Source organism: Methanoculleus marisnigri JR1 (assembly GCF_000015825.1).
Taxonomy (GTDB): Archaea; Halobacteriota; Methanomicrobia; order Methanomicrobiales; family Methanoculleaceae; genus Methanoculleus; species Methanoculleus marisnigri.
Window position 1 is genome coordinate 222,196 of record NC_009051.1, and the last position, 54,590, is coordinate 276,785.

The 54,590-nt window shown below is 63.0% G+C and carries 62 protein-coding genes and 3 tRNA genes (2 of these 65 only partly in view); 37 read left to right on the forward strand and 28 right to left on the reverse strand.

Annotation, left to right across the window (positions count from 1 at the left end; translation table 11 throughout):
- The 3 genes from MEMAR_RS01125 to MEMAR_RS01135 all read right to left on the reverse strand — a co-directional run.
- Positions 1–78: the beginning of a DUF4097 family beta strand repeat-containing protein gene (locus MEMAR_RS01125; protein ID WP_011843096.1), read on the reverse strand. It extends 726 nt beyond the left edge of the window; 78 of the gene's 804 nt are visible here — the first part of the coding sequence; it begins with the start codon at positions 76–78; its stop codon lies beyond the left edge, outside the window.
- 1,274 nt (positions 79–1,352) lie between these two features.
- Entirely contained in the window at positions 1,353–2,189 is an 837-nt protein-coding gene (locus MEMAR_RS01130) for an ABC transporter permease (RefSeq protein WP_011843097.1), read from the reverse strand.
- Between the two features lie 4 nt (positions 2,190–2,193).
- A complete protein-coding gene (locus MEMAR_RS01135; RefSeq protein ID WP_011843098.1) occupies positions 2,194–3,144 on the reverse strand; it encodes an ATP-binding cassette domain-containing protein in 951 nt (316 codons plus the stop codon).
- Between the two features lie 347 nt (positions 3,145–3,491).
- Between MEMAR_RS01135 and MEMAR_RS01140 the strand changes: the two genes are divergently transcribed.
- On the forward strand, positions 3,492–3,986 hold the full coding sequence (locus MEMAR_RS01140; protein WP_011843099.1) for a hypothetical protein: 495 nt from the start codon (positions 3,492–3,494) through the stop codon (positions 3,984–3,986).
- A gap of 40 nt (positions 3,987–4,026) precedes the next feature.
- On the opposite strand, the gene MEMAR_RS12870 is transcribed toward MEMAR_RS01140, so the two are convergent.
- Positions 4,027–4,227 carry a hypothetical protein gene (locus tag MEMAR_RS12870; protein ID WP_143706290.1) on the reverse strand — a complete coding sequence of 67 codons (201 nt, stop codon included), beginning with the start codon at positions 4,225–4,227 and terminating at the stop codon, positions 4,027–4,029.
- A gap of 202 nt (positions 4,228–4,429) precedes the next feature.
- On the opposite strand from MEMAR_RS12870, the gene MEMAR_RS13065 reads away from it, so the two are divergent.
- From MEMAR_RS13065 to MEMAR_RS01160, 5 genes are all read left to right on the forward strand, one after another.
- Positions 4,430–4,594: a hypothetical protein gene (locus MEMAR_RS13065; RefSeq protein ID WP_011843100.1), complete on the forward strand. Its 165-nt coding sequence runs from the start codon at positions 4,430–4,432 to the stop codon at positions 4,592–4,594.
- Positions 4,595–4,599: 5 nt separating this feature from the next.
- Positions 4,600–5,898, forward strand: coding sequence for an arginine deiminase family protein (locus tag MEMAR_RS01145; protein WP_011843101.1), 1,299 nt, complete (start codon positions 4,600–4,602; stop codon positions 5,896–5,898).
- A gap of 4 nt (positions 5,899–5,902) precedes the next feature.
- The gene (arcC, locus tag MEMAR_RS01150; RefSeq protein ID WP_011843102.1) at positions 5,903–6,847 is read left to right on the forward strand and encodes a carbamate kinase; all 945 of its coding nucleotides are present in this window, start codon (positions 5,903–5,905) and stop codon (positions 6,845–6,847) included.
- 61 nt (positions 6,848–6,908) lie between these two features.
- A complete protein-coding gene (locus MEMAR_RS01155; protein ID WP_011843103.1) occupies positions 6,909–7,247 on the forward strand; it encodes a DUF5518 domain-containing protein in 339 nt (112 codons plus the stop codon).
- 56 nt (positions 7,248–7,303) lie between these two features.
- Complete coding sequence (locus MEMAR_RS01160) at positions 7,304–7,678, forward strand: DUF5518 domain-containing protein (protein ID WP_011843104.1); 375 nt, start codon at positions 7,304–7,306, stop codon at positions 7,676–7,678.
- Here MEMAR_RS01160 and MEMAR_RS01165 read toward each other — a convergent pair.
- Complete coding sequence (locus MEMAR_RS01165; RefSeq protein ID WP_011843105.1) at positions 7,668–8,882, reverse strand: MFS transporter; 1,215 nt, start codon at positions 8,880–8,882, stop codon at positions 7,668–7,670. The genes MEMAR_RS01160 and MEMAR_RS01165 overlap by 11 nt on opposite strands.
- 131 nt (positions 8,883–9,013) lie before the next feature.
- Between MEMAR_RS01165 and MEMAR_RS01170 the strand changes: the two genes are divergently transcribed.
- From MEMAR_RS01170 to MEMAR_RS01185, 4 genes are all read left to right on the forward strand, one after another.
- Positions 9,014–10,390, forward strand: a complete 1,377-nt coding sequence (locus tag MEMAR_RS01170) for an MFS transporter (protein ID WP_011843106.1) — start codon at positions 9,014–9,016, stop codon at positions 10,388–10,390.
- 87 nt (positions 10,391–10,477) lie between these two features.
- On the forward strand, positions 10,478–12,091 hold the full coding sequence (locus tag MEMAR_RS01175) for an ATP-binding protein (protein ID WP_011843107.1): 1,614 nt from the start codon (positions 10,478–10,480) through the stop codon (positions 12,089–12,091).
- A gap of 85 nt (positions 12,092–12,176) precedes the next feature.
- Positions 12,177–12,335, forward strand: coding sequence for a rubredoxin (locus MEMAR_RS01180; RefSeq protein ID WP_011843108.1), 159 nt, complete (start codon positions 12,177–12,179; stop codon positions 12,333–12,335).
- Between the two features lie 275 nt (positions 12,336–12,610).
- Positions 12,611–12,772 (forward strand): rubredoxin, encoded by a 162-nt coding sequence (locus tag MEMAR_RS01185; RefSeq protein WP_319638611.1) that lies wholly within the window; start codon positions 12,611–12,613, stop codon positions 12,770–12,772.
- 102 nt (positions 12,773–12,874) lie between these two features.
- Here MEMAR_RS01185 and MEMAR_RS13070 read toward each other — a convergent pair whose 3' ends face one another.
- From MEMAR_RS13070 to modA, 5 genes are read right to left on the reverse strand one after another with little or no spacing between them, the layout of a single operon-like run.
- Entirely contained in the window at positions 12,875–13,081 is a 207-nt protein-coding gene (locus MEMAR_RS13070) for a hypothetical protein (protein ID WP_011843110.1), read from the reverse strand.
- 56 nt (positions 13,082–13,137) lie between these two features.
- Positions 13,138–14,187, reverse strand: a complete 1,050-nt coding sequence (locus tag MEMAR_RS01195) for an ATP-binding cassette domain-containing protein (RefSeq protein ID WP_011843111.1) — start codon at positions 14,185–14,187, stop codon at positions 13,138–13,140.
- Positions 14,188–15,000: an ABC transporter permease gene (locus MEMAR_RS01200; RefSeq protein WP_011843112.1), complete on the reverse strand. Its 813-nt coding sequence runs from the start codon at positions 14,998–15,000 to the stop codon at positions 14,188–14,190.
- 2 nt (positions 15,001–15,002) lie between these two features.
- On the reverse strand, positions 15,003–15,494 hold the full coding sequence (gene tsaA / locus MEMAR_RS01205) for a tRNA (N6-threonylcarbamoyladenosine(37)-N6)-methyltransferase TrmO (RefSeq protein WP_011843113.1): 492 nt from the start codon (positions 15,492–15,494) through the stop codon (positions 15,003–15,005).
- Entirely contained in the window at positions 15,491–16,294 is an 804-nt protein-coding gene (modA, locus tag MEMAR_RS01210; RefSeq protein ID WP_143706291.1) for a molybdate ABC transporter substrate-binding protein, read from the reverse strand. Before modA ends, tsaA begins: the two co-directional genes overlap by 4 nt.
- 166 nt (positions 16,295–16,460) lie before the next feature.
- Here modA and MEMAR_RS12405 point away from each other — a divergent pair, with 166 nt between their 5' ends.
- Entirely contained in the window at positions 16,461–16,829 is a 369-nt protein-coding gene (locus MEMAR_RS12405; RefSeq protein WP_011843115.1) for a nuclear transport factor 2 family protein, read from the forward strand.
- On the opposite strand, the gene thiE is transcribed toward MEMAR_RS12405, so the two are convergent.
- Complete coding sequence (gene thiE, locus MEMAR_RS01220; protein WP_011843116.1) at positions 16,826–17,461, reverse strand: thiamine phosphate synthase; 636 nt, start codon at positions 17,459–17,461, stop codon at positions 16,826–16,828. The genes MEMAR_RS12405 and thiE overlap by 4 nt on opposite strands.
- Positions 17,461–18,300, reverse strand: a complete 840-nt coding sequence (gene thiM / locus MEMAR_RS01225) for a hydroxyethylthiazole kinase (protein ID WP_011843117.1) — start codon at positions 18,298–18,300, stop codon at positions 17,461–17,463. The genes thiE and thiM overlap by 1 nt, the downstream gene beginning before the upstream one ends.
- Positions 18,301–18,429: 129 nt before the next feature.
- On the opposite strand from thiM, the gene mch reads away from it, so the two are divergent.
- Positions 18,430–19,374, forward strand: a complete 945-nt coding sequence (gene mch / locus MEMAR_RS01230) for a methenyltetrahydromethanopterin cyclohydrolase (RefSeq protein ID WP_011843118.1) — start codon at positions 18,430–18,432, stop codon at positions 19,372–19,374.
- A gap of 980 nt (positions 19,375–20,354) precedes the next feature.
- Here mch and MEMAR_RS01235 read toward each other — a convergent pair.
- The 4 genes from MEMAR_RS01235 to MEMAR_RS01250 are packed head-to-tail and all read right to left on the reverse strand — an operon-like array spanning position 20,355 to position 22,717.
- The gene (locus MEMAR_RS01235; RefSeq protein ID WP_011843119.1) at positions 20,355–20,627 is read right to left on the reverse strand and encodes a 4Fe-4S dicluster domain-containing protein; all 273 of its coding nucleotides are present in this window, start codon (positions 20,625–20,627) and stop codon (positions 20,355–20,357) included.
- Positions 20,628–20,633: 6 nt separating this feature from the next.
- Positions 20,634–21,113, reverse strand: a complete 480-nt coding sequence (locus MEMAR_RS01240; RefSeq protein WP_011843120.1) for a hypothetical protein — start codon at positions 21,111–21,113, stop codon at positions 20,634–20,636.
- A gap of 5 nt (positions 21,114–21,118) precedes the next feature.
- On the reverse strand, positions 21,119–21,610 hold the full coding sequence (locus tag MEMAR_RS01245) for a pyridoxamine 5'-phosphate oxidase family protein (RefSeq protein WP_011843121.1): 492 nt from the start codon (positions 21,608–21,610) through the stop codon (positions 21,119–21,121).
- An 18-nt stretch (positions 21,611–21,628) separates the two neighbouring features.
- Positions 21,629–22,717, reverse strand: coding sequence for a (Fe-S)-binding protein (locus MEMAR_RS01250; protein ID WP_011843122.1), 1,089 nt, complete (start codon positions 22,715–22,717; stop codon positions 21,629–21,631).
- A gap of 322 nt (positions 22,718–23,039) precedes the next feature.
- On the opposite strand from MEMAR_RS01250, the gene MEMAR_RS01255 reads away from it, so the two are divergent.
- Positions 23,040–23,894: an Mrp/NBP35 family ATP-binding protein gene (locus MEMAR_RS01255; protein ID WP_011843123.1), complete on the forward strand. Its 855-nt coding sequence runs from the start codon at positions 23,040–23,042 to the stop codon at positions 23,892–23,894.
- Between the two features lie 45 nt (positions 23,895–23,939).
- Positions 23,940–24,125: a hypothetical protein gene (locus MEMAR_RS01260; RefSeq protein WP_011843124.1), complete on the forward strand. Its 186-nt coding sequence runs from the start codon at positions 23,940–23,942 to the stop codon at positions 24,123–24,125.
- A 42-nt stretch (positions 24,126–24,167) separates the two neighbouring features.
- Here the strand turns inward: MEMAR_RS01260 and MEMAR_RS01265 are convergent, their stop codons facing one another.
- Both MEMAR_RS01265 and MEMAR_RS01270 read right to left on the reverse strand, forming a co-directional pair.
- Positions 24,168–26,060: a PAS domain S-box protein gene (locus tag MEMAR_RS01265; RefSeq protein WP_011843125.1), complete on the reverse strand. Its 1,893-nt coding sequence runs from the start codon at positions 26,058–26,060 to the stop codon at positions 24,168–24,170.
- A gap of 213 nt (positions 26,061–26,273) precedes the next feature.
- Positions 26,274–26,358 (reverse strand) — tRNA-Ser (locus tag MEMAR_RS01270).
- An 88-nt stretch (positions 26,359–26,446) separates the two neighbouring features.
- On the opposite strand from MEMAR_RS01270, the gene MEMAR_RS01275 reads away from it, so the two are divergent.
- Positions 26,447–26,614: a thiamine S protein gene (locus MEMAR_RS01275; protein ID WP_245526625.1), complete on the forward strand. Its 168-nt coding sequence runs from the start codon at positions 26,447–26,449 to the stop codon at positions 26,612–26,614.
- A 1-nt stretch (position 26,615) separates the two neighbouring features.
- On the opposite strand, the gene thsA is transcribed toward MEMAR_RS01275, so the two are convergent.
- From thsA to MEMAR_RS01300, 5 genes are all read right to left on the reverse strand, one after another.
- A complete protein-coding gene (gene thsA / locus MEMAR_RS01280; protein ID WP_011843126.1) occupies positions 26,616–28,205 on the reverse strand; it encodes a thermosome subunit alpha in 1,590 nt (529 codons plus the stop codon).
- Positions 28,206–28,417: 212 nt separating this feature from the next.
- Entirely contained in the window at positions 28,418–29,032 is a 615-nt protein-coding gene (locus tag MEMAR_RS01285) for an orotate phosphoribosyltransferase-like protein (protein WP_011843127.1), read from the reverse strand.
- 21 nt (positions 29,033–29,053) lie between these two features.
- The gene (locus MEMAR_RS01290; protein WP_011843128.1) at positions 29,054–29,509 is read right to left on the reverse strand and encodes an NOB1 family endonuclease; all 456 of its coding nucleotides are present in this window, start codon (positions 29,507–29,509) and stop codon (positions 29,054–29,056) included.
- Positions 29,506–30,492: an RNA 3'-terminal phosphate cyclase gene (rtcA, locus tag MEMAR_RS01295; RefSeq protein ID WP_011843129.1), complete on the reverse strand. Its 987-nt coding sequence runs from the start codon at positions 30,490–30,492 to the stop codon at positions 29,506–29,508. Before rtcA ends, MEMAR_RS01290 begins: the two co-directional genes overlap by 4 nt.
- The gene (locus MEMAR_RS01300; protein ID WP_011843130.1) at positions 30,479–31,336 is read right to left on the reverse strand and encodes a ribose-phosphate diphosphokinase; all 858 of its coding nucleotides are present in this window, start codon (positions 31,334–31,336) and stop codon (positions 30,479–30,481) included. Before MEMAR_RS01300 ends, rtcA begins: the two co-directional genes overlap by 14 nt.
- An 81-nt stretch (positions 31,337–31,417) precedes the next feature.
- On the opposite strand from MEMAR_RS01300, the gene lonB reads away from it, so the two are divergent.
- The 16 genes from lonB (at position 31,418) to MEMAR_RS01375 (ending at position 46,776) form a co-directional block, all read left to right on the forward strand.
- Positions 31,418–33,355, forward strand: coding sequence for an ATP-dependent protease LonB (lonB, locus tag MEMAR_RS01305; RefSeq protein WP_011843131.1), 1,938 nt, complete (start codon positions 31,418–31,420; stop codon positions 33,353–33,355).
- Between the two features lie 6 nt (positions 33,356–33,361).
- Entirely contained in the window at positions 33,362–34,690 is a 1,329-nt protein-coding gene (locus MEMAR_RS01310; RefSeq protein WP_011843132.1) for a TldD/PmbA family protein, read from the forward strand.
- Positions 34,687–35,979 (forward strand): TldD/PmbA family protein, encoded by a 1,293-nt coding sequence (locus MEMAR_RS01315; RefSeq protein ID WP_011843133.1) that lies wholly within the window; start codon positions 34,687–34,689, stop codon positions 35,977–35,979. The genes MEMAR_RS01310 and MEMAR_RS01315 overlap by 4 nt, the downstream gene beginning before the upstream one ends.
- A complete protein-coding gene (locus MEMAR_RS01320) occupies positions 35,980–36,243 on the forward strand; it encodes a pro-sigmaK processing inhibitor BofA family protein (RefSeq protein WP_011843134.1) in 264 nt (87 codons plus the stop codon). It begins immediately after the preceding gene.
- Between the two features lie 300 nt (positions 36,244–36,543).
- On the forward strand, positions 36,544–36,699 hold the full coding sequence (locus MEMAR_RS13075) for a hypothetical protein (RefSeq protein ID WP_187147931.1): 156 nt from the start codon (positions 36,544–36,546) through the stop codon (positions 36,697–36,699).
- A gap of 100 nt (positions 36,700–36,799) precedes the next feature.
- Positions 36,800–37,219 (forward strand): alpha/beta hydrolase, encoded by a 420-nt coding sequence (locus MEMAR_RS01325; RefSeq protein WP_245526626.1) that lies wholly within the window; start codon positions 36,800–36,802, stop codon positions 37,217–37,219.
- Positions 37,220–37,270: 51 nt separating this feature from the next.
- Positions 37,271–37,600: a V-type ATPase subunit subunit G family protein gene (locus tag MEMAR_RS01330; protein ID WP_011843136.1), complete on the forward strand. Its 330-nt coding sequence runs from the start codon at positions 37,271–37,273 to the stop codon at positions 37,598–37,600.
- Entirely contained in the window at positions 37,587–39,548 is a 1,962-nt protein-coding gene (locus MEMAR_RS01335; protein WP_011843137.1) for a V-type ATP synthase subunit I, read from the forward strand. The genes MEMAR_RS01330 and MEMAR_RS01335 overlap by 14 nt, the downstream gene beginning before the upstream one ends.
- 4 nt (positions 39,549–39,552) lie before the next feature.
- The gene (locus MEMAR_RS01340; RefSeq protein WP_011843138.1) at positions 39,553–39,801 is read left to right on the forward strand and encodes a H+-transporting two-sector ATPase C subunit; all 249 of its coding nucleotides are present in this window, start codon (positions 39,553–39,555) and stop codon (positions 39,799–39,801) included.
- Between the two features lie 11 nt (positions 39,802–39,812).
- Positions 39,813–40,391: a V-type ATP synthase subunit E family protein gene (locus MEMAR_RS01345; protein ID WP_011843139.1), complete on the forward strand. Its 579-nt coding sequence runs from the start codon at positions 39,813–39,815 to the stop codon at positions 40,389–40,391.
- A 13-nt stretch (positions 40,392–40,404) separates the two neighbouring features.
- The gene (locus tag MEMAR_RS01350; RefSeq protein WP_011843140.1) at positions 40,405–41,460 is read left to right on the forward strand and encodes a V-type ATP synthase subunit C; all 1,056 of its coding nucleotides are present in this window, start codon (positions 40,405–40,407) and stop codon (positions 41,458–41,460) included.
- A gap of 1 nt (position 41,461) precedes the next feature.
- Complete coding sequence (locus tag MEMAR_RS01355) at positions 41,462–41,764, forward strand: V-type ATP synthase subunit F (RefSeq protein ID WP_011843141.1); 303 nt, start codon at positions 41,462–41,464, stop codon at positions 41,762–41,764.
- Positions 41,764–43,518: an ATP synthase subunit A gene (locus MEMAR_RS01360; protein ID WP_011843142.1), complete on the forward strand. Its 1,755-nt coding sequence runs from the start codon at positions 41,764–41,766 to the stop codon at positions 43,516–43,518. The genes MEMAR_RS01355 and MEMAR_RS01360 overlap by 1 nt, the downstream gene beginning before the upstream one ends.
- Positions 43,519–43,520: 2 nt before the next feature.
- Entirely contained in the window at positions 43,521–44,906 is a 1,386-nt protein-coding gene (locus MEMAR_RS01365; RefSeq protein ID WP_011843143.1) for an ATP synthase subunit B, read from the forward strand.
- 6 nt (positions 44,907–44,912) lie between these two features.
- On the forward strand, positions 44,913–45,539 hold the full coding sequence (locus tag MEMAR_RS01370; protein ID WP_011843144.1) for a V-type ATP synthase subunit D: 627 nt from the start codon (positions 44,913–44,915) through the stop codon (positions 45,537–45,539).
- A 22-nt stretch (positions 45,540–45,561) separates the two neighbouring features.
- Entirely contained in the window at positions 45,562–46,776 is a 1,215-nt protein-coding gene (locus MEMAR_RS01375; RefSeq protein ID WP_048063709.1) for a phosphoglycerate kinase, read from the forward strand.
- Positions 46,777–47,373: 597 nt separating this feature from the next.
- On the opposite strand, the gene MEMAR_RS01380 is transcribed toward MEMAR_RS01375, so the two are convergent.
- The 4 genes from MEMAR_RS01380 to minD form a co-directional block, all read right to left on the reverse strand.
- Complete coding sequence (locus tag MEMAR_RS01380; RefSeq protein ID WP_011843146.1) at positions 47,374–48,231, reverse strand: damage-control phosphatase ARMT1 family protein; 858 nt, start codon at positions 48,229–48,231, stop codon at positions 47,374–47,376.
- 42 nt (positions 48,232–48,273) lie between these two features.
- Positions 48,274–48,347, reverse strand: a tRNA-Pro gene (locus MEMAR_RS01385).
- 63 nt (positions 48,348–48,410) lie between these two features.
- Positions 48,411–48,608, reverse strand: a complete 198-nt coding sequence (locus MEMAR_RS01390) for a hypothetical protein (protein WP_245526627.1) — start codon at positions 48,606–48,608, stop codon at positions 48,411–48,413.
- A 5-nt stretch (positions 48,609–48,613) separates the two neighbouring features.
- Complete coding sequence (gene minD, locus MEMAR_RS01395) at positions 48,614–49,399, reverse strand: cell division ATPase MinD (RefSeq protein WP_011843148.1); 786 nt, start codon at positions 49,397–49,399, stop codon at positions 48,614–48,616.
- A 313-nt stretch (positions 49,400–49,712) separates the two neighbouring features.
- Between minD and MEMAR_RS01400 the strand changes: the two genes are divergently transcribed.
- Both MEMAR_RS01400 and MEMAR_RS01405 read left to right on the forward strand, forming a co-directional pair.
- Complete coding sequence (locus MEMAR_RS01400) at positions 49,713–50,117, forward strand: roadblock/LC7 domain-containing protein (RefSeq protein WP_245526628.1); 405 nt, start codon at positions 49,713–49,715, stop codon at positions 50,115–50,117.
- Positions 50,117–50,752, forward strand: coding sequence for a response regulator (locus MEMAR_RS01405; RefSeq protein ID WP_011843150.1), 636 nt, complete (start codon positions 50,117–50,119; stop codon positions 50,750–50,752). The genes MEMAR_RS01400 and MEMAR_RS01405 overlap by 1 nt, the downstream gene beginning before the upstream one ends.
- A gap of 83 nt (positions 50,753–50,835) precedes the next feature.
- Here MEMAR_RS01405 and MEMAR_RS01410 read toward each other — a convergent pair whose 3' ends face one another.
- Complete coding sequence (locus MEMAR_RS01410) at positions 50,836–51,267, reverse strand: phosphate-starvation-inducible PsiE family protein (protein ID WP_011843151.1); 432 nt, start codon at positions 51,265–51,267, stop codon at positions 50,836–50,838.
- Positions 51,268–51,456: 189 nt separating this feature from the next.
- Here MEMAR_RS01410 and MEMAR_RS01415 point away from each other — a divergent pair.
- The 4 genes from MEMAR_RS01415 to rpoB form a co-directional block, all read left to right on the forward strand.
- A tRNA-Lys gene (locus tag MEMAR_RS01415) sits at positions 51,457–51,530 on the forward strand.
- 78 nt (positions 51,531–51,608) lie between these two features.
- Positions 51,609–51,860, forward strand: coding sequence for a DNA-directed RNA polymerase subunit H (locus MEMAR_RS01420; RefSeq protein WP_011843152.1), 252 nt, complete (start codon positions 51,609–51,611; stop codon positions 51,858–51,860).
- A 43-nt stretch (positions 51,861–51,903) separates the two neighbouring features.
- Positions 51,904–53,445 (forward strand): DNA-directed RNA polymerase subunit B'', encoded by a 1,542-nt coding sequence (locus tag MEMAR_RS01425; protein WP_011843153.1) that lies wholly within the window; start codon positions 51,904–51,906, stop codon positions 53,443–53,445.
- Positions 53,442–54,590 carry the 5' portion of a DNA-directed RNA polymerase subunit B gene (gene rpoB / locus MEMAR_RS01430; RefSeq protein WP_011843154.1) on the forward strand. 666 nt of this gene lie beyond the right edge of the window, so the window shows 1,149 of its 1,815 coding nt (coding positions 1–1,149); it begins with the start codon at positions 53,442–53,444; its stop codon lies off the right edge, out of view. Before MEMAR_RS01425 ends, rpoB begins: the two co-directional genes overlap by 4 nt.

The following is a 54,590-nucleotide window of genomic DNA, read 5'->3' on the forward strand; positions in this document are numbered from 1 at the left end:
GCCCGGCACCCCGGTGCATCCGGCGATGACGGTGGCGAGGACGGCGAGGGCCAGCACCGCGTATACGGTTCCCTGCATGACCGTTCTCTCTGCTTCGATAGGAGATTACCCTTATGTCGGCTTTGTTGAAACCCTCTCCCGGAGGATGAATTATCTCCGGATAATCCATGTCTCACCGACGCACGCGAAGGCGCGAAGAACGCGAAGTCTGGATGGGTATTGACTGTCTCCCTTCGCGGCTTCGCGGCTCGAAGCCTACGGCTTCTCACGCTCCCGTCCTGTGGACAGTCGCGGCTCGAAGCCTACGGCTTCTCACGCTCCCGTCCTGTGGACAGTCGCGGCTCGAAGCCTACGGCTTCTCACGCTCCCGTCCTGTGGACAGTCGCGGCTCGAAGCCTACGGCTTCTCACGCTCCCGTCCTGTGGACAGTCGCGGCTCGAAGCCTACGGCTTCTCACGCTCCCGTCCTGTGGACAGTCGCGGCTCGAAGCCTACGGCTTCTCACGCTCCCGTCCTGTGGACAGTCGCGGCTCGAAGCCTACGGCTTCTCACGCTCCCGTCCTGTGGACAGTCGCGGCTCGAAGCCTACGGCTTCTCACGCTCCCGTCCTGTGGACAGTCGCGGCTCGAAGCCTACGGCTTCTCACGCTCCCGTCCTGTGGACAGTCGCGGCTCGAAGCCTACGGCTTCTCACGCTCCCGTCCTGTGGACAGTCGCGGCTCGAAGCCTACGGCTTCTCACGCTCCCGTCCTGTGGACAGTCGCGGCTCGAAGCCTACGGCTTCTCACGCTCCCGTCCTGTGGACAGTCGCGGCTCGAAGCCTACGGCTTCTCACGCTCCCGTCCTGTGGACAGTCGCGGCTCGAAGCCTACGGCTTCTCACGCTCCCGTCCTGTGGACAGTCGCGGCTCGAAGCCTACGGCTTCTCACGCTCCCGTCCTGTGGACAGTCGCGGCTCGAAGCCTACGGCTTCTCACGCTCCCGTCCTGTGGACAGTCGCGGCTCGAAGCCTACGGCTTCTCATGCTCCCGTCCTGTGGACAGTCGCGGCTCGAAGCCTACGGCTTCTCATGCTCCCGTCCTGTGGACAGTCGCGGCTCGAAGCCTACGGCTTCTCACGCTCCCGTCCTGTGGACAGTCGCGGCTCGAAGCCTACGGCTTCTCACGCTCCCGTCCTGTGGACAGTCGCGGCTCGAAGCCTACGGCTTCTCACGCTCCCGTCCTGTGGACAGTCGCGGCTCGCACCTACGGTGCTCAAGCTCGCTGCGCTCGCACTTCGCGTGAGACCCACATCACCCGCCTCTATCGGCAACCGAGTGTTATCCAGGGGTTGTGGAAAGCATTTCAACAGGGCCCTTATGTCACGACCGCCCTCTCAAACGTCCGCCGGGCAAGGAGATACATCACCGCCGCAAAGATCACCAGGTACGCGAACGATCCGAGGACGTCGGCCGTGGTGGAGGTGTAGCGGGCGCCGACGGCGAAGAAATCGCCTCCGAGAGCGAAGTAGCGGATCCCGTTGACCAGGTGGGTCAGCGGGTTGAAGATCGAGAGCGTCTGTAAAAACGGCGGGAACGCCTGGATCGGGTAGAGGGCGTTCGAGACGAAGAAGAGCGGCAGGGTGAGAAGCGTGATGATTCCCTGCAGTCCTTCGGGGCTTTCGAGGCGCATCGAGATGGTGGAGGAGAAGAGGAGGAACCCGAGCGAGAAGACACCGACGAACACGAATATCCCGAGGATCGAGAGGGCGATCCGGGCGGCGGAATACCCCGGGAAGAACTGCACCCCGAGGAGGAGACCGAAGGCCATGATGATGGACGCCTGGATGAACGATTTCGTCATCCCCGAGAGGCTGACCCCGAGCATGATGTGCGTCCGGGGCATGGGACTTGCAAGCATCTCCCGCATCAGCCCCCAGTTCTTATCGAAGAGGAGGCTCATCCCTCCAAAAAGGCTCGTAAAGAGGGTCGTCATCGCGATCACCCCGGCGGCCATGAAGGTGAGGTAGTCGAGGGGGACGACTCCCGCAGGAGCCGGGATCGACGACGTGAACCGGTCGAAGTTCGAGGACATCGCGATGCCGAAGAAGGCCATCCAGAGCGCCGGCTGCAGAAGCGACGAGAAGAGCTGCGTCCTGAACCTGACGTACCGGATCATCTCCCGCCAGTAGACGGTAAGGAACTCCCATGCCATCCGTTCACGCCCCCGTATCGCGCAGTTCGCTCCCCGTGTAGTGGACGAAGACGTCGTCCATCGTCGGCTTTTTCAGGTTGACGTTCGAGATCCCGATCCCGGCGCCGCGCACCCGCTCTATGATCTGCGGGAGGCAGTGGCTCCCGTCTGCCGATATCGTGACCGAGAGGCCGCGGGGCGACTCCGTGACCGACCGGATCTCTTCGATCCCAGAAAGAGCAGCCCTGGCCTTTTCGTCGTCTTCGGTCTCCAGGTAGACGACGTCCTCGCCGAGGGCGTTCTTCAGTTCGGCCGGGGTTCCGGAGACGACGATCCTGCCGTGATCGATGATGCTTATCCGGTCGGAGAGCATATCGGCCTCCTCCATGTAGTGCGTCGTTAAAAATATCGTCGTCCCGGTCCCGTTCACCTGCCGGATATAGTCCCAGATCCGCATCCGTGTCTGGGGGTCGAGCCCCTGCGTCGGCTCGTCCAGGAAGAGCACCTCCGGCTGGGTCATCAGGCCGCGTGCGATCTGGAGCCGCCGTTTCATGCCGCCGGAGAGATTCTTCGTCCGTTCGTCCCGTTTGGACTCAAGTTCGACGATCCGGAGCAGGTCGTCGATACGCCGCCGCCGTTCTTCCCGGGGGATGGCGTAGAGCCGGCCGTGGAACTCCATCGTCTCCCGAACGGTGAGATCCCGGTCGAGCACGTCCTCCTGGAAGACGATGCCGATTGCCTTTCGGACCTTCCCTGGCTCCCGTGCGACGTCGTAACCGGCCACCCGTACCGTACCCTTCTGGAGGGGGAGGAGGGTTGTCAGGATGTTGATGGTGGTGCTCTTGCCGGCGCCGTTGGGGCCGAGGAACGAGAAGATTTCGCCGTTTTTGACGGTGAAACTGATGCCGCGAACCGCCGCGAAGTTGCCGAACGCATGTTCGAGGTCGTGTACCTCGATGATATCGTCCCCTCCCATCGATTGCCATCCGCTCCCGCGCTCTTGTACCTCCATGCACGGTGCCGTCATATCTCCTTTTCCCTCCCGGGATGCACGAACCCGCACACGGACTCGCGCGATTACCCCCCTCCTCCCTCCGCCGCTTCTCAGGGGTAGCGGCCGGGGCGGCAAATGCATCCCGGAACCCTTCGGCAGCCGTGCCGCATAGATACCCTGAAATACCAGAACCAGCCATCCATCCTCGGAGACGGCATGTGCGGCAGGTGTTTGCGGACCTGGAGAGGTGACGAGCGGGTCTGCTACGCGTATAGCGTCGTTCCCGGGGCCGGCGCACCGGAGCACGATGAGCGGGCGGGAGGAGGACGATGACCCCGCGCCTCCGGACGGCCCTCGTCCTTCTCCTCGCGGCGCTGGCTCTCGCCGCGCCGGCGAGTGGACTCGTGGTCGAGAACGCCGACCTGACCCCGGCGGAGGTGAACCTCCTCTTCGCGATGCGGGAGTATACTCTGACCTATAACGAGTACGCCGACCGGCTGCCGGGGTGGGTGACCGGGCCGTTTGCGGACGAGACGGTCAACCTCTACGTCACGTCTCCCGACGGCGTGCTGGTCATGGGGATCACGTTTCACGACAAAAAGGTCATCCAGTTCGACGCGAAGGGCTGCCCGGACCCGATCGTCACGGTGACCACCGACGTCGCGACGGTGGAGGCAGTCATGGTCTCCGACCGGCCGTTCGACACCTTCCGGGCGGCGATGCAAAACGGCACGGCCACGATTGAAGGGAACAACCTCCTCGGAATGTTGCGGACGGGGATGGTTCTCTTCGGGTTTCGGGTGATGGACATCCTCGGGATGTGACGCCCTCCAAAAAAAAGCGGTGTTAACGAATTTCCCTCTTCTAGAGGCCTGCAAGGCGCATACAGGCTCCGATGGTCAGTCCCGACATGGAGGACGTCGCCGAAAGGACAGCGAGCACGGCGGCGTTCATCACCGGACCGATCCTGACCGGGGTGTAGGTCGGGTTGCGCTGCAGTCTCCGTACTACCCTGAACGGTTTCGCGGTTGTCGAGATTGGGGGTTTATACCGTCTGATCCTCACATGAACACCTCCCTGTGCCGGATAACATACCTATTTGAGTGTTGGTTGTTTCTCCAAAAGATAATTTTTGTGGTTTTGTTTCCCGGCCGGCCGGATACGGCCGCATCCGAGACCCCGACACCGGGTTTTTTGCTGCGGTTTCCGGATCCGGGCCCCGGCCCGCGACAGGTTTATCCGTTCTCCGGGAGAGGAGACTCTTCCGATGCATCGGTATGCGAAACTCCTTCTCTACGGCATCCTTGCGTTCGCCGTCTTTGCCGGCATCAGTTTCACCCTCGGTGGCCGGGTGAACTGGGCGCTCGCGGCAGCGACGGCGGTCGGGGTGATGATCGCTTACTTCTTCGCCGCTCCCCGGGGGAAGAGGTGAGCCGGATGGCGGCGGGCGTGCGGGCGGAGTGGGAGCGGCTCCGGACGGTGGCCGTTCACCGCCCGGGGATCGAGATGTTCTTCGGGCTGCTTGAGCCGTACGCAGCGCTCTACGAACGGGCGTTCAGCCGCTACGAGGCGCGGCGGGAGCACGACGCTCTCCAGCGCACGCTCCGGGAAGAGTTCGGGGTCCGGGTGCTCCGGCTCAAGGAGACGGTTCTCGATGCAGCCGATCGCGACCCGGCGGTGCGTCGGCGGCTCGTCGATTGGGCGCACGAGACCGTCGCCGTCCGGGGCGACGTGAGGGAGGTGGCGGAGGCCCGGCGGAGTATGGAGCAGAACGCCGATGCCCTGGACTCGCTGCACTTCTTCACCCTCCTGCTCCTGAACCCGGTCATCGACGTGGGCAGGAGGGGTGCCGCCGGCGGGGTGGACGTCCGGATCCTGGGGCAGGAACCGCTTGCAAACCTCTACTTCATGCGCGACCAGCAGGCAGCGACCGCCCGCGGTCTCGTCGTCGGCCGCCCGGCAAAGCGGCAGCGGGCAAGGGAGCCCGAGATCACCCGGTTCCTCTGGGAGATCCTCGGCATCCCGATTGCCGGGACAGTGCAGGCGCCGGGGACGTTCGAGGGCGGCGATTTCATGCCGATGGGGGAGTTCGCTCTCGTCGGCACCGGGGATCGGACGAACCGTGACGGGGCATCCCAGTTCCTCGGGTTCGCCCCGGGGTTCGACGAGATCGGTATCGTTCACCAGCCGGGCCACCCGCTCATCCCGGGCGACCGGCCCGACCCGATGGTCGACATGCACCTCGACACCTACTTCAACGTCGCGGGAAGCGGGGTGGTGCTCGGCTCGGAGCGCCTCCTCCGGAGGGCGCGCCTCGAGGTCCGGCACCGGTCGGACGGAGGCTACGAGCCGTCGGGCGAGACGACGACCCTCTACGACTACATCCGATCGAAGGGATTCTCCGTGATTGAGCTCTCTCTTCTCGAGCAGCTCTCCTACGCCGCGAACGTCCTCTGCGTCCGTGACGGAAGCATCCTTGCGGTGGAGGGGGAACGGGTGATGCGGACGGTGCTCTCGAACCTGGAGCGGAAGGCCGCCCGCGACCCGCAGCGTTACGGACGGCTTTTACGCCACGCAGAGGAAGACTATCGCCGGATACAGAACGGGGGGCACGTCTTTCCGCACAAGCCGGAGTTCTCCCGGCACGGCATCGAAGTCTGCCCGCTGCACCTCGAGAACCTGACGGGAGGCTACGGCGGCCCCCACTGCATGACCTGCACGCTGGAGCGGGGGTGACGGGGTGGCGGAAAGAACGGTGGTGATCGCGCTCGGCGGCAACGCCATCCTGCAGCACCGGGAGACCGGGACGGCCGAGGATCAGTTCGAAAACGTCCGAAAGGCGTCGCGCCGCATCGCAGAGATCGTGGCCGAAGGCTACGCCGTCGCCGTCACCCACGGGAACGGGCCGCAGGTGGGAGACATCCTCCTCCGAAACGAGCTCGCGAAGGACACCCTCCCGCCGATGCCGCTCGACGTCTGCGGGGCGGAGAGCCAGGGGATGATCGGCTACATGCTCCAGCAGTCGATGCAGGAGGCGCTCCGGGAGGCCGGGTACGACCGCCCGGTCGCGACGCTGCTCACCCAGACCCTGGTTGACGGCGACGATCCGGCTTTTGAGAATCCCGAAAAACCGATCGGCCCGTTCTACACGCCGATGCAGGCGAAGAAGCTGCAGGAGGAGAAGGGCTGGCGGATGGTCCGGATCCCGGGGGAGGGTTACCGGCGGGTCGTCCCCTCGCCGCGCCCGATCGCCTTCGTGGAGGAGCGGGCGATCGCCCGTCTCGTCTCCGCCGGGGCGATCGTGATCGCCGCGGGCGGGGGCGGCGTCCCGGTGGTCGCAGACGGTGGAGGCGCCCTCCGGGGCGTCGAGGCGGTCGTGGACAAGGACTACACCGCGGCGTTCCTCGCCCGGCTCGTCGGTGCCGAAGACCTCCTGATCCTGACCGACGTCGAACGTGTGGCCTTGAACTACGGATGGCCGGATCAGCAGGAGATCAGCGAGATGACGGTCCGCGAAGCACGGGGCCACCTCGCGGCGGGACAGTTCCCGCCCGGGACGATGGGGCCGAAGATCGAGGCGGCCGTCGGGTTCCTCGAGACCGGGGGGGAGCGGGTGATCATCGCATCGCTCGAAGAGGCGTCGGTGGCCCTTGCCGGGCGGGCCGGAACCCGGATCCACCTGTAACGGCCACCCGCCCCAACGCTTATATACCACGTTCCCGAATTCCCGCCGGTGATAAAAGGATATGGCGGATAACTTCTGGACTGGTGTCATCGTCGGGTGGCTCGTGGGGCTTATTCTCGGCTTCCTGCTGCCGGTCATCGGACCGTTGATCGGCGGGTTCGTCGCCGGCTGGATGGTCCGGGGCGGGATAGGAAACGGTGCAAAGGCCGGGCTGCTTGCCGGGATCCTCGGCGCCATCGTCATCGCGGTGCTGCTCCTGGTCGGCGGCACGGTTCTTCTCGGGGCGTTCGGGTTCATCGCGGGCCTCGGGACATCGCTCGTCATCATCGTGATGGCGTTCGTCTACCAGGGTCTTCTCTCCATGATCGGCGGCGTCATCGCCGGGGCGATCCGGCGGTAATCGGAGGTTGAACGTCGGGGCTCTTCTCCCCGGAACATCTTATTTCGGAGGCGCGCTTGGCGAAACAGGACAGTCCCTACTGGCTTTCTCCGCTTGTAGGCATCATATTCATGCTCTTCATCAGCCCGTTCTTTCCGGTAGGGGGCCCGATCGTCGGGGGGATCATCGGCGGCTACCTCGGGCCCCCGGGGGCAGCTCGGGGCGCGCTCGGCGGACTTATCGGCGGGCTCGTCGTCGCCGCGATCTTCTCGGTCGTCGCCGTCGTCGGGGGGACAGCGCTCCTCGGCCCAATCGGGGCCCTCATCGGCCTCGGGATCGCCGCCCTCCTCTTCGCCCTCGCCCTCTACTTCGGTATTCTCGGCGCCGTCGGCGGCGCGATCGGCGGGGCGCTGAAAACGTGGATGGTATCGCGCCGCAACGTTACGGGATGATCTCCCCGAGCCCCTCCTGGAGCCTCACCACGATCCGGGAGCGGCACATCCAGAGGTAGGCGGCGATCGCCGCGGCCTCGACGATGACGACGTACGCGACGATGTGCCCGATCGAAACGTCGTAGAGGACGCCCATCACGGCACTCCCTACGAACCACGCCGTCCCGAAGACCGCGCTCACGCTCCCGTAGACCTTCCCCCTCCGGTCGAGCGCCGTGGACTCTGCGATCGACGCCCGGAGAACAGGCTCGAAGATCCCGATCCCGGCTCCCCAGACGAGCGATCCCGCGACGGCCGCGCCCGGTTCGGGCGAGAAGGCGAGCGCGACCGTCGCGATGCTGAGGGCCGGGATGGTGAGGAGGACGTGGGTGCCGATGCGGTCGAAGGCCCGCCCGACGAGCAGCGCCACGGCGACCGATACCGTCATCGCGGCGGCGTAGAAGAGAGGGATGGCGGCGTCGGGGACGATCGATTGAGCTTTTAAGTGGAAGGAGATGAGCGGGAAACTGGCAAACCCGGCCATCCCGAGGAATACGAACGCGGCATACGGCACGATCCCGGGCAGGTTGTCCCTGTTCCCCTCCCCCTCTCCCTCCAGGCGCCCCGGCCTCGGCACCTCCGATTGCGCGAGGAAGAGAGCGACTGCAACTCCGGCGAGAGGAATCCCGAGCAGGAGGAATCCCACGCCGTAGCCGCCGGTGACGGCCAGGGCGGCGGCCATGACCAGCGGGCCGGCGACCGCACCGACCTGGTCGAGCGCCTTGTGGACGCCGAATCCCCACCCTCTCCCGACGGCCGTCGTCGCGTGAGAGAGGATCGTGTCGCGCGCCGGTGTCCGGACGGCCTTTCCTATCCGTTCGGCGACGATGAGGGCGGCCGCAGTCTCCCACCGTCCGGCGACGGCGAGGAGCGGGATGGCGGCGAGCAGGCCGTAGCCGGCCGTCGCCGCCTTCCAGTAGCGGTGGTTTTTGCCGACGTAGATGCCGGTGGCCGAACGCAGGGCATACCCGATGAACTCGCCGGCTCCGGCGACCAGCCCGACGATTGCCGCGCTTCCCCCGAGGAGGAGGATGTAAGGGCCGGTGACGCTCCTGGCGCCGTTCGAGACGAGGCTCCCGCAGAGGCTTGCCGCGCCGAGGAGGAGGATGAGCCGGATCGAGAGATCGCGGAGATCCTGTCGGGTCTCGGGGGGAGGGTCGGGCATACTCTCTCCGGTGCCGTTCTCATTAAAGTAATCCGCGGGCGGCGGCAGTGCTCTTATCTGCGCTCGCCGCGAACACTTAATCACGCATACCCGGGGCAGGATCGGGATGTTTCAGGGGCACGAGGGATACCGTGGAGCAGGAAGAGAGCAAATCGTATTCGCGAAGGTTCATCCTCATACTGGTCACCGTCGCCACGTTTTTAAACCCCTTCACGGGCTCCGCCATCAACCTCGCCCTGCCCGCCATCGGCGGGGAGTTCTCCGCCGACGCCGCCACGCTTGCCTGGGTCACGAGCGCCTATCTCCTCGCATCGGTCATCTTCCTCCTCCCGGCAGGGAGGCTCGGCGACTCGCGGGGGAAGGTCACCGTCTTTTTAGCCGGGATCGTGGTCTATACCGCCGGGTCGCTCCTCACCATCCTCACGCCCACGATGGATCTCCTCCTCGTCTGCCGGTTCATCCAGGGGATGGGCGGCGCCATGATCTACGCAAACAGCGTGGCCCTGATCACCCACCTCTACCCGCCCGGCGAGCGAGGCTACGCGATCGGGCTGAATACGACGGCGGTCTACGCCGGGCTCTCGCTCGGGCCGTTCCTCGGGGGCGCCCTGACCCAGTTCCTCGGCTGGCGGAGCATCTTCATCGTGACCGCGCTCCTCGCCGTCCCGGTCCTCTTCTACGCCGGGAAGTTCCCGGCGTTCTTAAACGAGCGGCAGCGGGAGCACTTCGACGTCGCGGGTCTGATCCTCTCCTCCGCCCTGATCCTCTGCCTCTTCCTGGGCCTGGCCTGGGTGACCACCCCGACGGGCGCAACGCTCCTCGCGGCGGCCCTGGTGCTCGGGGCGGTCTTCTTCCGGGTGGAGCGCGGCCGCCAAAACCCGCTTCTCCCGGTCACGCTTCTCGAGAAGAACCGGGTCTTTGCCGCCTCGAACGCCGCCGCCCTGATCAACTACAGCGCAACGTTCGCGGTCGGGTTCCTCCTCTCCCTCTACCTCCAGTACATCCGGGGCTACGAACCCGTCGCCGCGGGCACCCTCCTCCTCCTCCAGCCGATCGTCCAGGTCTTCGTCGCCCCGGTGGCGGGCCGCCTGGCCGACCGGATGCAGCCCGGGCTCGTCGCTTCGGTGGGGATGGGGATTACGGCCGTGGGCCTCTTCGGCTTCTCGCTGCTCGGCGAGACGACGCCGATCGCCGCGATCCTCGCCCTCCTGGTGCTGCTGGGCGTGGGGCTCGGGATCTTCTCGTCCCCGAACACCACCGCCATCATGGGCTGCGTGGAGAAACGCTACTACGGAAGCGCGTCGGCGATGGTGGCCATGATGCGGTCGCTCGGGATGATGCTGAGCATGGGGGCGGTTCTCGTGGTCTTTGCGGTCATCATGGGGTCGACGACCGTTACCCCGGCGATATTCCCTGAGTTCCTCGCGAGCCTGCGGCTGATCTTCCTCGCCTTTGCGGTTCTCTCGGCTTTCGGGGTCCTCCTCTCGCTCCGCAGGAATAAATGCTGACGAGAGGTGCCCGATCCCCCGAACAAATATCCCTGAAACGAAAAGGAAGCGTTAAACCTCTCGCCGTCCTGTGATCTTCTTGAACTGATGGAGATCGTAATCGGAAAGAACGGCGACCGCGACGTCGCCATCGACGCCCAGGAACTCGTCACGGGCAGAACCTGTGTCATCGCGCAGTCGGGTGCCGGGAAGAGCTGGGGCATCGCGGTTCTCTGCGAGCAGCTCCTGCAGGCACGGGTAGGGTTCTGCCTCATCGATACGGAGGGGGAGTACTTCTCGCTCAGGGACCGGTTCCCCCTCCTCTGGATTGGTTCCACCGACGACTGCGACGTGGATATCGGACAGGTGAACCTCCGGGAACTGATGCAGAACGCGATCTGCTCCCGGACGGCGGTGATCTTCGACGTCTCGGAAGCCGATATGCAGGAACGGGTATCCTACCTCGCGGAAGTCCTCTACGACCTCGAGAGCGAGTTAAAGCAGCCGTTCCTGCTGATCGTGGAGGAAGCGGACAAGTTCATTCCCCAGTCGGGGGAATCCATCAAAAAGATCGAGGAGATCTCCCGCCGGGGGCGCAAGCGCGGGCTCGGTCTTCTGGTCGCGACCCAGCGGCCGTCGCTCGTGACGAAGAACGTTCTCTCGCAGTGCAACAGTCAGATCCTCGGGAAGCTCTCGATCGAGAACGACTTAAAAGCGGTCAGTCTCTTCTTTTCGTCCCGGAAAGAGGCCGGGGAACTCGCGGATCTCGAGCCCGGGGAGTTCTTCGTGATGGGTAAGCTCTCGAGGGAGAACGCGACGAAGATGCGCTTTGGGGCCCGGCTCTGCGAACACCGGGGGTTGACGCCCCGGCTCGTGCCCGCGCGGCCAATCGAGCCCGCCAAACCCGCTAAGCCCTCCCGGGTGGAACCGACCCGCACCGAACCCTGCGTTCCTGAGGATATCCCCCGGGAAGAACCTGAGGTGCCGCCCGCACCCGCGAATGCGGTGATCCCGGTGCTGCTCCGCGAGGAAGCGCTCGATATCGCGAAGGGGAAACGGAAACGCCGGTTCCGTTTCCTCGAGCCCGAAGAGCGGATCGTCTCTGGAGATCGGGTCTACCGGCCGCTCCACCGGGTGGAGGTCCGCTACATCGGCGGACTTCTCCGGAAATCGACGAGAACTGCTTCGTTTGTCCTCGACGGCTGTACCGGCTGTATCATCGAGGTGGATCGGGGGATGAAGATCAGGCCGGGGTTCTCGGAGCTTCTCGGGCTCGACGAGGCCGCGGTGAAGATCGTTGCCGGGCTCGCGAACGGCGGCTCGACCCTGACCGAGATCGAGGCCGACACCCATCTTGGGCCCGGCGTGGTGAAGAAGGCGATGAAGAGCCTTGCCGATGTGAAACTCATCACGGAGATGAAGACAGTGGGCGACACGAAGGTCTACGTGCCCCTGCTTGCGGCGGATGTCCCGGCGCTCTCCTCCCTCAGGCGGGGAGCGGACCTCCCGATGGAGTCGCTCCGGGAGGAGCCTCTCGAGGCGAAGGTCACGGAATCCTCCCTCCGGACGATCCTGAAGGGGCTTGAGCCAACGGCGGAGATCGTCGGATTCGATACGATCTACTATCCTGTCTACCTGATCCGGTTCGCCTCGGAGCGGGGAGAACGCTCGATCGTCCTCGACGGCTGCACCGGGAAAGAACTTCTCTTCCCGGTGTCGTGACCGGAGCGCTTATCCTCATCGGGGAGTACAGGAGATCGTATGCCCTGCCGTCCTCGCGGCCGGTGGGCGGAGAGGTGAAGAAGTCATGGATTCATACCGGTGCACTCTGTGCGGCTACGTCTACTTCCCGGCAATTGGCGACACCGACCACGGCGTCAAGCCCGGCACGGCTTTTGAAGACCTTCCCGAGACCTGGAAATGTCCCCGGTGCGGTGCGCCGAAGAGCCGGTTTAAGAAGGTGTAAGGGAGAGCCGTTCCTGACCGGATCCCGGTCTTTTCTTCTGGTGGCGCACGCCGGTTAGCGTATTGCTCTCTCACCTGGGTCGGAAGGGCTCCGTGTCCCCCGCCTCGAGGAGCGATGCGTCCCGGGGGGACAGTATGCCGGCCGTCCCCGATGGGCTTGCCGGCAGAAAACCTCATCCCCCGATCTCCCGACCGGAGTACTTATCCTTCGGAGGGTACATGGGGGCCGTGCCCCTGTCGGACGTTGCGGCCGGTCGGGGCGGTGAGGTGAAGGAGATGATGGATTCATACCGGTGCGGACTCTGCGGCTACGTCTACAACCCCAGGGCCGGCGAGCCCGGCCAGGGGATCGAGGCCCGCACAGAGTTTGGAGACCTGCCCGACACCTGGGCATGCTCCCGGTGCGGTGCGGAGAAGAACCTGTTTCGGAAGGCGTAAGGGGTTCGGGGCCGCCCCCCACAACACATCTTCTCTTTTAGGGGTGTGTGTTCTCACGAGAACGTTGTATAGTGTTCTATTCTCCCGGTTGCACAAACTCCCTCACCCGAACCGGAAGACCCTGAGCCCCTCCCCGCGGACCTCGAGCCCGGCGAGGTGCTCCATCTCGTCGTAGACCGTGGTCTTCGTGACGGCCGATATCGCGGTGAAGCCCTCCGCGGCGTAGCTCCAGTCGCCCCCGTGCCGGAGCGAGAAGGGGGACGAGCGCGTCGGAGGGTATTCCGAACCGGTCGGCGAGGGCGGCTTCATCCCGGATCTCGTCGGTCTCCATCGGTTCGCCCCTGCGCCGGGGGACCGGATAAATACTACCGCTTGAAGACGTGGACCGCGGAGGCTTTGAAAGTGACATTTGCCGGCTCCCCCTCGACGAGGCCCAGGCGGGCGACGCTCTGCCGGGTCAGGACGGCGACGAAGGGCAGTCCCGTATCCACGACGACCCGCGAAAACATGCCGTTCTGCCGAATCTCAGCAACCGTGCCCGAAAAGGTGTTTGCGGCGCTCGACTCGAACGGTTGGCGGGAGAGGATCACCTCCTCCGGCCGGATGCCGACGCAGACGTCCCCCTCGATCGCAGTGACCGTCCGGACGACGATCTCCCCGAGGTCGATCGTCGCTTCCCCGTTCCGGACGCGGGATACCCCGCAGTAGACGTTCTCCATGCCGGTGAAGGCGGCGACGAACTCGGTGGCGGGTCTCCTAAAGACCTCGTCGGGCGTGCCCGTCTGGACGATCCTTCCGTCCTGCATCACCGCCACCCGGTCAGCGAGGGCGAATATGTCCTCGAAGTGGTGGGTGATGTGGATGACCGTCGTGCCGGTCGTCCGGTGGATCGCCTTCAGTTCCCTCCTGAGCCGTTCCCGGGTGACGGTGTCGAGCGCCGAGAGCGGTTCGTCGAGGAGCAGGACGCGGGGCCGGAGGGCGAGCGCCCGGGCGATCGCCGCCCGCTGCTGCTCCCCACCGGAGAGCGTCCCTGTCGTCCGGTGAAGGAGGTGGCCGATCCCGAGGAGGGCCGCGGTCTCCTGCACGCTCTCCCTGATGCGGGCGGGCTCGGCCTTCCGCTGCTTGAGGCCGAACCCGATGTTCTCCCCGACGGTGAGGTGGGGGAAGAGCATGTAGTCCTGGTAGACCATGCCGATCCCCCGGTCTTTTGGGTCGGTGCGGGTGATGTCGCGGTTATCAAGGGCGATCGTTCCGGCGTCCGGGGAGTAGATCCCCGCCAGGGTCTCGAGGAGGATGGTCTTTCCCGCGCCGGTCGGCCCGAGGATGACGAAGTACTCGCCGTCGGCGACGGTCAGATCCACGTCGTCGAGGGTGAAGTCCCCGAGGCGTTTGGTGAGCCCGGCGGTCCCGAGCACCTAGAATACCCCCCGTCCGCCGGTGTAGCGTTCGAAGACCGCGAGCGAGATCACCGATATGACGATCAGGATGACGGATGCGGCGACGGCGAGGTCGAGATCCCCCGTCGACATATTCAGGAAGAGCGCGATGGGCAGGGTCTCGGTCTTCATCCGGGTGGCTCCCGCAAGCATGAGGACGGCGCCGAACTCACCGATGGACTTCGACCAGGTGATGACCAGGCCCGCGATGAGACCGCTCTTTGCGAGAGGAAGGGTGATCTGGCGGAACGCTCCCCACTCGGTGCACCCGAGCGTCCGGGCGACGTGTTCGTAGCGGGGATTGATCGTCTCGAAGGCCGACCGGGCGACCCTGACCATGTAGGGGAGGTTGACGAAAAACTGGGCGACGACGATCCCGAGCGGGGTGTAGATGACGTCGAGCCCCCATTCCGAGAGCATCTTCCCGAACGTCGAGGGACCGTAGAAGATGAGCAGCGCCACGCCCGCAACGAGCGGCGGGAGAGCGAGCGGGATGTTGAAGATGGTGTTTGCCACCCCTCTGCCGGGAAACGAGAACCGGGCGAGGGAGTAGGCGACCGGCACGGCGGCGACGACGCAGAAGGCGGTGGAGACTGCCGAGGTGACGAGCGAGAGTTCGACGGCAAAGAGGATCTCGGGGGAGAGCAGGCTCTCGATGAGGGCCGGGAGCGGCGGGTAGACCACGAGCCCGCCGATGACGACGAGCATGTAGACGATCAGGGCGAATGAGACGGCAAGAAAGATCGCCTTGAACGGGGTGAGGCGGGGGAGGGCGGCCCGGTTCCGGAACACGGCTAATCTACCTGAAAGGACGCGCTCTGCAGTTTGATCCGCTCGACGTGCTGCGACGTCACCCACCCGGAGGAAGCGCCCCCGATGCAGTCGAACGCCGGGATGTAGGGTTTGATGTCGAGGATCGGTGTCCCGTCCAGGAGGTCGATGCCCTTGACGACGAGCGTGCCCCCGTCGATCCCGGCCAGCCGGACGACCGATATCCCGAGCATGTTCGGGCGGTTGAAGTGCCGGGTGGCGAAGATGCCGTGCGGCTCCGCCCCGTCGATGAGCGGTCGCTCGGCGATTTCTTCACCGGCGGCGCGGTGGAACCGGTAGATGAGGATGAGGTGGGAGAACCCCGCGAGCGCCGAAAGGCCGTCACGGAATTCGGGGTAGACCTCCACCGTTCCGCAGGCGGTGGAGAAGGCGGCCTGAATCGGGGTGGCGGCCGGGTCGGTGAACGCCGTCCGGGCGACGCCGATGGTCCTGCAGGAATACTCCGTGCCGTTCATGGCTCGATCCCCGCGTATGCCGGGTCGGGGTAGACGGGGAACCCGTGTTTTGCAAAGATCGCCTTCCCCTCGTCGGAGGTGACGAACTCGACGAACGTTTGAGCGACGTCCGGCTGCTCCGTGAATGTGGTCGCCCCTATCGGAACGATGAGGGTGAGTCCGTCTTCCTGTGGGAGGTCGATCGTGTCCATCGTCTCGGGGTTCACAAGGTCGAGCGTAATGAGCGCGGCGTCGGCGGTGCCCATGTTCATCGCCACGACCACCTCATTGATCGTCGGCGCCCGGAGGACGACGTTCTTCTCGACGGCGTCGAGGGTGCCGTGCGCCTGGAAGAGTTTGTCGCCGGCCCTGCCGATCGCGGTGGTGTTCGCGCCGCCGAGGGCGATCTTCAGCCCGGGCCGGGCAAAGTCGTCGACCGAGGTGATGTTCTTCGGGTTTCCTTTCGCGACGACGATCACCGGGACGTGGTAGGCGGCGTAGCCGGGTTCTTCGACCAGCCCTTTCTCCCGGGCGATCCGGTAGTCGGGTGTTCCTCCAGGTACGAAGGCGTCGCCTTTCCGGGAGAGTTCCATCTGGGTGATGAGTGTGCCCGAACCGGCGAAGGTGTACTCGACGTCGATGCCGTACTTCTCGGCGAACACATCCCCGATCTCGGTCATCGGCTTCTTGAGGCCGGCGCCGGAGTAGACGAGCAGTGTGGCGTCGTCGCCGGCAGCGGTGTTATCCCCGGTGACGGTGGTGCACCCCCCCGCGAAGAGGAGAAGGGCGAGCGTGACCAGTACTATGGTATTTTTGAACATGGATACCATTCAGTACCCGCCCTGCCGGTATTAAAGCGATTTGTTTTACTTTTGAGTTATTTTAAATTGTTTTACTTGATACCCTCCCTGTTTAATCTTGCTGTTCTCAGGATGGACTGGACCCGGGGAAACGATTATTATCGACCCGTGCGTTCACACGCTCCTTATGGAAGACCTGTTATCTACTCTGCTGGATATCGAAAAGCGGGCCTGGAAGGCTGCCGATGTCCGGGACGTGGAGTTCTACCGGGAGTACCTCGCTCCGGAAGCCCTCGTCGTCACTCTTTGCGCGGTCCTGGACCGGGATGGGATCATCCGGGATCTCATAGAGAACCCCAATGAACTACCGGCGTATGTCATCACGGATCCGAAAGTCGTGCCCCTCGGGGAGAAGGGTGCCGTCCTCGCGTATACCGTCTCCTTCGGCGGGCAGACGATCTTTGTATCGACCGTGTATACACGGAGCGACGGCCGGTGGCGGGCGGCCTTCCACCAGCGGACGCCTGCTTCCCCGGCGACCTGCCCGGCGGATTAACGGCCTTCCGCTTTCGCGGCGGCGATCCGGTCGCGGAGGCTCCGTGCGGCGGCGGTGACGTCGCCCTCTCCCACGACCGCCGAGATCACCGCGACGCCGTCCGCCCCCGCGGCGATGACGTCGGCGACGTTTGCTGCGGTGATCCCCCCGATCGCGACGAGCGGGAGGGATACCGCGGCACGGATCTCTTTGAGTGCGGCAAGCCCGCACCCCGGCCCCGCGTCGTCCTTTGACCCGGTCGCAAACGTCGGGCTGAGCGCCACGTAGTCGGCCCCTTCCGCCGCGGCCCGGACAGCCGCGGCGACCGACCCGACCGATGCCCCGATGAGGAACCCCGGCGGGACGATGCGCCGTGCCTCGCCCACGGGGAGGTCGTTTGCGCCGAGGTGGACCCCGTCGGCACCGGCCGCGATGGCGACGTCCAGGCGGTCGTTCACGATGAAGAGCGCGCCGGCGTCAGTGGTGATCTCACGTATGGCTACGGCCGCGCTGAGGAGGTCGCGGCCCGGGAGCCTCTTGTCACGGAGCTGGATCACGTCCGCGCCGCCGGCGGCGGCGAGGCGGGCGAGATCCGTGTGAGTGCGTCCGCGCCCGATCGTCTCGTCGGTGACTACGTAGAGGTCGTATCCCATCAGCGCTCCTCGATCCGTGCATGCCCGGCAAGGTCATCGGGTGAAAGGCCGGCAAGTTCGTCGAAGAGTGCCGTCCGAAACGTGTAGGGGCCGCGTGCCCCTGCCGCGCCCCACTCCCCGGCCAGGCCGAAGGCCGCGAGCGCCGCGGCCGACGCGACCGCGTAATCTTCCGCGACCGCGACGAACGCCGCGGTGACCGAGGAGGCCATGCACCCCGTCCCCGAGAGCCGGTCCATCGCGGGGTTGCCGTTCCCGACGAGGAAGACCCTGCTACCGTCGGTCACAACGTCGACCGCCCCCGTCATCGATACGACGGTTCCGGTCGAGCGTGCGCACTCCCGCGCCGTCTCGACGGGGTCTCCCGCAACGCCGCCGGAATCCACGCCCCGGACGCTCCCGCCCGTCCCGGCAAGGACGCCGATCTCCCCGGCGTTCCCTTTCAGGACGGCGATATCGAGGGTATCGAGGAGTTTTCGTGCGGTCGCTGTCCTGAACTCCGTCGCCCCGACGCCGACCGGGTCGAGGACGACCGGGATACCGAGTTCGTTTGCCCGGCGGCCGGCAATCAGCATGGCCTCGACCTGCGCAGCCGAGAGCGTCCCGATGTTCAGGACGAGAGCGCCGGCGGCCGCGACCATCCCGGCAACCTCCTCGGGGGCCTCGGCCATCACCGGAGCGGCCCCGGCGCAGATGGTTATGTTCGCGCAGTCGTTGATCGTGACGCCGTTCGTGATGTGATGCACCAGCGGCCGCTGTGACCGCACGGCGGCAAGGAGGCCGGCGGGGATCGCGCCGTCCACGAAGCGTGCCGATGAGCCTTCTCTCGTGTTGTCCGGCATAGGTACTTACCTATTTCTCGGGCAGTTGCATAAAGCCGGCCGTTGCCGGGTGCGCGTCGGACCGGATTGCATGCCCGGAGGGGAACTGCTAAAGCGATCTGCACCCTACCGCTGAGATAGGTGAGGACGATGCTCAGCGTAAACCGCACGGCGATGCCCGCCGTCAGAGAACTGATCGACCGCCGGGACGAACACGGGATCGCGGTCGCGGAGCAGGAGAACGGCGCAACGTGCATCGACTGCGGCGTGCACGTCCCCGGGAGTTACCGGGCGGGCGCCCTCTTCGTGGAGACCTGCCTTGCGGGGCTTGCGACGACGGCGATAACCATGGGCCGGGTGGGGGACGTGCCCGTCCCGTTCCTGCACCTCACCGTGAGCCGCCCCGCTCTCGCGTGCCTCGGTTCGCAGAAGGCGGGATGGGTGCTCAAGGCCGGGGGCTACTCCGCGATGGCTTCCGGTCCGGCGCGGGCGCTCTCCTTAAAGCCGAAAAATACCTACAAAATGCTTGGCTACCGCGACACATCCCGGACCGGCATCCTCGCGCTGGAGGCCGATTCCCTGCCCGACGAGGAGGTCACGGGCTTCATCGCGGAGAAGTGCGGCATCGAACCCGAAAACCTCTACGTCCTCGTCGCCCCGACCCGGAGCCTGGTCGGCTCGGTGCAGATCTCCGGCCGGGTCGTCACGGCGACCCTCCACAAACTCGAGGAGAAGGGATACGACGTCCTCCGGATCAGCCATGCGGCGGGCCGATCGCCGATCGCGCCCATAAAGCGGACCGGCATCGAGGCGATGGGGACGACCAACGACTGCAACATCTACTACGGCTCGGTCTCCCTCGTCGCGGAGGGCTACGACCCGGTCTTTGCGACCCTCCCCTCCCGGACCTCCCCCGACTACGGGAGGCCGTTTGCCCGGGTGCTCAAGGATGCCGGCTACGACTTCCTCAAGGTGGACTCGCTGCTTGCCTTCTCGCCGGCAGAGGTCACGGTGAACGATTCGGAGAGCGGCGAAGTCCATCACTTCGGCAGGCTGAATGCCGACGTGCTGCTTGAGTCGTTCGGGTTTCTGTAGAACCAGGTATGAGTCTGGATTCAAGGGCTCTGTTGAACTCCTCTACTTTCTTCAGGAAGTATTTCAGGGCAACTCCGTTCTACTCACATAACCCCATCAACCGATATTCCCGGGTATCGTCACGCACTGCCCCCGCCCTGGGGGCGGGGTGCGACGGACAGGACGTCCGGAGCTTGAGAAGACCGAAGGTCTTCGAGTGGAGGTTACAGGCGTATAGTTATCTGTAGAAATTGATTCTGGACACTGAAGACACGAGGCAGAGACAGGGGAGGGGGCGAGCCCCCTCCCCGTCAGCCCCACCCCCGTGGCGATATCCCCACGGTCCACAGTATGGGGAGATCCCGAAAAAGAACAGAATCCCAACTCGCTCCCGGGACACGGCTTCCCACCGGCTATCGCCACGCACTGCCCCCGCCCCCAAGGGTGCGGGGGAGGAGGCCGGAGGCCGGATGGGGTGGGGGTCACAGGTATAGCCTTATGGAGTAGAGACAGGGGAGGGGGGGATGCTCCCTCGAAGAACTTCGTTCTTCTCGTGTTCGCTTCGCTCCCCCCTCGAAATTCTTCGAGTTTCTCATGCTCACTCCGTTCGCACCTCGACGCCTCACGGCTTCTCGTGCTCCGCTCCTCCGGAGCATCGCACTCGCACCTCCGGTGCTCAAGCTCGCTTCGCTCGCACTCCCTGTCAGCCCCACAGCGAACCCCTTCAGGTTTCTCGAACTCCTGTCTCGCACCTTCGGTGCTCACGCTCCAGTTCTAGCGAACTGTCGCGTCCTGCGGACAGTCGTTCCCCCAATGGCGATAAGCGACTGGCCGAAGGGCAGGAGCTCGAGCACCATCAGGTGCGCAGCCACCACGGTCCAGCGTACTGGTAGGTGCTGTGGCCCAACACACTCTCATAGGTGTGTGTTTCAGGATGCCCTTGTTTCCATCGACAGCGAGACACCACTCATGGAACGTAAAAAAGGAGCCTGATCCCGGAATTACTCCGGGCTCGTCTTCTCGCGGTAGCGCTCGAGCGCCTTCTCGACGTACGACGTCATCTGCACGGCGCCGACGACGCAGGCATCGGCGCACTTCCCGCAGCCGATGCAGGTCTCCGGATTCGTGATCCAGGCCTTGTCGATCTTCTTTCCGAGATCCACGAGCTCGATCGAGCCGGTCGGACAGGCCTCGACGCAGTCGCCGCACCCCTCGCATGAGAAGGGGATGATCCAGGGGAACTGTTTAGGCATCTTTTTTTCGTCGCTGCTCATCAGACCTCAGTCCCTCTTTCTCGGCACGTCCTTCCAGCGCTGCCGCTCCCAGGCGTCGAGTTCCTCCGGCGTCATGCCGTCGAGCCTCTGCCCGGCCTCGTAGCCGGGCTTCGTGCAGTAGAGTTCGGTCAGGCGGACAAGGAGCACCAATTCCGCGTCGATCCCTTTTTCCTCTTTCGCCTGTGCCGCGACCGTGTCGAAGACCGATCCGGACCGGAGGAGTTCTCCGGTTCCCTTGAACTGGTACGCAGCACGAATACCCCCCTGGCGCGAGACGCCGAACGCCACTCTGGGGTTCTCCGACAGCACGGGCGCGATCACCTTCGCTTCGTCCTGTGCAAGCGCGAACGCCACCTCGCCGTTGGTCGTCGCCTTTGCGTAGCGGCCCAGCACCACGAACGGCACGCCCTCCGGCGTCGCGACGCAGAGGTGGCAGCCCATCGCCTCGATCCAGGCCTTCATCCTGTCTGTAAGGTTTACCGTCATCTCGATCACCCCGTTAGAACCTTCTCTCCCACGTTCCCCGGCTCGATGGAGTAGGCCTCCTCGACATGCACGACCACGACCCCGCGCTGGACGGCTTTCGGGAAGACGATGTCCGGCGGCACCTCATCCGGCGGTTCGGCCTTGTTCCAGTTCCCCCACTCGTTCAGGATATCCGTCGCGTTCGCGCCGTACCAGTCGAAATCGCGCGGGAACCCGTACTCCATGTCCACGGCCTTACCTTTGAAGACCCACCACCGCCCCTCGTCGAGCGGGTGGCAGATCGTGACCGCGACCTCGGGGTTCTCCTTGATGTTCGCCTTCGTCTTCAAGAGGAACATATCGGCGATCAGGATCTTGTCGTCCATGTGCGTGGCGACGAACCGCATCGCGGCGATGTTCGGGTTGCCGTCCCTGCTCGACGTGCAGAGGTAGATCAGGCTCCCTCCCTTGCCGGGAACCCGCAGGGCTTCTTTCATCTCCTTCGTAAACTTCACCATTCTTCTCACCTCGTCTGGCTACTTCACCGGATACCCGAACGCGGCGGTTCCGGCAGGGCCGAGTTCCTCGCCCAGCGCCTGTTTCACGAGTTGGGTGATGTAAATCGGTTCGATCTCCATCTTCCGGCAGGTCGCCCGCATCACGGAGATGCAGGCCGGGCAGATGAAGACGAGTTCTTCGGCGCCGGCTTCGGCGGCATCGCCGATGTTTTTACGCTGGATATCGACCGCTCGCTCGTGCTGGGTGTGGAAGATCCCGCACCCGCAGCAGAGCCGGTCATCTCCCGTATACGTCCGCTTCTCCTCGACGGACTCTACACCGATCATCTCGAAGATATCGGCGAGCCAGTCCGACCAGATCTCGCGGTCCCCGCCTCTCGGGGCGTAGCGCGTCGTGCAGCCGCCCTGCACCGCGACGCTGAGGCCGAGCGGGTTTTTGATCCGGTCGGGGTGGTCGCGCAGCCAGTTCCTGATGTGCTCGAGGATATGGACCGGCCGGAACGGCACCTCGATCCCCTGCTGCGTCGCGAGGGTCGTCGCCACGTTGTAGCAGGCGTCGTGGGTGAAGACGATCTCGTCGACCCCGAACTCTTCGGCCGCTTTCGCGAGATTCTCGATGAACTGCGGGAGGTTCTTCAGCGGCCGGGACGCCCGGCCGAGGTGGGTCTCGGTGAACCCGCATGCGTACGGCCCTCCCCCGATGACGGTTGCGTCCTCAAACACCTGCCCCGTCAGGAACTCCGCCTGGGGCACCACCTCGTAAATCCCGCCGGCCGAGATCAGCGCCCCTCCCGGCTTTCCTCTCCGGATGACTACGGCCGGTTTCGTCAGCCAGTCGCTCGACGGCTTCGCGTCCGCCGGGATGCCGAGAACACCCGTCTCTTCCTGCCGCCGTGCGATGAGGTCCCACGGGTCGGCGCCCAGCGGGCAGAAATCGTTGCACGCTGCGCAGGTGATGCACTCTTTCAGGATCGGGTGGCGTTCTCCCTCTATCAGGGACTTCATCGCTCTCTTTGCGTCGTCCTCGTCGTACGATACGTACGGGCAGCGGACGAGACATTCTCCCCTGCAGCGGGAGAAGTCGCATTTCGATAGATCAAATGCCATCACACATCCCTCGTTCTACCCTGTGTCAATACCCTCTCTTTAACGTGGGGTTCCCGGCAAGACGGGTCTCGAACCGATCTCCGCCCTTTCCCGCCGGAGAACCGTTCAGGGAGCAGATCCGGTGAGCGCCGTGGATCGTCTCGCACCGGGGGGGTCAGGCATGTACGCATCAATATCGTTTTCTGTTAACACTGTTAACTTTGTTATGCGAGCCGTGGTGCACGATCCTGTTCGGGAAGAACACTCGTGCGGGCTCACAATCACTTCGTGACCGGTGAACGGGATCGTCCGTTCTCCGGAGATGGGGTGCCAGGGGTACGTTATGGCAGAAGCAGACAATACAACGAAGGATGCCGGACAGCAGCAGAAAAACCCGCTTGAAAAGGTCGCCGTGAGTGTCAGGCACGTTATCCTGGTGCTGAGCGGAAAGGGAGGCGTCGGGAAGAGCACGGTGGCCGCGAACTTTGCAATGGCGCTCGCGAACCACGGTTACCAGACGGGCCTTCTCGATCTCGATATCCACGGCCCCAACATCCCCAAGATGCTGGGCATCGAGGAGACGAAACTCACGTCGACGAACGGCACGACGATCGAACCGGTATACGTGGTGCCGGCACTCGGCGTCGTCTCGATGGCGTTTCTCCTGCCGGATAAGAGCACTCCTGTCATCTGGCGCGGTCCCATGAAGATGCAGGCCATCAAACAGTTCCTCGCGGATGTTAACTGGGGAGACCTTGACTACCTCGTGGTGGATCTGCCTCCGGGCACGGGAGACGAGGCGTTATCGATCATCCAGCTCGCCCCGAACGTTGCCGGTGCCGTTGTCGTGACGACGCCGCAGGAGGTTGCCGTCCTCGACTCGACGAAGGCCGTAAAATTCATTGAAAAGATGGATATCAAGGTTCTCGGCATCGTCGAGAACATGAGTGGCATGGTTTGCCCGCATTGCGGCAAGGAGATCGACCTCTTCGGACAGGGCGGGGGGAAGAAGGCTGCAAAAGACCTTGGCGTGCCGTACCTCGGCAATATCCCTCTGGATCCCGATGTGCGCAGGGCCGGTGACGAAGGACGCCCCTTCATCGTCCGGCGTCCGGGTATGAGCGCGGATAACCCCACGTGGGAGCATGTGGACAGGGTCATGCAGGCGGTTCTCCGCAGTATCGGAGAGGCGCATTAGGATGCCGGGAATAGATGCTGCAGGGAGACGGAGGCAAGCAGAGGCATGAAAAAGTTCCGTATAGAACTGACCGGGTTCATCGAGATGGACACCGACCAGGAGCGCGACGCACGGATACTGGCCGAGCGGATTCTTGAGGAGATCCGTTCGGTCTTTTCCGGGCACGGCGCGATACAGGACTGCGACGTCGGGATCGGCCTGGTCACGGAGAAACCGCTCACCCGGCGTTAGATATGAGCGATCCGCAGGGGGTGTTCAGCCGGATTACCGTGTTCACCCCCGGTCGTGCCGCCGGAGGAACGCGCGAACTTCCCGCGACTCCACCCATCCCCGGTCCAGCTGCCTGATGTACTCGTTGATCCGCCTGACCTGGTCGTGGATGACCGCCGAGGTCTTCGGATCGTCGGTCAGGTCGGCCATGCCGAGGATCACCTGCAGGGGCTGGCGTATGTGATCGCCGAGGACGGCGAACTGCTCGATGTTCCGTTCGATCTGGTCGAACGCCTGCCGGTTAAGCTGGTCGATCTGTTTTCGTTCGGTGACGTCTCTTCCCACCGCCTGGACGCCGACCACCTTTCCGTTCTCCACGATCGGGGATTCGTTCAGCTCGACGAAGGCCGTCGTCCCGTCTTTGCGGCGGAACTCGACCTCGAGCCCTTCGGTCGGTTCGCCTCTCGCCATCTTCTTCTGCCCCTCCTCCCATGCGGCGAGCGATAAGGGGCTGACATAGTCACGGCACCTGCAGCCGATGAGTTCGGCGGGGGTATAGCCGAGGATGCGGGCCACGGCCGGGGACATATAGGTGATCCCCCGGTCGTGGTAGCAGGTGTAGATCATGTCGAAACTCCGCTGCGCTATCTGGCGGAACTTCTCCTCACTCTTGCTGAGCGCCTCCTCGGCCGCCTTTCGCTTGAATCCCAGTGCCAGAACGTTTGCGGCCGCCTGGACGAAGTTGATGTCGTCCCGGGTGAACCTGCGCAGGGTCCGGGTATGGGCGCCGAGCACCCCGTACGGCGCCTCGTCACCCTGGATAATGACGCTGATGCCGCTCAGGATCCCCTCGTTTCGCAGGAGGGCCGGCCCCTGGAACCGGGTCTCGGCGTCGAAGTCTTCGACGATCACCGGCTCATGGGAGAGAAGGGTGTATCCCGCCTGGGAATCGGTTCCCCCGTTCACTTTCTCGGTACCGACCCGGACTCCGCCGAACCCCACCGCCGCTTCGAGGATGAAGAGATCCTCCTCTGGCAGGTAGCGGAGCACTTTGGCGTAATCGACTCCCAGGCGCTCCGCCACCATCCGGACCACGGCGTTCATAAGTTCGGGGGGCTCCGCCCCTGCAAGAGCAAACTGGCCGAGGTCCGCGATGGCTGCCTGCTGCGCCGCCCGGACGGCGGTGTGCCGCTCGGCCTGTTTTCTTGCGGTGATGTCGAGGTTGATTCCGGCCCAGAGGACGATCTGCCCGTCCCCGTCACGGATAGGCGCTCCCCGGGAGAGGATGGTGCGGCACTCCCCGTCGGGATCCGGAACCCTCAACTCGCGATTCCAACGGCACCCCGTATCGAGGCACCGTCTCCAGTCGGAACGCACTGCTGCGGCATCCTCGAGCGGGATGCACTCCGGCCATCCGGAGCGCCGGCACTCCTCGATCGTCCTTCCCACCAGTTCGAGGAACGAGGCGGAAAGATAGAGCACGTTGCCGTCCGGCCCGCATACCCAGAAGCCGTAGGGCACCAGTTCTCCGACGGCGGTAAAGACCGACTCGGCCCCGACCCGTGCGCTCTCTTCCCAGGCGCGCCGCACTGCTTCGTCGCGTTCGGGGGTCACGTCCCGGAACCGTGCAAGCCTCTCCCCGGCGGAGGGCTCGCCGGAGATCACCCGGCACGAGAAGGAGAAGTGACGCACCTCACCGGTGGAGGTTCGCATCCGGTGAGTCTCGTGCGTCACCTCCTCCCGGTGCCGGAGTGCTTCGATCATCCGGCCGGCAGAGTCCCCCTCCTCGAAGAACGGTGCGAGGTGGCGGGCGATGAGGTCGCCTATCTCCATGCCGCGGGCAGCGTCATCGCCGATCCCGAACGTTTCGCAAAACGATCGGTTCAGCCGCACAACGGTATTATCCCGGTCAAGAATGACGACGGCATCGTCCAGTTCGTCAAAGCAGCGGTACACGGGAGATCTCCATCGGCCGGTGCGGGATGATCCCGGACGGCAGGCGCTACGTACCAACTGTGGTTTACCGTGACCATAAATATCTCTCCCGGAACTGCCCGCATCCGTGCCGATACCGGGATCGCAGAAAAGGTTCCGGTAAACCAGGTCCCGCCCCGCCCGGGCGTACACCCGCTGGGGGGCGTGCCGGGCCCTATATGAGGTACCTGAAAACGCCGAGGGGGAGATTTGAACTCCCGAGGTGCCGAACACCAGTGGCTTTCGAGGCCACCGCCTTCCCGGACTAGACTACCTCGGCACAGAATCAGCCTAGAGTATTTAGGCTCTTCGACTATAATAGTATCGAGATAATGCTCTGTCGATTCACCCTTATTCCGGACGGTCGTGTGCTGGTCTACCGCGGGCAGCCGGGCGACACGTATGAGATCGCCCTCCTCTCCTTCGGTCTCAATCCGGATACGGCGCTGATATTTTGCCGCGGGCGGAGCGTTCCGCAGGACGAAGAAATAGCAGAGGAAGAAGCCGGGATCTTCCTGGCCTCTTCACGCGGGTGACTTATTGTCCGGCCGGCTGTCCGGTCTGGGTGATCATCATATCGTCGACGCGGACGAGGAGCATGGCCGTCTCGGTCGCGCTCTTGATCGCCTGGGTCTTCACCCGCTGGGGTTCGATGACCCCGGCCTCAAACATATCGACGACCTCGCCGGTGTAGACGTTGAGCCCGGCGTGCTTCGCGCCGTCGGCGTGGGCCTTCCGGAGGGCGACGACCTTGTCGATGGTGTCGAATCCGGAGTTCTCCGCGAGCGTCCTCGGGACGACCTCGAAAGCGTTCGCAAACGCTTCGATAGCGAGCTGGACCCGGCCGCCGACTGTTGCGGCGTAGTCGCGAATCTGGAGCTGGAGTTCGGTCTCGACCGATCCGCCGCCGACGACGAACTTGCCGTCCTCGATGGCGTCCTGGATGACCCGGGCCGCGTCGTAGACCGCCCGCTCGAGTTCGTCCAGCAGGAGTTGGGAGGTGCCCCGCAGGAGGATCGTGACGGCCTTTGGGTTTTCGCACCCGGAGATGATCGTCAGGTCGGCGTCGGGGACTTCCTCGGCCGCCTCGGCGTGGCCGAGCGTCTCCTCGGTGAGCTCCTCGGGCTTGTTGACGATGCTGCCGCAGAGCGCTCTCGCGGCGAACTTCATGTCGGCCTCTTTCACGTCTTCTATGGCGTAGATGCCATCCTTTGCCAGGTAATACTGCACCGCGTCAGCGATTCCCTTCTGGCAGAGGACGACGTTCGCGCCGGCGGCAACGATCTGCTCGGCAAGTTTTCGGAGGGACGCGCGCTCCTGCTCGGAGAACGCCTTCATCTGGTCGGAGGAGGTGATCTTGATCTTCGACTTCACCTGGGTCTTCGTGATCTCGAGCGGCTGGGCGAGCAGGGCTACTTTAGCGTCAGTGACCTTATCGGGCATCTGCTCGAAGACGCGCTTCTTGTCGATGACGATGCCCCGGATCAGTTCGGCGTCGTCCATCGAGTCGCCGACCTGCTTCTTGATCTTGATGTCGTCCTCGTCCACGATGTAGGTGCCCCGGTCGGTTTTGCCCGCGACCTGGCGCACCGCGTCCACCACGATGCCGGAGATCTGGTCTTTGATTGCCTCGATGGACTTGCCGGTCATGGCGGTTCCGGCGAGTTTTATGAGGTTTTCCTTGTCCTCGGCACTGACGGCGATGGCCAGTTCCTCGAGGATTGCAAGGGCCTTCTCCATGCCGAGCTGATAGCCGTTCGCGATGATGGTGGGGTGCACGTCCTGTGCGAGCAGCGTCTCCGCCTCTTCCATAAGAGACCCGACGATCACGGTTGCAGTCGTGGTGCCGTCACCGACCTCGTCGTCCTGGGTCTCCGCAACCTCGACGATCAACTTGCCGCCGGGATGCTGCACGGACATCTCGTGCAGGATGGTTGCCCCGTCGTTCGTGATCACCACGTCACCGCTGGAGCTGACCAGCATCTTGTCCATTCCCCTGGGGCCGAGTGTCGTCCGAACGGCGGCCGCAATTGCTTTTGCAGCCATGATATTCGAGTGTTGCGCCTCGAATCCGCGAGTGCGCTCAACGTTATCCCGCAAAATAATGATGGGCTGTCCAGCAAGCATTGTATAATCCTCCTTTGCTCGTTAGGTTTGTTCAGAGGTTCTATATAAATTGGTCGATGGCACCCGTCCTTTCCGGGACGCCCCGGCCCGACGGCGGCGATGTATCTCCTGTCGGCCGCCGTTACGCGCCCGGATCCCCCGGACCGGTTGCGATCCGTTTCGCCGCTCCCGCCGGGGCGGGTTCGGGCGGATCAAAAAAAGTGCCGGGCCGTTCACCCGAGCCTCGATATCACGAAGAGCGAGTGGACCGGGACTCCGTCGATCTCCCTCGCCCCCCGCTTGTCGAAGAGCGACCAGACCGCCACCGGCGTGGCCCCATGCTGCCGGAGAAACGCTATCGTCTCGGAAAGCGTCGTCCCGGTCGTGACGACGTCGTCGACGATGATGCACCGCTGGGCGGCGATCGCGGAGAAGGTGCCCGAGAGCGACCCGGTTGGTGCTTCGCTCCGGCTGTGCTTCGCCGGGAGGTATACCGCGAGTTTCAGCCCCTCCTCCGCGGCGATGAGGGTGGCGAGCGGGGCACCCGACGGCGCGATCCCGACGACCGTGTCGGGAAGATCCTCGATGGCACGTACGTCTCCTCCCTCCTCCAGGTAGAGGAAGCGTTTGAGCATCATCATCGCCATGTCGTTTAAGAGCACGCCGTGGCTCCCTACGGCCGCCCAATCGATGTGGACGTCTTTCGGGGCTTCCATGCCCTTCTGCTGGGTGAGCAGCCAGGTGACCGTCTCCATCGAGAGACCCAGCTCGTCGGAGATCTGGCCGGGGGTGTGCCCTTCTGCCTGGAGCGCCTTTGCCTTCGTGATCAGCTCTTCGAGCGCGGACATGGTGAAAAGATCTCCGGGTGATTATTTAAGCTTTCTTTTGATTGATGCGCCGCAGATCGGGCAGTCTCCCGGCCCCTTCCAGTACCGCCCGCACCCGCTGCACCGGTACCGCCACCGGATCGGCCGGGCCGGCCGTTGCCTGATGCTCCGGGTCTCGATACCGAGGCGATGGGCGACGTTCTGGACGGCGAAGTCGTCGGTGACGAGGACGGCCGAGAGTTCCAGCGCGAGCGCGAGGATGTCCCGGTCGGTTCCGGAGAGCACCCCGCTATCTCCCGTCCGGAGTGCGGCCGCATCCACCCGTGCCAGATCTTCCTCGCGCGGTTCCCGGACCCGGAGCCCCGCGGCCGTGAGAACCTCGAACCGGCATTTCGCGTGGGTGTCGGTGAGCTCCGCGACGACCGACGGTGTGGTCGAGGCCGGGCCATCGAAGGGGATCTCCGTAAAAAAGACCGAAGCGTCGAGGACAAGCGTCATGCCGAGAACCTCACGATATCGTTCTTCTGGCAGACTATGGGGTACCCGAACTCCGCGAGGAGAGAGCCTGCGGTCTTTGCATGCATCGTGAGGGTATGGGTGCTGTACTCTCCGCCGTGGCAGGCGAGGTGAACGAGAAGCTGGTCGGCGAGGTGGATGTCGACCGTGCCGGGGCTGCGGTATTCGTCGGCGAGGGCCCGTGCGGCTGCTTGACCCACCTTTTCGGCGGGAAGCCCCCGCTTCCCGAGAGCGACGGCACCCTTCGCCCCGCTCCAGACCGTGACCGAACTCCCGACACTCGTCCCGCCCTCGCGGGGATCGAGTGCCGCGGTGCAGGGAAGACCGAGTTCCCGATCCAGGAGACTCTGAGCGGCCGCCGCCTGGCGCTCCGCGACGTGCGCGGGAAGGCCCGCCGAGCAGGACACGATTCCGCAGCCGCCCTCCTCTCCTTCCGGGATCGCGATCGGGTCCGGGCGGGACGGTTCCACCCGGACGTGCACCCGCCCCCCTCCGCGGGGATAATACCCTCTCTCGCGCACCGTGATCTCGATCGAGGCCCCGGCGCGGCGGAGCACCGGCGCGAAGACACGATCCAGGTAATCGATGGTCGGGCTCCACGGCACCTCCGTCCCGCCCGAAACGGTGATGCTCCCGCCGGCTTGAAGGGCGACCGGGAGCCACGCCTGGACGATGAGGGGTATGCTCCCGGCGGTGCCGGGGTCGATCGCGAGGTCCTTCCGCCGGATCCGGCCGGGAGCAAACGAGATCTCCCGGCTCCCCGGCGTTAGGCCCGTGCATTCTGCATCGCAGGCTCCGGCGACCGCCCGGACGGCGGCGATGTGCTGGGGGGCAAGCCCGGGGTTCGGCCGGTTCTCCCGGATCCTGGTCACGGTGACCGGAGTGGCGGAGATAGCTGATAAGGCGACCGCCAGGCGGAGGATCTGCCCGCCTCCTTCGAGATGTGATCCGTCAACGGTGAGCATCTTCCCTGATCGCGGTGACGATAGCACTTGCCGCAGATATGAAACTTGAGGCGTTCTCGTAGGTGTCGCTGGAGACGACCGAAGAGACTCCCGCCGCCCGCAGACGGGTGTAGGCGCCGCTCGTGAGCACCCCGTGGACACAGGCCGCGTGGATGGATGCGGCCCCCTGTTCCCGGAGCATGCAGGCGGCGGTCGCGAGGGTTCCGCCGGTGGATATGATGTCGTCCACGATCACGACGTCCCGGCCGGCCGCATCGATGGTCTTCGGGGCGATCCTGACCTCCTCGCCCGAGAGCCGGGTCTTTTCGAGGTGGTCGCAGTCCCATCCGCCGACCGCCGCGACGTCCGAAGCGAAGCCGATCGCGCCCTCGTCCGGTGCGAGAACCAGGGGGTTTTTCAGGCGCAGGTCGCCGACGTACCCCCCGACGGCCGGGGCGATGGTGACGTTCTTCGCCGGGACGCCGAAGTGACCCAGCACGCCCGGGTCGTGGATGTTGACGACGTAGACCCGCTCGATGCCGGCCGAGAGGGCCCGTGCGACCGCCCGGGCGCTGATCGGCTCGCCGGGGGAGAAGCGTTTGTCCTGCCGGGAGTAGCCGAGATACGGAACCACCAGCGTGTTCTTCGATTGATCGGCGGCATCGATCGCGAGAAGGGTCTGCATGAACATATCGTTGTCCACGATGCTGCTGACGATCAGGGTCTCGTCGTCCAGTTCTCTGCACTTAAGATACAGTTCCCCGTCGGGAAATCGGGTGAATTTCGTCTCGACCAGTGGGGCCCCAAGTTTTTCGGCAACGCGGGCTGCAAGAACCTGGGACCGTTCCGTGCTGATTATTCTCATGAAACACCTTTGCTAGAAAGTATTTGAACGAGGATGAATAAATTATATAAGTACCAGTGCAGCAAAGAGGTAAACTCGACGATGGATTCGACGCCAACAACAGAAATTCCCAACATCGAGCTCACGACCGACGATCTGGAGGAGACGGATGTCTTTTCCGGTCTTGAGCTAAGCGCATCGTCGGATATCGACGTACCCCCGAATCTCATCGACCAGGTCATCGGCCAGGAGCACGGTGTCGAGGTGATCCGGAAGGCCGCGGTCCAGCGCAGGCACGTGATGATGATCGGCACCCCCGGAACCGGCAAATCGATGCTGGCGAAGGCGATGGCCGAGCTCCTCCCCAAAGAGGAACTGCAGGACATTATGGTCTACCCGAATCCCGAGGACAACAATAATCCCATCATCAGGACCGTCCCTGCCGGCCGCGGCAAGCAGATCGTCAACGCCCACAAGGTGGAGGCGAGGAAGAAGATCCAGATGCGGAGCACCCTTGTCATGCTCCTCATCATCGGTATCATCGGCTACGCGATCATCACCTACCAGTGGCTGATGGGCATCATCGCCGCCGCGTTCGTCTTCATAGCGTTGAAGTATTCGATGCCCCGCGAGGAGGCGATGGTCCCGAAGCTCCTGATATCCCACGACTCGAACACCATGGCGCCCTTTATCGACGCCACCGGTTCGCACGCGGGCGCCCTGCTCGGCGACGTCCGGCACGACCCCTTCCAGAGCGGCGGGCTCGAGACGCCTTCCCACGACCGTGTCGAGGGTGGGGCCATCCACCGGGCGCACGGGGGGGTGCTCTTCATCGACGAGATCAACACCCTCACCCCCCACTCCCAGCAGAACCTGCTGACCGCGCTCCAGGAGGGCACCTTCCCGATCACCGGCCAGAGCGAGCGTTCGAGCGGCGCGATGGTCAGGACGGAGCCGGTTCCCTGCCGGTTCGTGATGATCGCGGCAGGCAACATCGACGCCATCCAGGGGATGCACCCGGCGCTCCGGTCGCGTATCCGGGGCTACGGCTACGAGGTCTACATGCGCGAGACGATGGAGGACACCCAGGAGAACCGGAAGAAGTTCCTCCGGTTCATCGCGCAGGAGGTCAAGAACGACGGGAAGATCCCCCACTTCGACCGGGCCGCCATGCTCGAGGTGCTCCGCGAGGCCCGGCGCCGCTCGAACCGGAAGGGCCACCTGACCCTGAAACTCCGTGACATGGGCGGGCTCATCCGGGTGGCGGGCGATCTCGCCCGGCAGGAAGGTGCGGAGTTCACCTCGGCAAAGCACGTCCTCGCCGCGAAATCGGCCTCCCGCTCGATTGAAGACCAGATCTCCGACGAGTATATCAGGCGGAGCCGCGACTACGACATCACCGTCGTCGAGGGCACCCGGGTGGGCCGGGTGAACGGGCTTGCGGTGATGGGGAGCGACTCCGGTTCGGTGCTTCCCGTCATGGCCGAGGTGACCCCGAGCCAGGGGGCGAACGGTACGGTCATCGCGACCGGCATGCTGAAAGATATCGCCAAGGAATCGATCACGAACGTCAGCGCCCTCATCAAGAAGTTCACGGGCAAGGACATCCGGAACATGGACATTCACGTCCAGTTCATCGGCACCTACGGCGGTGTCGAGGGTGACTCCGCCTCCGTGACCGTGGCGACGGCGGTGATCAGCGCCATCGAGAACATCCCGGTGCGTCAGGACGTCGCGATGACCGGTTCGCTCTCCGTCCGGGGCGACGTTCTCCCCATCGGCGGCGTCACCTACAAGATCGAGGCGGCGGCAAAAGCCGGGATCAAGAAGGTGATCATCCCGCGGTCGAACCTCGACGACGTCCTCATCGAGGATCGTTACCGCGCGATGATCGAGGTGGTGCCGGTCGACCACATCGAAGAGGTTCTCCAGAACGCGCTCGTCCCCGAGAACCGGGACGGGTTTATTTCGAAGCTCCGGAAACTGGCGGTCAACCCGACCGCTCTCTTCGACCCGAACGTCGGGCGTTCCGTAGTCTGATGACCTATGGCTGAAGTGCGCTATTACGATATCCGGTGCGTACGCGGCGAGATCACCCTGGTCGATATCGACAACGGGGTAATCGAGTCCGCGGGCACCTCATTTTTCGATAAAGCCGTGATCCGGGTGCTGGGATCGAAAGGCTGGGGCATCCTCACCCGCGATCACGTCGATATCGATTCGAAACGCGAGGTCGAGAGTCTCGTCGAGGCGGCATCGCGCCTTGCGGCCGTCACGGAGGATCATCTCGACCTTGCCGACGCGCCGCGCGGCGTGCTCCCGGTTCCGCCCCTCGGGGAAGATCCCCGGGACGTCGATCTCGAAGAGAAGACCCGGCTGCTTGCCGGGATCGAAGGTGCGGCACGGGTTGCCGGGGTGGGAAACACCCGCGCGCGCTACACCGAGGGGATCGACGCGGTCCGGTTCCTGGATTCGAGCGGGAACGAGTACTCCTACGAGGCCGTCCGGTCCGGGTTCTCGGTCGTCGCCATCGCGTCCAGGAACGGCGTGATGCAGATGGGGAGCGAACGCGACCACATCACCACCGGGTTCAACCTCCGGAACAAGCAGGATCTCGGCCGGAAGGCGGGCGAGGTCGCGGTCTCCCTGCTCGACGCGAAACTCCCGAAAGGCGGGACAAAACGGGCGGTGCTCGACCCGGAGCTTGCGGGCGTCTTCACCCACGAGGCGGTCGGCCACGCGAGCGAGGGCGACCTCGTCCGCGAAGGTGCATCGGTCCTTGGCGGGAAGATCGGCGAACGCATCGGCTGTCCGGGGCTCGTGATCGTCGACGATCCCTCCCTCCCCGAGTTCGGGTTCATGCCCGTCGACGCCGAGGGGGTGGCGGTAGAGCGCACGGAGATCATCCGCGACGGCATCCTTTCCTCATATCTCCACAACCGCGAGACCCTCGTGGCGGTCGGGAACGGTATCCCCGGCCACGCCCGGGCGGAGCACGGGGCACCGCCGATCGTCCGGATGAGCAACACCTTCATCGAAAACGGCGACGCGGCCTACGACGAGATCCTCGAGGAGTGCAGGGATGGTATCCTTCTCATCGGGTCGCGTGGGGGCCAGGTCGACCCCGGCCGCGGCGTCTTCCAGTTCAACGCGGAGTATGGCTACCTCATCGAGGGTGGCGAGAAGGCCGGTATGGTCCGGGACGTCTCGCTTTCGGGCGAGATCCTCTCGACGCTCCATAGCATAGCCCTGATCGGAAACGACCGGAAGATGAGCCCGGGGTACTGCGGGAAAGGCGGGCAGAGCGTCCCGGTCAGCGACGGCGCGCCCCATCTCCTGCTCGAGAATGCAACCATCGGGGGGCGCGGCGAATGAACGGCGAAGACCTGATCGAGAGGGTTCTCCGGGAGGGAGAACGCCGGGCGGACGAGGTCGAAGTCTTCTACGCCCGGGGGCTGAGCGTCGGCACCGAGATCAAGAAGGGGATCCTCGGGAACGCCGAGGAGTCGGAATCCTGGAACATGGCCGTCCGGACGGTCAGGGACGGGCGGATAGGATTCTCGGCCACGAGCGATCCCGACCGGTGGAAGGAATGCCTGGACGCGGCGCTCGCGAGCGGTCGTCTCGCCACCCCGCAACAGTGGGGCGGGTTCCCGAAACCGGCCGATCTCGCAGGCACCCCCTCCACGGCCGACGGGGATCTCGTCGTCGCGGTGGAGGATGCGGCGAGGATGGTCGGCGACCTCCTTGCCGGCGCGGCGGAGCACCCGGTGGAGGTTGTGGGCGGGGGCGCGGATCTTGCCCGGTCGTATCTTGCGGTCGCGAACTCGAGCGGCGTCTTCTACTGCATGGACCGGACGGTGGCGGCGGTCTCCCTCGAGGCAATCCGGGAGCAGTCCACGGGTTATGAGTTCGACGCCTCCCCGTACCTCGCCGATATCGATGCCCGGTCGGTCGGGGAGCGGGCCGCCTCGCTTGCTGCGCGCTCTCTATCAGGGCGCAATATCGAGACCGGCCGCTACGACGTCGTTCTCTCCCCGGTTGCGGCGGCAAGCCTCCTCGGCCAGGTTCTTCTCCCGGCCATATCCGGGCGGAACGTGAAAGCCGGCCGATCGTTCCTTGCGGACAAAGTCGGCGAACAGGTCTTTGACGAGCGGCTCTCCGTCTACGACGACCCGTTTGCTCCCGGTCTCGGGAGCACGGCCTTCGATGCGGAGGGGACTCCGACCCGCCGTCTGGTCTTCGTGGAGCAGGGGGTGCTTGGTCGGTTCGCCTACGATCTCAAGACCGGCTACCGCTACGGCGAGGGGAGCACGGGGAGCGCCGTCCGTTCCGGCGCCGAGCCGCCCGGCATCGGGTTCCACAACCTCTTTATCGACGGCCCGCGGGTGAAGGATCCCGGCGACGAGCGCGCGGTCTGGATCCACGACGTCGTGGGCGCCCATACCGCGAACCCGTTCTCCGGCGATTTCTCGGTGGAGATCTCGAACCCCTTCTGGATCGAAGGCGGAGACCTCGTTGAACCCATCCGGACGGCGATGCTCTCCGGGAATGTCTTTGAGATGCTCGCGGGCATCGGGGGGCTCGGAAATGACGCAAGGCGCGTCGGACGTCTGACGATTCCATCAATACGGTTAAATAACCAGCAGATCATTGGTAAATAGATGATGGAAGAGATCCTTGCCATCCTTCTCGCGGTCGCGATAGCCGCGGCGCTCTACTACCTCATGAAGAAGGCCATGACGCTCGTCATCAACGCCATCGCCGGGCTCATCACGCTCGGGCTCCTGAATTACTTCGATGTCCTCAGCTGGTTCGGCGCTCCCGACATCCAGATCAACCTGGTGACGGTCCTCATCTGCGCCCTCGCAGGGCTGCCGGGCGCCCTGGTTCTTGTCCTGCTCCACCTTGTGGGGATTGCGATCTGAGAAGGTTTTCGACCGCTTCATGCTTTTTGATGGCCTCCGCCAACTCACGCGAAGGCGCGAAGTCCAGGCAGGTGTTGATAGTCCTTTTTCGCGTTCTTCGCGTGAGACCCCCCGCCTGAAGGGTGCGACGGGCAAGGCGTTCGTTCTCAAGCGATGGCGGATGATGCAGAAGAAGGCAAACCCATAGGGGACGGCGGTGCATGAAGATGAACGGGCCCCGGGCCGCAGAACCGGTTTTTCCAAGGCTGCCGCGATAGGGTTTTATCCTCTGCCTTCCTCCCTCTCTTCTGGTGATGCCAGATGTGTACAGTCGGTGGACCCGTCGATATCGAGTTCGATGACGATCGGGTGAAGGGCAAGAATTACCGCTGCAAAGAGTGCGGCGAGCGGTTCAAGGGCGTTGGAAAGCGGCCGATGTGCCCGAGCTGCCAGTCGGAAGATGTCGAAGAGATCTGAAGGCGGCGCTTCCGGGCCCCCCCCCGCCGGGGCGGGCGCGACAACCGTGCCCCTCGGCGGCGAACCTCTCCTCATCCAGGGAGAACGCTCTTTTCTACTTGTGGCGAAAGCCGGCTCCCGGTTTACGCTCTGCATCGAGACCCCGGACGACGAGTACTGCCAGGGGGTCGACCCCGACGATCTGGTCGCCGTCTCCATGCCCGAAGGCGGTCCCATCGAGCAGGCACGCATGATGCTCGAACTTGTCCGGCGCTACCACATACCGCTTGTCGTCCTCCCTAAAAATCATCCGGGCTCAAAGCGGCTCTCGATGGTCGTCTCGGTCGCCCCGGCGATCCTTTTAGCCTGCGATATCCGGCGCGGAACCCACCCCGAGCAACACCTGCTCTGCTCGTCCGCGGAGTTTTCCGGGCTCTCGCTTGTCGGGATTCCCGGGGGCGTCACGATTGAAAACCTGCCCCCCGGGGTGGAAATGGTGCATCTGAATGCGGAAAAATCCTCAGCGGACAAACAACAATAAATATATGCCCAATTTCATCAAATATTCATACGCCGTGAGAAGGAGGGTTTGATGAAGACCGATGTCCTGAAAAGCATCAGGGAAACTGAAGAAGAGTATCAGGCGATGATCCGTGATGCGCAGGCGGAGAGGAAGAAGAGCCTCTCGGATGCCGAACTGGAGGCTGAGAACCTGGTCATCAAGGCACAGAAGGATGCCGAGGATTACAGGAATCAGCGTCTGGCGGAGGCACGAGCCCAGGCGCAGCACAGACACGCGGAGATTGTCAGGGAGGGTGAAGCGCGCGCAGAGGCGCTGATAGCATCCGGGAACAAGAACCTTGCAGAAGCTGTAGATTTTATTGTCACGCGGTTTAAGGAGCAGCTGCATGTTAAGGCCTGAACGGATGCGCCGGTTGCTTATCGCAGCCCCGAAAGGTGAGATCGACGCCATCATCAGAGAACTCTACCGGCACAATGTCTATCACATCGAAGACTTCGTGCCCGAGAGTTCGCCTGAAGCGCTGTCGATCGGCCACCCGCTTCCGGAGGCGAGCGACGCTGCTTCGGCGCTCATCAAGGTCAGGGCAATCGAGAATGCGTGCGGGATAGATCCCGAGAACGTAGAAGTCAAAACGAAGCTCCCCGCATCGAAGGTCAGGGAGATGATCCGGACGGATCTGCCCGTTATCCAGAAGGAAGCGGAAGATCTTGTCGGTTCACGCTCGAGGCTGGAGGCGCGGCAGAAGGAGCACGAGCAGCGCGCGAGGGAACTTGAACCGTTTACTGCGGTTCCCCTTGATCTGGAGTTCTACCGCGGGTATACGCGGTTTACCGTCTTTACCGGGCACATAACCCACGACGTCGGGATCGACGTCCCGAACGAGAAGTACTTCTCCGACAAAGTGGCCGGCAACATGATCGTCGTCGTGGTGCAGAACGAGCACCGCGAAGAGGTCGAGCGGACTCTCCTCGATGCCGGGTTCCAGGCGATCCCCGTCCCGGAGGAGACCGGGGCGCCGACCGACCGCCTGACGGCCCACCTGGAAGAGGCCCGGCGGATCGAGGACGAGATCGCCGGGGTCAACGCGAAGATCGCGGGAATCCGGGAGAGGCACACCGACTTCCTGGTAGCATGCGATGAACTACTCACGGCTGACGTAGAGCGGGCGGAAGCCCCGTTGCGGTTTGCTACCACGGAGGAGACCTTCATCACCGAAGGCTGGGTGCCCGAGGACCGGGCGGATAACATTCTGGACGCGCTGGATAAAGCGACCAACGGGAGGATCTACATCGAGGAACTGGAGATCGAAGAAGACACCAGTGTCCCTGTGGAGTACGAAAACCCGTCGTTCGCTTCGCCGACACAGATGCTCATGGACATCTACGCGCGGCCCCGCTACTCCGAGATCGACCCGACGCTGATGGTAGCCATCGTGTTTCCCATCTTCTTCGGTATGATCCTCGGTGACGTGGGTTACGGAGCCGTCCTGCTCGCTCTGAGTCTTGGCTTACGCAAGTTCCTGAAGGGCGAAGGCGGAAGAAACCTGCTCAAGGTGCTCAGTTACGCAAGCATCTCGAGTATCGTCTTCGGCGTGCTCTACAGTGAATTTCTGGGATTCTCGCTCCCGTGGGAGCCGCTGGTCTTCTCCCGACACCTCAATATCGGAGGGCATGCGGGAGGACACGGCCCGCAGGTAGTCGAACTGATGGTCATTGCGATCTGGATCGGTATCCTGCACATCACGCTCGGGCGCGTTCTTGGCATACTCAATGCGCGGAGACTTTACCACGGCAGGCACGCGGCAAAGGCGGTTATCTCACACGCCGGCTGGCTCGGGGTCATGTGGGGCATACTCCTCATCATATGGTCGTTCTTCCCCATCCCGATGATGCCCGACCTGACAGGTCTTCCCATCGTTGCTATGGGGTTCGGCGTTGCCGCCGTGATCGGTGTCGTCCTGCTGGTGGCGGGAGTCATCGGTATCGCGCAGGAGAACGCGCTCGAGATCGTCGAACTTCCGACGATCGTCAGCCACGTATTGTCGTACGCCCGTCTTGTGGCGGTGGGCTTGTCCTCGGTCGCAATCGCGATGGTGGTCAACTACATCTCGATCGGGATGATGATAGAGCCCCAACTCGAAGCAATCACACCGGTCGGTGTGATCCTCATCATCGTCGGCATTCTCGTCTTCCTGATGGGGCACGTGCTGAACACGGCACTTGGCCTCCTCGGCGGCGGTCTGCATTCGATTCGTCTTCATTATGTTGAGTTCTTCACCAAGTTCTACAAAGGTGGAGGCAAGAAGTACAACCCGTTTGGTATGATATCAAAGTTTACGGAGGAATAAGAAAATGGTAGATGTTGGCACAACTCTTGAAATAGCACAGGCATCGCAGGCAGGAATGAGCGCAGTCGGCGCAGGTCTCGCAGTAGGTCTCACCGGCGTCGGCACCGGTCTCGCAGAGATGGGCATCGGTGCGGCGGCCGTCGGAGCAACCGCAGAAAACAGGGATATGTTTGGTCTCGCACTGCTCTTCACGGTGATTCCGGAAACCATCGTCATCTTTGGTCTTGTGGTTGCACTGCTGCTTCTGTTCTGATGGAGTGAACCATGGGACTCGAAGCAGTTGTCAACGAGATCCGGGAGAAAGGGCGAAAGGAGGTCGAGACGATCCGGGCAGAGACCCGGACCGACGTCGAGGAGATCCTGGTGGACGCACAGACTCGCGCCGCCGGGATCAAGGCGTCGGCGCAGGAGGAAGCGGATCGGGCAGTCACCCACATCATCAACCAGGAAGCCTCGGCGGCGAACCTCGTCGTCAAGCGGCAGGTCCTGAACGCCCAGAAGACGCTCCTCGATCAGGTCTATTCGGCCTCGCTTGCCGCTGTCGGTGATCTGCCCGCCGAGTTCCAGGAGAAGGCGCTCACAGCCCTGCTGAAGAGAGCGGTAAAGGAGATCAAGAAAGGCGTCGTCCATGCAAACGAGCGGGATTCCCCGGTTGTCGAAGAGATCCTCTCCCAGTTGAAGATGTTCTCGGGCTACACCATGGGTGCCCCGGTCGACATTCCCGGCGGCATCATCGTCGAGAGCAACGACGGCGAACTGCAGATCGACTACAGTTACCGCACGTTCCTGGACGAGATCTGGGAATCCGGTTTGAAGGATGCGTCGGATATTCTGTTTACATGAGGAGGGTTCATAAATGGCAGGAGTAAGTAGCGGATCGGCCCAGTACATTTACGCCTGCACCCGCATGCGGGTGCGTAAATCGCTGCTGATACCACGCGAGGATTATCTCCGCATGCTGAATATGAGCCTGCCTGAGATCACCCGGTTCATCGGCGAGACCATCTACCGGTCGGAGATCGATGAACTCGGCACCTCCTTCTCCGGAATCAACCTCGTGGAGGTGGCCCTGAGCTGGAACCTCGCCAAGGAGTACCAGAGCATCCTGGAACTGGTTCCGGGAGACCTGAAGCACTTTACCGCCAGTTACCTGCGCCGCTGGGATATCCAGAACGTCGTCACCGTCCTGCGCGGGAAGATGCAGAAGATGCAGCCGGGTAAGATCAAAGAGGTCCTGGTTCCGGCCGGCAGACTCGATCGGGTCGCTCTCGACCGCCTTGTCGCGGAAGAGTCGCCGGAGCGGGTCGCCGAGTCGCTCAAGGGCGAGCGGTTCTACCCCGTCATCGAGAGGGAACTCCCTCGCGCGACGGAGACCGGATCGTTTGCTCACCTGGAGAACGAGCTCTATAAGGGCTACTACGCGCGGCTGATCGCGGACGCGAAAGGAGGCGTCAAGGGCGGGGATATCTTCCTCAAGTATATCCGGCTCGAGATCGATATCCGGAACATCCAGAACCTCTTCCGGCTGCGGGCCGGACATGTCCGCGAGGATGTCAGGGAACTGATGATCCCCGGCGGTTCGTTCACGGTGGACGAGTTGCAGCGGCTCTCGGGACTCGAGAGCCAGGACGAGTTCATCGACGCCTTAAAAAGACAGGTGAAGATGATCCCGCTCTTAAACGCGCTAGAGGAGATCCGGGGCAAGACCGCGCTCCACGAGATCGAGGTTGCGCTGACCCGGGTCCAGCTGGACCAGATGGAGCGGATGTCGAAGCGGTACGCGTTTTCGATCCTCCCAATCCTCGTCTACCTGGAGAAGAAGAAGTACGAGGTCGCGAATCTTCGCGCCCTTGCCCGGGGCAAGGAAGCCGGCCTCCCCGGTGAGCGATTACAGGGCTACCTGGTGATGTAGAATGGAGATCGCAGTTGTCGGTACCGGTGAATTCATCCTCGGTTTCAGGCTCGCGGGTGTCAGAAAGACCTACGCGGCCGAGACCGACGAGCGGCTGGTCGAGCATATCAACCAGGTGCTGGATGACAGAGACGTCGGCATCCTCGTGCTGAAGGGCAGCGACATGGAGCGGATTCCCCTGCGGCTTCGCACCACCCTCGAGAACTCCGTCAAGCCGACGGTGATCGCGATCGGTGGAGAAGAGGGCGGCCTGTCGATGAGAGAGAGAATCAAGAGATCGGTGGGTGTTGATCTGTGGAAGTAATGGATAAAGGAAAAGAGAACAGGGCTCAGGGAGTCCTGAAACGAATTTCAGGGCCGGTCGTCACTGCTGTCGGTCTCGACGCACACATGTACGACGTGGTGAAGGTCGGCAATGAAGAACTGATGGGGGAGGTCATCAAGATCCAGGGTGAGAACATCATCATCCAGGTCTACGAAGATACCGCCGGCATCAGACCCGGTGAGTCGGTGGGGAATACCGGTCTCTCGCTCGCAGTCGAACTCGGGCCCGGTCTGCTGACCAGTATCTACGACGGGATCCAGCGGCCGCTCGAGGTGCTCGTGGACAAGATGGGCAACTTCATCGAGCGCGGCGTCTCGGCTCCCGGCCTCTCCCACGAGAAGAAGTGGGAGTTCGTGCCCACGGTGAAGAAGGGCGACGAAGTCAAGGCCGGCGACATCCTCGGCACGGTCCAGGAGACGAACATCGTCCATAAGGTCATGGTTCCGCCCAAAGCGAAGGGCGGCAAGATCAAGAAGATCTCGGGCGGCAGTTTCACGGTCGACGAGACCGTCTGCGTCCTCGAGGACGGCACCGAGATCGCGATGCTCCAGCGCTGGCCGGTTCGTGTGCCCCGCCCCGTGACGCAGAAACTGAACCCAGACATCCCGCTGATCACCGGTCAGCGGATCTTGGACGGTCTCTTCCCCATCGCGAAGGGCGGAACGGCAGCCATCCCCGGCCCGTTCGGCAGCGGCAAGACGGTCACCCAGCAGCAGCTTGCGAAGTGGTCGGACGCCGAGATCGTCGTCTACATCGGCTGCGGCGAGCGCGGCAACGAGATGACCGAGGTTCTGACCGAGTTCCCGGAACTCGAGGACCCGAAGACCGGCAAGCCGCTGATGGAGCGGACGGTGCTGATCGCGAACACCTCGAACATGCCTGTTGCAGCCCGTGAAGCGTCCGTGTATACGGGGATCACGATCGCCGAGTACTTCCGTGACATGGGTTACGACGTCTCGCTGATGGCCGACTCCACCTCGCGGTGGGCCGAAGCCATGCGTGAGATCTCGAGCCGTCTCGAGGAGATGCCCGGTGAGGAAGGCTACCCCGCGTACCTTGCGGCACGCCTCTCGGAGTTCTACGAGCGCGCGGGCCGTGTCATCTCCCTGAACGGAGAGGGCGGTTCCGTCTCCGTCATCGGCGCGGTCTCGCCGCCGGGCGGCGACTTCTCCGAGCCGGTCACCCAGAACACCCTGCGTATCGTCAAGGTCTTCTGGGCACTGGACGCGAAACTCTCGCAGCGCCGGCATTTCCCGGCGATCAACTGGCTGAACTCCTACTCGCTCTACCTCGACGCGCTCAACGAGTGGTACGACAAAGAGGTCTCGCCCGAGTGGAACCCGCTTCGGGCGTGGGCGATGGGCGTCCTCCAGAAAGAGGCCGAACTCCAGGAGATCGTTCAGCTGGTCGGTTCCGACGCCCTGCCCGACGAGGAGCAGGTCACCATCGAGGTGGCCAGGATGATCCGCGAGATCTTCCTGCAGCAGAACGCCTACGATGCGGTGGACACGTTCTGCCCGATGTCCAAGCAGTACGACATGATGAAGGCGATCAAGCACTACGCTGACCTCGCGCGTACCGCCCAGACAGGTGGGGCGACCCCGCAACAGGTCATCGGCATCAGGAGCAAGAACGAGCTTCCGCAGATCAAGTTCATCAGGGACTACGAGCCCGAGCTTGCAAAGATCATGAAAGATATGGAAGCTGAATTTGACGCGATGAGGGCGGTGTGACCATGAAGGAGTACAGAACGGTTGCACAGATTGCAGGTCCCCTGGTCTTCGTCGAGAAGACGGAGCCGGTGGGCTACAGCGAACTCGTCAACATCGTGACCGCCGACGGCACGGTCAAGCGCGGCCAGGTGCTGGATACGAGCGACGAGATCGTGGTCGTCCAGGTCTTCGAGACCACCGCCGGTATCGGCAGGGACTCGGGCATCCGGTTCACCGGCGAGACGATCAAGATGCCGGTGGGCAAGGATATGCTCGGCCGCATCCTCTCCGGCGGCGGCAAGCCGATCGACGGCGGCCCGGATATCGTGCCCGAAAAGAGGCTCGAGATCACCGGTGCGGCCATCAACCCCTACGCCCGCTCCTCGCCTGAAGATTTCATCCAGACGGGTATCTCGACGATCGACGGGACGAACACCCTCGTCCGCGGTCAGAAACTCCCGATCTTCTCGGCATCGGGTCTGCCCCACAACGATGTGGCGCTCCAGATCGCCCGCCAGGCAAAGGTGCCCGGTTCGACCGAAGAGTTCGCCGTGGTCTTCGCGGCGATGGGTATCACCCGGGAAGAGGCCAACTACTTCATGGCCGACTTCGAGAAGACGGGTGCTCTCGAGCGTTCGGTCGTGTTCCTGAACCTTGCCGACGACCCGGCCGTCGAGCGGACGATCACGCCGCGTCTCGCGCTCACGACCGCCGAGTACCTGGCGTTCGACCTCGGCTACCACGTGCTGGTCATCCTGACGGATATGACCAACTACTGCGAGGCGCTCCGTCAGATCGGCGCGGCCCGTGAGGAAGTGCCCGGCCGGCGCGGTTACCCCGGCTACATGTATACCGACCTTGCGAGCATCTACGAGCGTGCGGGTATCATCAAGGGCGTCAAGGGCTCGGTGACCCAGATCCCGATCCTGACGATGCCGGGCGACGATATCACTCACCCGATCCCGGACCTGACCGGCTACATCACCGAAGGCCAGATCGTGGTCAACCGTGAGCTGCACCGGAAGGGTATCTACCCGCCGATCAACGTGCTGCCCTCGCTGTCGCGTCTGATGAACCTCGGTATCGGTGAAGGCCACACCCGCGAAGACCATAAGAAGGTCTCCGACCAGCTCTATGCGGCATACGCGGAGGGTAACGACCTCCGGGGTCTCGTGGCCATCGTCGGCAAGGACGCGCTCTCGGAGCGCGACCGGATGTTCCTTGAGTTCGCCGACCTCTTCGAGGACCGGTTCGTCAGGCAGGGCCTGTATGAAGACCGGTCGATCGAGGAGACGCTCGACCTCGGCTGGGAACTCCTCTCGACGCTGCCCGAAGAGCAGCTCGTCCGTATCGACCGCGAACTGATCCAGAAATACCACCCGAAGTACCGGAAGAAGGCACAGGGGTAAACGTCCATGGCGCTGCGAGATATCAAGCCGACCCGTTCGGAGCTGATCAACGTCAAACGGCGGATCAAGCTCTCGGAGCGCGGCTATAACATCCTCAAGATGAAGCGCGATGGGCTTATCCTGGAGTTCTTCAAGGTGCTGCAACAGGCGAAAGACAGCCGCGGCGCACTGCTGGAGCGCTACGAGCGTGCAATGGAGATGATCGCCCTCGCGGAGACCGTCGAGGGCGCTATCGGGGTGAAGGCCGCCGCCTTTTCGACGGCGGACGTCCCCGCCATCTCCTTAAAAAGCAAGAACATCATGGGCGTCGTCGTCCCGGAGATCCAGGCGTCCTCCGTCCGGAAGGGCGTGCTCGACCGCGGCTACGGGATGCTCGGCACGTCCGCCGTCATCGACGAGACCGCGGAGGCGTTCGAGGATCTGCTCGAGGCCATCATCGAGGCCGCCGAGATCGAGACGACCATGAAGCGGCTGCTCGACGAGATCGAGAGCACCAAGCGGCGCGTGAACGCGCTCGAGTTCAAGGTGATCCCGGAACTCTCCGAGGCCAGAGACTTCATCAAGATGCGGCTCGATGAGATGGAGCGCGAGGAGCTCTTCCGCCTGAAAAAGATTAAGGCACGGAGCACCTGAAGAGAGAGACTGGTGATACCCGGTGGAGATCGGTACGCTCGCAGATACTGGGAAGTTGACGGGAACGGTGATGCTGCGGGTTGATTTCAACTCGCCCATCGATCCTTCCTCAAACCAGATTTTAGACGACAAACGGTTCCGGGAACACCTGCCGACGGTGCAGGCGCTCGAGGACGCGCGGCTTGTCGTCCTGACGCACCAGAGCAGGCCCGGCAAGAAGGATTTCACGACGCTTGAGGCGCATGCGGCAAAACTGGAACGGCTGCTCGGTCGCCCGGTGACGTATGTGGAGGACATCTTCGGGCGGTGCGCCCGGGATGCCATCCGGAGCGCAAAGCGCGGGGACGTCCTGATGCTCGAGAACCTCCGGTTTGCCGCCGAGGAGAACCTGACCCTGAAACCGGAGGAGGCGAAGAAGACCCTCCTCGTCCGGAGGCTGGCGTCGATGGCCGATGTGTACGTCAACGACGCGTTCGGTACGGCGCACCGGTCGCAGCCGTCGATCGTGGGGCTGCCGCTCGTGCTCCCGTCGGTGGCCGGCCTCCTGATGGAGAAGGAGGTCGCGAACCTCTCCCGGGTATTTTCCGGCGCCCCGCGTCCCGTCACGTTCGTGCTCGGCGGGACGAAGGTGGACGACTCGATCGCGGTCGCGCAGAATGTTCTCGAACGGGGAACGGCTGACCGCGTGATCGTCGTCGGCGTGGTGGGAAACGTCTTTCTGCTTGCGGCGGGCCACGAGATCGGGCGGCCGTCGGCCCGGCTGATCGACGATCTCGGCTACCGGGCGGAGATCGATAAGGCGAAAGCTCTCCTGGAGTCCTACGCCGACCGGCTCTCTCTGCCGCACTCGGTTGCCGTCCGCGAAGACGGCGAGCGCGTCGAGTACCCCCTGGACACCGTCCCGGAGGACGCCCAGGTGCTCGACATCGGGAGCGATTCGATCGAGAGCCTTACGGAGACGATCTCGGGCTCGGGAACGGTTGTGGTGAACGGTCCGGCGGGGCTCTTCGAGGAGGAGCCGTTCGCCGTCGGGACCTTCGAGCTTCTGAGGGCGGCCTCTGCCGTGGAGTTCTCGGTGGTGGGCGGCGGGCATTCCGGCGCGGCCATCGAGCGGCTCGGTCTCGAGAGCGAGTTTACGCACATCTCCACCGGCGGAGGGGCGGCGATCGAGTTCCTGACCGGGAAGAAGATGCCCGCCATCGAAGCGCTGGAGATGTCCCGGAAGATCTTCGGCTGAGGGGTATAGCGCTCCTCCCTTTTTCTCTCGATTTCCGCTACTCTTCCGTTGCACGGCACGTGACGGTGTATCACCTCCCCTGTCGGCGGGTCGGGTGAAGTTGCGGATGCTGCGCTGCACGGGGAGCTTTTGCGGTATAATAACGCGAATTAAGCCGTTTGCGATCCGGCTGATGATAAAAGTGAGGTGATGTTGGCCTTATAGAATGAGGTGGGGGGGCCACACCCGAAAGCCTTGCAGCCCGGCGTAATCTCGCTTGTGGTTGCTGAACGCTGGTTCAGGGGCTCCCGTGCCCCCGAACCGAACCCTTGGCATCGTTGGCGGTGTAGTTGGTTATGTAGTTGGTTGTGGTGATTGCTGATGGAATTGAATGATTGGTGAATGCTGGGTGTGGTAGTTCCCCGCACCATTATCTATTCTAACTGATATATATTATTTGCTAATAAATATCTAAACGAATATATATGCCGGAATAATAAACAGAGATGTTATAATTCACCGTTAATCGAAAGACCCGCAAGCGTCTCAGGAAAATTTTGCAGGATGATTTATATACTCGGTCTTCGGGCGGCACCCGGACCCGGCGCCCGCGTCGGATCACTCACAAAGGAGGGCGACCCGGGAACCGACCGGGATGCCGATATCCGCACCGATCGGGCCGCATTTCACCGACATCAGGTAGGCGACGGGGGGGAGGTCGCGGTCATCCGAGAGCGACTCGTAGTTGGCCATCCCCTTCGCGATGACGAGCGTCGCGCGGTCGAGAGCGTCGGCAAGCGCCGGCGGGGCGAGGTCGCGGTTGAGCCCGAGTTCGGCGATTCCGTCCGTGTTGGGGGTGAGCAGGTCGACCCGGCGGTCGAGCCCGAGCGCCACGGCATCCTCCATCGTTGCGTCGTTTAAGATCGGGGCTCCCCGGACGGCGAAGGTGACGTGCGACCCGCTTTTCTTGAGGTAGTCGGCGAAAAGGGAGTCAAAGACGATCTCCCCGCAGTTGTCGGCGAGGTAGACCACCCGGGAGGTGTGCCCCTCGATCGCGGCGGTGTCGTCGACGGTCAGCCCCGCCGCAAACTCCCGGCGGAAGAACCCGACGAAGTTGTCGGTGACGGTATGGGCCTTCGAACCGTAGTCCAGCGTGTTGCCGATGACCGACGCAAGCGCAAGGTCGCGGAACGTCGAAAGATCGCCGCGCACCTCCCGGCAGACCGCCGCCGCGTCCTCGTTGTTGCCCTTCTTCAATGACCGGTAGGGGTCGTCGTCGCCGATCATCCGGTAAGCAAGGCGGTGCACCCGGCTAGCGATGACGGGTGCGGGCACCGGGTCGGCGATGATGCGCCCAAGAAGGTTCCGGCACGCATCGACGATCTCGGAGACGCGCAGGGGATCGTCGATGCAGAGCCGGCTCTCGTACTCGACCCGGCTGATCAGGCAATCCGTGCAGCCTGCAGTCAGCTTCATGCTACGAATAACTCTGTCGGGGACAGAGAAAAAATGGTCTGATGGGGCCACTGCGATTTGAACGCAGGTCAGAAGACCCCCAGTCTCCTAGGATGGCCAGGCTACCCTATGGCCCCTTCCCTATTAGCTATGTTCGAATTGCACATATATCTTCGCTTTGCGGAGTCGGGGTGAAACCTCTATCCGCGGGCGTTCTTATACTCCTCGACGCTTCTTGTCAGTTGTTCCAGTTCGCTGCCGGTGATCTCCATCCTGCCTGACAATGCGTCGACCTCCCTGAGGAGCTGCTGGATGCGCACGTACATCACGTACATGATAAACAGCAGACAGACGATGGTTACCGAGAGCAGGACTATCATGATTGCATTAATATCCATAGTCATCATGGTTCTCTCCTGAATAGTGCGCGGGCGAACCGCTCAACAAATCCTTCCTGCACCTTGTGCGGCTCCTCCAGAACAGGGATGCCCGCCAACGTGGCTGCGATTCTTCTGAACGCTTTAGATGATTCGGATCCTGGTGATCTGACGACGACCGGTGTCTTCGCCGCTGCGGCCCTTCGTACGTTTGCGTCTTCGGGCACCGTATCGATGATCGATACCCCGAGGGTCTTCTCGATCTTTCTCCGGTTCATGTCGGTCTCTTCCAGTATCGCCCGGTTGAGGATGGCCCCCCCGATGGTGCCGCCGACCGTCTCTGTCAGGATCTTGATCTTCAGAGCATCCACGATCGAAGAGATCTCGGGGTTCACGACCAGCAGAACCTCATCTGCCACGGTGAGCGGTATGACTCCGTCCGTGCCGATACCGGCGGGTGCATCGAGAAGAAGGAAATCACAACGGTCGGTGAGATCGCACATCACGTCTCTAAGCCGTTCCGGGTTCGCGTTCTGGAACCCCTGGAGCGAAAGGCCGCTGGGTACTACCTTGAGACCGTACGGCCCCACGTACATTGCATCCTGGATTGACGCCGTCCCTGCCAGAACCTCGTGGAGCGTGATCGGGGTCTCTGCAAGCCCCAATACCAGCCCGAGATTGGCCATCCCGACATCCGTATCGACGATACACGTTTCCCTGCCATGCTGAGCCAGTGCTGTTCCCAGGTTTGCGGTAACGGTCGTCTTCCCGGTTCCGCCTTTTCCGGAGGCGATAGTGTAGGCCCTGATCATCCAAACCCGTCTCAAGGATAGATCGTAGTTTTCAAACATAAACTTATTTATTTGCCCCTCTAGCTTGGAGGAGATAAATGCAATTTTTGAAGGTGGAAATACTTTTTCTCGGAAAAGCCTGAATGGAAAATGTCTGGAGCTTTTCCATGGCCTGATTTCACGATTATATCGCGGGCCTGGTCGAGTTGCGGCAACCGGAGTTCTTCGTTTCAGGGACTGCGATTCCCTATTGGGCGTGGTAAAAGCGAGTTGGCAAAGTGGTTCGATGCAATGCAGATTCGATATTCATATATGATGCGACGCAGATACCTCAATGAGATATCTCGGGGTTAATCTGATGAGCCGTCATCCCTTCATGGAAGAGAGTGCCCAAAGGCACATCGATGAGATCCAGTCCGTTGTCGGTGTTGCTGCATGCGCTCTCGTATCCAGTGAAGGCAGAATTTTGGGTAAACGCTTCCCGGAAGGTGACCTCACATCGTCGCTCTGCGCAGCAATGTGCGCAACGGTCCTCGCATCGGCAGAGGCGGCCTGCGGCAGCGTCAACATGGAGCGCCCGTTCCTGGTCACCGTTACCTCAGCCGACGCTACAATCCTCATCGTGAGCGTCGGGGAGGCCGCCCTGATCACAGCGGTAATTGATAAGTCAGCGGATCTACCCACAGTACAGAGACAGTTATTGGATATAGCAGTCAGGATCGGAGAGGAGGAGGCATGATGTATACGATATTGGTTGTCGACGATAGCCCCATGATCGTCGACGTTTTTGTTACCATGCTGGAGCGTGGCGGCTATCGGCCGATCACCGCTTTCAGTGGCGAGGAGTGTCTTGAGGCCCTGAATGCGACCCCTCCTGACCTGGTACTTCTGGATATCATGATGGAGCCGATGGACGGCTGGGAGACGCTCGAGCGGATCAAGACCGACCCCGCAACGCGGGATATCCCCGTCCTCATGCTGACCGCAAAACCTCTCACGCCCGAAGAGGCGAACGAATACGGTTCCTACATAGAGGACTATATCCTCAAGCCCACCACCCATCACCAGCTCTACGAGGCCATCGAGCACGTGCTGGCGCGCCGGCACTCCATCGCCGCCGACATCGAGCGGGCGCGCGAAGCCGGCGTGGACTCGCACCTCGTCGACGAGTACGAACGTCTCGCAAAAAGCGTCGATATCAACCGCCGCCTCTTAAAGATTTTAGAGACCACTTACAGCATCAAGGATGCCCGGGCGGGCATGGGCGAGGACATCACGAGGGCCATAAAGAGCATGGCGGTGAGCATCAAGATTCAGGAAGAGCGGCTGAATCAGGTTCGCAACCAGTTTGAAGAGCTCTTCGTGGCGCGTTGATCGTCCTCGCTCTCAACATCGAAGTTTTTGCGTCCTGTTCGGGCTCGATCGCTTCGGATCCCTGCTCCCGCCCTTTTCTGTCCTTAGTAGCCATCTGCGCGTTCCCGCTTCCCGATATAGACGATCGCGGTCGTCAGCACGAGGATCGCCGCGAGTGTCATCCCGATATCGATGGGTTCGACGGGTTCGACCCCGAAGGTCAGCACCCGCCGCACCATTGCGGTGATGCCTGCAATCAGGATCGGCGTCACGAGCACTTTGTTGGTTCTGAAATACGCCGTCACCGTCTCCAGGATCTCAACGATGATGAGGGTCAGAAGGAGCGCGTGCAGCACCCCGAGTATGCCCTGCGTCATGTCTTCGGCGTGAATGAGCGCCGCTACCTGGAGAACGACATCATAGAACGAGAAGATCGCGAGCAGGGAGAGCGAGATGGCGATGAGCAGGTATATGCCCAGCGTTACCCATGATATGGCGGATATGGCCTTATCTGCATGGGATTTAGAGGGAATCATGGGGCACCCTGATCCGGGGAATACGTATATAAACAGGATGTTCGAGGAGCATTAAACATTCCGGTAGGTCTGCAGTGGGTTGATAATTGAAAGGTTTATATCGTTAGACTGCGAATGATATGATACGCCTGCAAGTAAGTTATTTATACTATTCTCGCATTGTAATAATGCTGGATGGCAGTACGCGCGGGGTCTATAGCTCAGTTAGGTAGAGCGCCTGGCTTTTAACCAGGTGGTCGGGGGTTCAAATCCCCTTGGGCCCGTTGCCATGGGCGATGTCTATGGATTTTAACAAGGTGATGTATCTGATACGCAACTTTTTCGTCGGTGAGGTGTAGGTGATGGGGACTTCACTTGACGTACTCAATCATGAGATGGTTCCGGACCATCAGATTATGGGCGAAGAAGAGGTCGCCGACCTTCTTGCGACGTACCATATAACTCTAGAGCAATTGCCGAAAATCTACCACGACGATCCTGCAGTGAAGGCTATCGGGGGCGAGGTCGGGAACGTCATCCGGATCGTTCGCGACAGTCGCACCGCGGGCAGAGCCGAAGCCTACAGGCTCGTTGTGAAGAGACCGAAGAAATAAATTCAGAGGCCGGGAGCTGATCCATCTGTTAGATAGAAGTGTTTTGTCGAGAGCATATTTTGCGCGGGAGCACGTAGCGCGCCACCAGTTAGACTCTTATAACAATTTCCTCCTGCACAACCTTCAGAAAGTCGTCGACGAGCAGCGCGTCATCGAGACCGATATCGAGACTCGGGGGAAAGGAAAGGAGGCTGTATGGGTTGAACTGGGCAAGGTCGAGGTGAAAAAACCTCTTGTCCGTGAAGCGGACGGATCGCAGTCCGAACTCTTCCCGAGCGAGGCGCGCCTGAGAAACCTCACCTATGCGGCGCCCATTCAACTCGAGATGACGCTTGTCCAGGGCGAAGAAGCGCAGGACCCGATCGTCACCACTATCGGGCAGTTGCCGGTGATGGTGGGGTCGGCCGCCTGCAACCTCTACAACATGAGCGACCCCGAGCGGATCGAGCACGGCGAAGATCCCCTCGATCCAGGCGGCTACTTCGTCGTCAACGGCACGGAACGGGTGCTGATGACGCTCGAGGATCTCGCCTCGAACAAGATCATGACCGAGTTCACCGAGCGATACAACGAGCGGATCTACGTGGCGAAGGTCTTCTCGCAGTACCGGGGCTACCGCGCGCTCGTGATCGTCGAGAGGAACAGGAAGAACCTGCTCGAGGTCTCGTTCCCTTCGGTCGCCGGGCACCTCCGCTTCATCGACCTGATGCGGGCGCTGGGGCTGCAGGGCGACCACGACATCGTGGAGGCGGTTTCGACCGACGAGGAGATCCTCACCTTCATGATGCAGAACCTTGAAGAGGGCGAGTGCGACACCGTCGACGAAGGCGTCATGTACGTCGGGAAAAAACTCGCACCCAACCAGACCCGGGACTACCAGCGGAAACGTGCGGAGTTCGTTCTGGACAACTACCTCCTCCCGCACTTAAACTACCTGATGCCGGTGGGCCTGAAGGAGGAAGACCCCGGATACCGGACGGCAGTCGAGGGCGTCCGCCTCGCAAAGGCGCACTTCCTCGGCCGCATGGCCGAGGCCTGTTTCGACCTGGTGCTCGATCGGCGCCGGATCGACGACAAGGACCACTACTCGAACAAGCGGCTGAAACTTGCCGGCGACCTGATGGAAGACCTCTTCCGGATCTCACTCAACCGCTTAACGAGGGACGTGAAGTACCAGCTCGAGCGGGCCAGCATGCGCCACCGCGACCTCTCGATCGGGACCGCCGTGCGCGCGGACGTCCTGACCGAGCGGCTGCTGCACCCGCTTGCCACCGGCAACTGGGTGGGCGGGCGCACCGGCGTCTCGCAGCTCCTCGACCGCGTGGATCACATGGCGGTGCTCTCGCACCTTCGCCGTGTAATCTCGCCTCTCTCCCGCTCGCAGCCTCACTTCGAGGCCCGTGACCTGCACCCCACCCAGTGGGGGCGGATCTGTCCGAGCGAGACGCCTGAGGGACCGAACTGTGGACTGGTGAAGAACTTCGCCCAGATGGTCGAGATCAGCAAGGGTGTAATCAACGAAGAGGAAGTGAAGAACATTCTGTACGATATGGGCGTCATCGCCCTCCGGAGAGAGACGGCATGAGACAGTCACGTGTCTTCGTTGACGGAGCCCTTATCGGGCTTGTGGACGACCCGCGGGAACTGGTCGAGCGGATGCGCGAAATGCGCCGGCACGGCGAGATCTCCTCCGAGGTCAACGTATCCTACAAGGACTTCAACAACGACGTCATCATCCATACCGATCGCGGCAGGGCACGCCGGCCGCTGATCGTGGTCAAAGGCGGTGTTCCGCAGGTAACCGACGACGATATCGAGCGTCTCCGAAACGGCGAGACAATCTTCGAGGACGTGGCGCGGAAGGGCGCGATCGAGTTCGTCGACGCCGAAGAGGAGGAAGACCTCTTCATCGCCATCAACGAGGCGGACCTCACCCCCGAGCACACGCATCTCGAGATCGATCCCTCGCTCATCCTGGGTATCGGTGCGGCGCACGTCCCGTTCCCCGAGCACAACGCCAGTCCCCGTGTCACCATGGGTGCCGGGATGGTCAAGCAGGCGCTCGGCTTTGCGGCATCGAACATGAAACTCCGCCCCGACACCCGGGGACACATGCTCCACTACGGCCAGAAGCCGCTCACCTTCACCCAGACATCCGATGTGATCGGCTCCGACGATCGGCCCGCGGGCCAGAACTTCGTCGTCGCCATCATCTCGTATGAAGGGTTCAACATTGAGGATGCGCTGATCATCAACAAGGCCTCCATCGACCGCGGCCTCGGGCGTTCGCACTTCTTCCGCACCTACGACGGCGAAGAGCGGCGATACCCCGGCGGCCAGGTCGACCGGATCGAGATCCCGGACGAAGAGGTCTCCGGCGCGCACGGTGCCGAGTTCTACGCGAACCTGGACATCGACGGCGTCATCAACCCCGAGACGGTCGTCCGCGAGAAAGACGTGCTGATCGGCAAGACCTCCCCGCCCCGGTTCCTCGAAGAGCCTACGAGCGAGTTGATCGCCGTCGAAAAACGGCGCGACACCTCGGTCACGATGCGGAGCAACGAGCACGGTATCGTGGACACCGTCATCATCACCGAGGGCGAGAACTCCTCGCGCCTGGTGAAGGTCAGGACCCGTGACCTCCGGGTGCCGGAGGTCGGCGACAAGTTCGCTTCCCGGCACGGTCAGAAGGGCGTCATCGGGCTGATCCAGCCTTCGGCGGATATGCCG

Bases quoted from the DNA above. Each gene is read 5' to 3' on its own strand.
- MEMAR_RS01185 (WP_319638611.1), top strand. From the start codon at position 12,611: ATGATGGATTCATACCGGTGCGGACTCTGCGGCTACGTCTACAACCCC.
- MEMAR_RS01400 (WP_245526628.1), top strand. From the start codon at position 49,713: ATGAGATATCTCGGGGTTAATCTGATGAGCCGTCATCCCTTCATGGAA.
- MEMAR_RS01365 (WP_011843143.1), top strand. From the start codon at position 43,521: ATGAAGGAGTACAGAACGGTTGCACAGATTGCAGGTCCCCTGGTCTTC.
- MEMAR_RS01420 (WP_011843152.1), top strand. From the start codon at position 51,609: ATGGGGACTTCACTTGACGTACTCAATCATGAGATGGTTCCGGACCAT.
- modA (WP_143706291.1), bottom strand. From the start codon at position 16,294: ATGTTCAAAAATACCATAGTACTGGTCACGCTCGCCCTTCTCCTCTTC.
- MEMAR_RS01330 (WP_011843136.1), top strand. From the start codon at position 37,271: ATGAAGACCGATGTCCTGAAAAGCATCAGGGAAACTGAAGAAGAGTAT.
- MEMAR_RS01135 (WP_011843098.1), bottom strand. From the start codon at position 3,144: ATGGGAGGGGACGATATCATCGAGGTACACGACCTCGAACATGCGTTC.
- MEMAR_RS01370 (WP_011843144.1), top strand. From the start codon at position 44,913: ATGGCGCTGCGAGATATCAAGCCGACCCGTTCGGAGCTGATCAACGTC.
- MEMAR_RS01320 (WP_011843134.1), top strand. From the start codon at position 35,980: ATGATGGAAGAGATCCTTGCCATCCTTCTCGCGGTCGCGATAGCCGCG.
- MEMAR_RS01285 (WP_011843127.1), bottom strand. From the start codon at position 29,032: ATGTCCGCGCTCGAAGAGCTGATCACGAAGGCAAAGGCGCTCCAGGCA.
- MEMAR_RS01405 (WP_011843150.1), top strand. From the start codon at position 50,117: ATGTATACGATATTGGTTGTCGACGATAGCCCCATGATCGTCGACGTT.
- MEMAR_RS01245 (WP_011843121.1), bottom strand. From the start codon at position 21,610: ATGGTGAAGTTTACGAAGGAGATGAAAGAAGCCCTGCGGGTTCCCGGC.
- MEMAR_RS01180 (WP_011843108.1), top strand. From the start codon at position 12,177: ATGGATTCATACCGGTGCACTCTGTGCGGCTACGTCTACTTCCCGGCA.
- MEMAR_RS01165 (WP_011843105.1), bottom strand. From the start codon at position 8,882: ATGCCCGACCCTCCCCCCGAGACCCGACAGGATCTCCGCGATCTCTCG.
- MEMAR_RS13065 (WP_011843100.1), top strand. From the start codon at position 4,430: ATGCATCGGTATGCGAAACTCCTTCTCTACGGCATCCTTGCGTTCGCC.
- MEMAR_RS01335 (WP_011843137.1), top strand. From the start codon at position 37,587: ATGTTAAGGCCTGAACGGATGCGCCGGTTGCTTATCGCAGCCCCGAAA.
- MEMAR_RS01410 (WP_011843151.1), bottom strand. From the start codon at position 51,267: ATGATTCCCTCTAAATCCCATGCAGATAAGGCCATATCCGCCATATCA.
- MEMAR_RS01315 (WP_011843133.1), top strand. From the start codon at position 34,687: ATGAACGGCGAAGACCTGATCGAGAGGGTTCTCCGGGAGGGAGAACGC.
- rtcA (WP_011843129.1), bottom strand. From the start codon at position 30,492: ATGCTCACCGTTGACGGATCACATCTCGAAGGAGGCGGGCAGATCCTC.
- MEMAR_RS01130 (WP_011843097.1), bottom strand. From the start codon at position 2,189: ATGGCATGGGAGTTCCTTACCGTCTACTGGCGGGAGATGATCCGGTAC.
- MEMAR_RS01140 (WP_011843099.1), top strand. From the start codon at position 3,492: ATGACCCCGCGCCTCCGGACGGCCCTCGTCCTTCTCCTCGCGGCGCTG.
- mch (WP_011843118.1), top strand. From the start codon at position 18,430: ATGCTCAGCGTAAACCGCACGGCGATGCCCGCCGTCAGAGAACTGATC.
- MEMAR_RS01145 (WP_011843101.1), top strand. From the start codon at position 4,600: ATGGCGGCGGGCGTGCGGGCGGAGTGGGAGCGGCTCCGGACGGTGGCC.
- MEMAR_RS01255 (WP_011843123.1), top strand. From the start codon at position 23,040: ATGGCAGAAGCAGACAATACAACGAAGGATGCCGGACAGCAGCAGAAA.
- MEMAR_RS13075 (WP_187147931.1), top strand. From the start codon at position 36,544: ATGTGTACAGTCGGTGGACCCGTCGATATCGAGTTCGATGACGATCGG.
- MEMAR_RS01240 (WP_011843120.1), bottom strand. From the start codon at position 21,113: ATGACGGTAAACCTTACAGACAGGATGAAGGCCTGGATCGAGGCGATG.
- MEMAR_RS12405 (WP_011843115.1), top strand. From the start codon at position 16,461: ATGGAAGACCTGTTATCTACTCTGCTGGATATCGAAAAGCGGGCCTGG.
- MEMAR_RS01360 (WP_011843142.1), top strand. From the start codon at position 41,764: ATGGATAAAGGAAAAGAGAACAGGGCTCAGGGAGTCCTGAAACGAATT.
- MEMAR_RS01290 (WP_011843128.1), bottom strand. From the start codon at position 29,509: ATGACGCTTGTCCTCGACGCTTCGGTCTTTTTTACGGAGATCCCCTTC.
- MEMAR_RS01350 (WP_011843140.1), top strand. From the start codon at position 40,405: ATGGCAGGAGTAAGTAGCGGATCGGCCCAGTACATTTACGCCTGCACC.
- MEMAR_RS01300 (WP_011843130.1), bottom strand. From the start codon at position 31,336: ATGAGAATAATCAGCACGGAACGGTCCCAGGTTCTTGCAGCCCGCGTT.
- thiM (WP_011843117.1), bottom strand. From the start codon at position 18,300: ATGCCGGACAACACGAGAGAAGGCTCATCGGCACGCTTCGTGGACGGC.
- MEMAR_RS01380 (WP_011843146.1), bottom strand. From the start codon at position 48,231: ATGAAGCTGACTGCAGGCTGCACGGATTGCCTGATCAGCCGGGTCGAG.
- MEMAR_RS01355 (WP_011843141.1), top strand. From the start codon at position 41,462: ATGGAGATCGCAGTTGTCGGTACCGGTGAATTCATCCTCGGTTTCAGG.
- lonB (WP_011843131.1), top strand. From the start codon at position 31,418: ATGGATTCGACGCCAACAACAGAAATTCCCAACATCGAGCTCACGACC.
- thiE (WP_011843116.1), bottom strand. From the start codon at position 17,461: ATGGGATACGACCTCTACGTAGTCACCGACGAGACGATCGGGCGCGGA.
- MEMAR_RS01175 (WP_011843107.1), top strand. From the start codon at position 10,478: ATGGAGATCGTAATCGGAAAGAACGGCGACCGCGACGTCGCCATCGAC.
- MEMAR_RS01250 (WP_011843122.1), bottom strand. From the start codon at position 22,717: ATGGCATTTGATCTATCGAAATGCGACTTCTCCCGCTGCAGGGGAGAA.
- MEMAR_RS01155 (WP_011843103.1), top strand. From the start codon at position 6,909: ATGGCGGATAACTTCTGGACTGGTGTCATCGTCGGGTGGCTCGTGGGG.
- MEMAR_RS01235 (WP_011843119.1), bottom strand. From the start codon at position 20,627: ATGAGCAGCGACGAAAAAAAGATGCCTAAACAGTTCCCCTGGATCATC.
- thsA (WP_011843126.1), bottom strand. From the start codon at position 28,205: ATGCTTGCTGGACAGCCCATCATTATTTTGCGGGATAACGTTGAGCGC.
- MEMAR_RS01340 (WP_011843138.1), top strand. From the start codon at position 39,553: ATGGTAGATGTTGGCACAACTCTTGAAATAGCACAGGCATCGCAGGCA.
- MEMAR_RS13070 (WP_011843110.1), bottom strand. From the start codon at position 13,081: ATGAAGCCGCCCTCGCCGACCGGTTCGGAATACCCTCCGACGCGCTCG.
- tsaA (WP_011843113.1), bottom strand. From the start codon at position 15,494: ATGAACGGCACGGAGTATTCCTGCAGGACCATCGGCGTCGCCCGGACG.
- MEMAR_RS01310 (WP_011843132.1), top strand. From the start codon at position 33,362: ATGGCTGAAGTGCGCTATTACGATATCCGGTGCGTACGCGGCGAGATC.
- minD (WP_011843148.1), bottom strand. From the start codon at position 49,399: ATGATCAGGGCCTACACTATCGCCTCCGGAAAAGGCGGAACCGGGAAG.
- MEMAR_RS01345 (WP_011843139.1), top strand. From the start codon at position 39,813: ATGGGACTCGAAGCAGTTGTCAACGAGATCCGGGAGAAAGGGCGAAAG.
- MEMAR_RS01390 (WP_245526627.1), bottom strand. From the start codon at position 48,608: ATGGATATTAATGCAATCATGATAGTCCTGCTCTCGGTAACCATCGTC.
- MEMAR_RS01260 (WP_011843124.1), top strand. From the start codon at position 23,940: ATGAAAAAGTTCCGTATAGAACTGACCGGGTTCATCGAGATGGACACC.